Origin of the sequence: Cohnella endophytica, assembly GCF_003628305.1 — a bacterium.
GTDB classification, from domain to species: Bacteria; Bacillota; Bacilli; order Paenibacillales; family Paenibacillaceae; genus Cohnella; species Cohnella endophytica.
In genome coordinates this window covers 113,401-171,071 of sequence record NZ_RBZM01000001.1, presented here as the reverse complement: position 1 = coordinate 171,071, position 57,671 = coordinate 113,401, and the positions used below count along the sequence as shown (strand labels likewise).

Genomic DNA, 57,671 nt, shown 5'->3' with positions numbered 1-57,671 from the left:
GCTTCTTGTTCTTAGGGAACAGCTTCACGATCTGATCTTTCGTTATCCGCGGAAATTCCGTCAAGAACGGTTCTAATGAAGCATAATAACGCTGAAAATCGCTTGCCGTCTCCAATGTGATGACAGCTCTAAGCAACTTTAGTTGCTCTTCCGAGGCTTCAGGAAACAGTTCGACGATCGTTGCTTCCACGCTAGACCTTACCGTTTCGACGACCCTTAAATCGGCTACGGTTCGAATGGCGTTCAGTAAGTTATTCGCTTGGTTCTTAATTAAATTAAAGTGGTGGTTTCTAATAAATGGTGTACTCATTTTGGCTCAGCCCCTTATTCGAATTAAAGATCATAAGGTCGCAAAGCCAAGCATTAGAAACGACTACCTCATCTTAGGGGCGATAGGGTACATCTTGATCGCGCCTCACGCAAAGTATCGCCTCCATACCGGGCTTTGCATGAGTCAAGCTAGTCCGACAATCTCCGATTGCCATCCCTACCAACCTCCTCTCCTGAAGATGTGATCAGTATAAAATAAACGGACCGACATTTCAATTGCTCGTTATTTCCCATGGCAAGCAATCCAACCCACCGTCGACCGCGTTGCGAAACGTATTCCATTCCTTATTTTTCTTTTTCAATTATTTCCCTTAAGCACGTCAACCTCCAAATAATCATAAGCGGCAACCGTATCCGGAAACACGGAAGAAGCGTCTTCGACAAGCCGAGCCACGTCCTCCTCCCCGAAGCGCGAACTGAAATGCGTTACGACGAGCTTCTTCGCTTGCGCGTTCGAGGCACATTGCGCAGCTTGAATAATCGTCGAATGTCCGTATTCGTTCGCCTTCTCCTCCATGCCGCCGGCAAAGGTCGCCTCATGCACGAGCAAGTCTGCAACCCGGGCTAAGGAATCGGCGTTCGCGCACGGACGGGTATCGCCGAGAATGGTAACGATTCGTCCCGGGGAGGTAGGTCCGACGACTTCGGCTGAATGGATCATTTGTCCGGTCGGCAAAGTCACGTCTTCTCCGTTCTTTAACTTGCCGTATAAGGGTCCCGGTTGAACGCCTAGCCGGGCTAATTTCCCGGTATCCAATTTTCCCGATTGCGGACTTTCGACAATCCGGTATCCGAAGCTGAGAATTCGATGGTCTAACTCCGCGACCTCGACCTGATATTCCGGTTCATCGATGATTCGTCCGGCTTCGATCTCGGTCACTTCAAGCTCGTAATCCAGATGGGCGCTGCTATGACGAAACGCGCTCTCGATGTAATCGCGAATGCCCGTTGGCCCGTATATTTGCAACGGACCCGCGCCATCGAAATAAGAACGACTGCACAATAGGCCGGGCAAGCCGTAGAGATGATCTCCATGCAAATGAGTAATGAAAATCCGCTCAAGCTTATTTAATTTCAGCTTCGTTTCAAGCAATCTATGCTGCGTTCCTTCTCCAGCATCAAATAACCAAAAGCGGTTAAAATGTCCGTGTACCGACAGCGCGATGGACGTGACGTTGCGCTCTTTCGTAGGTCTTCCCGCACTCGTACCCAAAAATAAGATTTGCATGAGACAGCCCTCCGTTCTTCCATTATCTTTCCCAACTTCCCATGAAAAAGCAAAGTGACCGAATCCTAATGGGTATATGTTCACCTTTCATAAGGGGATCGCTGGCATTATAATCGAATATACGACACAATCCTCGTTAATTCGAGAATTCGCGCATAAGATCCAGCACCAAGGAGGAAGTCCGTTTTGGTTTTTAGTTCGGTCCAATTTTTGTTTTTCTTTTTACCGCTTGTACTAGCGCTCTATTACTTAGTTCCGTTCAAACTCAAAAATACGATTCTTCTGCTTTTTAGTCTATTGTTCTACGCATGGGGCGAACCGAGGTACGTCGTACTCATGATCGTCTCCATTCTCATGAACTATGGTTATGGGATATGGATCGATAGAACCGACAAACGCGAGAAAAAGAGAGTCGCGATCTTAACAACGGCAATCGTTATGAATATCGGTCTTTTAGGTTTCTATAAATATGCGAATTTTCTTGTCGAAGTCGTGAATTCCGCGTTGCACATGAATATACACATGAAGCCGGTACCCTTACCTATCGGAATTTCCTTTTATACGTTCCATGCGCTTAGTTACTTAATCGATGTCTATCGCCGAAAGGAAAGAGCTCAACGGAATCTCTTCCGTTTGTCGCTTTACATTACGTTTTTCCCGCAGCTGGTAGCGGGTCCCATCATTCGATATAACGCCGTCGCCGAACAACTCGGCCAACGCGTATTTTCATCCGTTCAATTCGCCGAGGGTATTCAACGTTTCATCTTTGGCTTGTCCAAAAAAATATTGTTGGCCAACCCGCTCGGGTCCGTTGCAGACACCGTCTTCGCCACGTCAACGACGGACCTTTCCAGCGGAAGCGCATGGCTTGGCCTTATCGCCTACACCCTGCAAATCTATTTCGACTTTTCGGGTTACAGCGATATGGCAATCGGATTAGCTAAAATGTTCGGCTTCGAGTTCTCGGAAAACTTTAATTATCCGTATATCGCCAAAAGCATTTCCGAGTTCTGGAGACGCTGGCACATCTCTCTTGGCAGTTGGTTCAGGGATTATGTGTATATTCCGCTCGGTGGAAGCCGTGTCGCTCGATGGAAGATTTATCGCAACTTATTCATCGTGTGGTCGCTAACGGGGTTCTGGCACGGGGCCAGTTGGACTTTCGTCGCATGGGGAACGTTTTACGGAATCCTGATCGCTTTGGAAAAAGCAGGTCTCGAAAAGATGCTGACTAAAATTTATCCGTTCAATCATGTCGTCGTGCTACTGCTCGTCATGGTCGGCTGGGTTTTCTTCCGCGCCGACGATTTCGGATACGCGACGGATTTCATCTTCTCCCTATTCTCTACTCGCGGCAACGAAATATTCGATTCCCAGGCTCTGGCTTTGTTATCTCTGAATTGGCTCGTCTTCGCTATTGCTATTCTCGTGGCCATGCCGTTATATACGAAACTTCGAACGTTACGGTTCGGCGAATCAATAACCCGTGTACAAACCGTATTGGCGTTAGGGTTCAACTTCTTCCTGTTCGCGGAAGTCATCTTGTATCTTATAAATTCGACGTATAACCCTTTCTTGTATTTTAGATTTTAATCGTATCGTTAGGAGTAAAGAAGTGAACAAATCGATCTCATACCTCTATATCGTCGCGTTTTTAACGATTATTTTCGGATTCGCGATTTCTAGTATCTGTACGCCGGATAGAAACGTCTCCGCCATCGAGAACAGAACGTTAAGCCAATTGCCCGCATTCACTTTCGAAGCCGTAACTACGCGCGGTTTTTTCGAGGACATTAATCAGTATTTGAATGACCAATTCGTATTACGTGACCAAATGGTGAGCCTTTATCAACTTCAGCAAAACTCCAAAATATATAACTCCATGCTGTTCGAGAATTTATTTCGCGCGGATGAGAGGCGCAGCCCCGAAGAGGGCACCAAAATCGTGGATTCGCGCATCATTTCCAAGCTTGTGGTGACCAATCATAAGTGGATTCTCCCGGCTACCGATCGCGTCGTGCATACGAATCTGATCGATGCCTCCACCGCTAAATTGAACGACGCGGTTCATTTCGCCGAGGAACGCGGTACCGAAACTTATTTCGTATTTAACCCTTCCAGAACTAAATCATTGATGCATTTATATCCGAAATATATGCAAACCGATGCGTATGCCCAATCGAAGAGCTATTTCTTGTCAAAGCTCGATAAAAGCATGAACGTCGTGAATATCGGCAACAAGTTCGACACCTTGACGAACGCCCAGTTGGAGCAGCTTTACTTGGAAACCGATCACCATTGGAACATCAAAGGCGCTTTTATGGCTTATCAAGAAATGATTACTCAAATCTCCGATCGGTCGCCACGGTTCGAAGATAAGCCTATGACTTTGAACGACATCAACGTATCTAAGCTAACGACCGGTAACTTCGAGGGCAGCTATAACGCGCAGATCCATGATGCCGTAAGTCGCAAAAAAGCGGACAGAACGATCCTTTACGAACCGAAAATTCCGTTTATTTTCAAGAACTTCGAAGTCGTCAGCAAATACGGCCAACAAACGCTCACGAACTTCAACGAATTTTACGGATTCAAAAAAGGGCAAAGCGATTATTCGTATGGAGCCCTGTATGGCGGCGACAGACGCAAAATCGCGTATGAAAATCCAAATGCCAACAATAAGTTAAACGTACTCTTGCTAAAAGATTCATTCATGAACCCGATAACGCCCTATTTAGCCCAACACTTCAACAAACTAACCGTTTACGACAATCGTTATTATTCGGAATTCAGCTTGAAAAAAATACTGACGAGCGAGCATTACGACCTCCTTATCATCGCTTTCCACGACGACAATCTATTCAGCGGCACTTATGAATTCGAGAAGCTTCCTTCGTCGACCTAGAAGTCTAATCCTGCAACTTGGATAACCGAAGATTTAGAGTTCACAAAAAACCAGCCGTTGCGATCTCGGCTGGTTTTGGTTGTGTGTTCCGACTTTATTTAAAGGACAATTATAACGTCGATGAAGCTTGACCGACTAACGACGACAACAGATCGAGATCGACGGATTGACCTTGCTTCAGCTTGATCGTCTTTCGTTCGGGAGGACCGTCGAACAGTCCATCCGGCAGAGATAGACCGGTCGCGTTAAAGACCGTGAAGCTTACCGCGTCTTTCGAAGTGCTGATGACGGCCGCGTATTTCCCGTTTTTCAAGAAATGAGGTTTCTTGTATTGCACTCGCTCTTGGAAATCCGGTATCGCCCCATGAACGACTCCGCGCAGACTGGAGCAAAGTTCCTTCTGCCAAGGTTCCTTTACCGTATCGATTAAATCCGTCACTTCCTGATTCATTCGTCATTCTCCCTTATATTCGTCGTTAGTCGGCTAGACCGCCAATCATTTCGATTTCAATTGTCGAAGCTCGATCTCGCCTTCTCCATACCCGCTGGGATCGGGCATTCGCAATGCCCATTCGACGGCTTCTTCCTCCGAGCCCACGTCGATCAACGTATATCCCGCAACGAGCTTCTTGTCTTCCAAGAACGGTCCGACCGTGACGACCGGATGATCGCCTGGCATCGGGTAAGCGATACGAATGCCGCTCGCGCTCGGTTGGAGACCTTCTGCCGCGAGGAGCACTCCCGCTTGGGCAAGTCGCTCGTTGTATTCGGACATCGCGTCGACGAGCTCTCGGCTCGGCATGACCCCTGCTTCCGCATGCTTCCCTGCTTTGACCATTAACAAATATCGCATCCGTGATTCCCTCCTTTACAATACGACGAACGGGAACCGGCATAATCGACGCGCGATCGCTAGTATTCGGGAATCGCTGTAAGGCGCCCCCCTTCTATTCGCTGATCGGGCATTCGGCGACGCGCTTCAACAGAAGATCGCGTTCTCTTTCGTTACGGGTTAGCGAGGCCGCCCGAGCGAATTCGGAGCGAGCCTCATCGAAACGCCCCAACTTGAATAAGAAATCTCCGCGAACGCTCGGCAGTAAATGATAATCCTTCAGCATCGGTTCGGACGTTAACTCTTCGACGAGCTGCAAGCCGAACAAAGGACCGAACGCCATCGAGATGGCTACCGCCCGATTCAACTCGACGATAGGAGATGGCATCGCGCGGGCAAGCGCTTCGTAGAGGGCGGCTATTCGCGCCCAATCGGTCTCCTCCGCCGTTCGAGCCTGAGCATGGCACGCGGCAATGGCGGCTTGCAAGGCGTAGGGACCGAGCGGGCGCCCCAGACTGCGCGCTCGTTCAAGCGCGGCCAATCCCCGACGGATCAGTAATCGATCCCATAGCGCACGGTTTTGATCCATAAGTAGAATCGGCTCGCCCTTAGCGTTAACGCGTGTCTTAAACCGGGACGATTGGATCTCCATCAAAGCGACCAGTCCGTGGACTTCGGGCTCCGATGGCGCGATTTCCGCTAGCATGCGCCCGAGTCTAAGCGCTTCTTGACAGAGCAGCGGACGTACCCAGCTGCCGCCCGATGTCGCCGCATATCCCTCGTTGAATAACAAATAAATCACTTCGAGTACCGTGGACAAGCGCTCCTTCAACTCGTGCGCTACCGGCATTTCGAAAGGAACTTGCGCAGTATTTAGCGTCCGCTTCGCCCGCACGATTCGTTGCGCGATCGTCGATTCGGCGACCAAGAAGGCGCGCGCGATTTCATCCGTCGTGAGCCCCGCGAGCAACCGAAGCGTTAGCGCCACGCGTGCCTCCTGGGAAAGGACGGGATGGCAGGTCGTAAAGATCAGGCGCAAAAGATCGTCGCCGATCTCTCCGTCCAACGCCCCCACGATATCGTCCTCGGCATACGCGTGTATTTCGCGACCGACTTCTTCGTACTTCCTGTCGCGCAACTTGTTCCTGCGCAGCAGATCGATCGCGCGGCGCTTAGCCGTCGTCATCAACCAGGCCCCGGGGTTGTCCGGAATACCGGTATCGGGCCACCGTTCCAAGGCGATGACCAGCGCATCTTGCGCCAGATCTTCGGCAAGACCGATGTCCCGTAACATACGGGCCAATCCCGCGATGAGCTTGGCCGATTCGATTCTCCATATGGCATCGATCGTGCGGTGAGTTGCGGACGCCGACATTAGTTCTTAAGCCTCTCCGCTCTTTCACGCAATGCGGCTTCCTTGGCGATCAATTCAGGATCTTGCGTCAGGTCCATCGCCTCGAACACTTGGCGAAGCTCGATCTGTCCTTCGCCGAAACCGTGCGGATCCGGCATGCGAAGCGCCCACTCGATCGCTTCTTCTCTCGATTTCACTTCGATCATCGTAAATCCGGCGATCATTTCTTTCGCCTCGGTGAAAGGACCATCAATAACCTTCGGTTTGCCGCCCGGCTCCGGATACGAGATGCGAATCGCGTTCGAGCTGGGATGCAAACCGTCGCCCGCAACCAATACGCCCGCATTGACCAATTCCTCGTTATAACGCATCATCGCCTCGATTAACTCCGTACTTGGCATAGCTCCGGCTTCGGAATCTTTCGTCGCTTTTACGATCATCATGAATCTCATTTTTAGTTCCTCCTAAGATTATGTTAGAAGCTTATTTGCCTCTCTACATAGACGACGAACGACTTTCCGAGTAATCGACAGCTCAATGAAAACTTTTTTATTTTTTTGCCTTTCCACAAATATACATCCATTTTACCGTTATGTCTTCGTCTTCGAGTCCTTGCCGCTCAACTTGAATACTACAAGCCCCGCGATGATGACCATGACGCCTATCCCTTTCCGGGGAGTAAACGGAACCTTGTCCAGTCCAAACAAACCTAAGGAATCCCATATTAAAGCTAATGCAAGTTGCGATGCAAGAACGATGGAAATCGCATAAGTCGGCCCAATCCTTTTGATTCCCTGCACCACACAGAAGACCACGGCGACTCCGATCATTCCGCTGAATCCGTACCAGGTCTTCATGTTACTTAAGTCGAATAACTGTTTGCCTTCGAACAGGAACCCGAGAATTAGTGAAGCTAGGAAACCGAAGCCCAGGACGTACGCCGTCGTGGCCCATCCCCCTAATCGCTCGTTCATTTTACTGTTGAAAATATTTTGCAATCCGACCAACGATCCGGCGAGTATCGCCAACGACATGCCGATGATCATGCTCCCCGCTCCTTTTTTCTCGTAGATAGTATGAACCTTAACTTCCTAGAATTAGGATGCCGGCGATCATCGTTCCGATCCCGACGTACTGAGGAACGCTCGGCTTCTTCTTTGCCATTCCGAACCATCCGACGCTATCGATTAAGAACGTCACTCCGAGTTGGGCAATTAACAGCGCGGAGATCGAGAACGTAATACCGATGAGGTGTATGGAGGTTACGTTACCGAATATAATGACTGCAGCAAAAGCGCCGCCGATCCGATACATAGGCTTCACTTGAGTAACCTTGCGCCATGAACGGTCCCTAAGCGCGATCAGAATAAGCAATGCCAATAAGAATCCCGTGAATTGCGTCAAAGTCGCCGCTTGCCAAGTCCCCATCCGTTCGCCGATCTGAGCGTTGGCTACGCCTTGCAAGGTCAAACAAGCTCCCCCGAGAAAAGCGAATATAATCCCTTTCATCGTATCTCTCCCCAATCATGACTTCATTCTGATTAAACGACAAGCCGAGCGAATTGGAAAGGACATATGTCCTAAAAGGAAATATTCATGCAAAAACCCGCGTTTTCCGCGGGTTAGCTAATTTCGATTTTATTGTCGGCGATAAGCGAAACTACTTACTACTCGATCAAACCGTACTTCGTTTTGATCCGATCCAGCTTCTCGATCATCGGGCGGGATAAAACCAACAGAAAGATGACGGTCGCGATCGCATGAACCAAATCGAACCAGAATCCGGATGCGTAAGTCGCGATAAGCGCTCCCCAATTAAAAGTCGGCGTGAACATCATCAACGAACCGATGTTAATGATGCCTCCGTATAGGATTAGCGTTGCAAGGCCGCCGTATACGCATAGGGAAAACCTAGAACGCTTGAGCCATCCTTTCTTGAACAGAATGCCCGCCAGAAAGCCGATAATGCCGAAGCAGAACATCTGCCAAGGCGTCCAAGGACCTTGTCCGAAATAAAAGTTCGACACGAAGCCGGCGATTGCCCCGACCAGAAACCCTGCCTCCGCGCCGAAGCTCACTCCCGCGATGATCACGATGGCTACGACCGGTTTGAATTGCGGCAGCATGAAGAAAGCCGCTCTTCCCGCGACCGCAATCGCAGCCAGTACCGCAATGACGATAAGCTCGCGGGCTTGCACCTTGCGATTCTCGAACACCATCGCGAACGGGACCATCGTATAAAGAACGATCAGCAGGCTAATGAAGTAATATTTCCGGTCGTTCAAGACGAAGATCCCGAGCAGTATCGTCGCCGGGATAACGACGAGAATGAGCGCCGCCGCGAATAGCGTTCTGCGACTCAGGCGTCGATCGGTCATCTGTTGTTCCGGCATCGTTCGATCACGTCCTCTACGGTTACGGCATCGCGCCAGATATGGCGCGCCATGCGATTGGCCGCCGTCGTGTAAAAGCTATTGCCCGCGAAAAAAGGTTTCGTCGCATTGGACGTAATGACGCTTCCGTCGAAAAACATCGCGCAACGTTCCCCGTATTCGGCACAGAACTCGATGTCGTGAGAGACCATGACGATCGTGACGCCATCCGCGTTTAATCGCTTCAAGAACCGGCCGAGCTTTTCTTTGAAAAACCCGTCCAGCCCTTTCGTCGGCTCGTCGAGAAGCAGGATTCTCGGCTCAAGCAGCAATACTTTCGCAAGCGCCGCGCGCTGCTGCTCTCCTCCGCTTAAATCGTAAGGATGCATGGAAAGCAGCGGCTCCAGCTCGGCCAGTCTCACGACGGATTCGATCTTTTCCCGCTGCTGCTCCTTCGTCAGCTTGCTATCGGCCATTATTTCGAGCAAATCCAGTTCGACCGTTTTTTTGACGAATAGCGATTGCGGGTTTTGCGGAAGAACGCCTAGCCTGTTCGTGAATAACTTCTTCGCGTTTAAAGAAGTCGGATCAAGCCCATCGATGCGAACTTTCCCCCTATAAGGCCTAAGAATGCCGCTAAGCAAAGAGAGGGACGTCGTCTTCCCGGTACCGTTTCCGCCGACAAGGCAACAAAACTCTCCTTCCCTCACTTCAAAAGACAAATCTTTGATCGTATCCGGTCCGTTCTTCTCGAACTTGAACCATACGTCCTTGAATTGAACGGCAATCGCGCTCGTATTCTTCTTCGGCTCCTCTTCGAATTCATCCGGTATAGCAGTGCCGGAGGCAGGTGTACCTTGAACGAAAGAATCAAGCCACTGGCGTCCGTCTTTTACGGTAACCAACCCGCGAGGACTCGCTTCCGCGCCAGCTTGGATCCGCATTGGCGTAGGCATCGAACGGAACATGGGATGGCTTAGCGAACGCAATTTCTCTCCCGCCATTCGCGGCGTACCATCCGCGATGACGATCCCTTCATCCAGAACGATTAAGCGATCGGATAGCGGCAGTACTTCCTCTAGCCGATGCTCCGTCAGGAGAATTGTCGTGCCGAGCTCCCGATTGATTTTGCTTAAGGTTTCCAAGAAATCCAATGCCGCGATCGGATCCAATTGCGAAGTGGGTTCATCGAGAATAAGGACGGATGGATGCATGGCCATAACCGATGCCAAATTCAAAAGCTGCTTCTGCCCTCCGGACAGCTCGGACACTTTGCGGTGAAACCACGTTTGAATACCGAAGAAGCTGGCCATTTCGGCTACTCGCAAGCGGATCGTTCGCTGATCGCAGCCTAAGCTTTCGAGTCCGAATGCCAGCTCGTGCCAAACTTTGTCGGTCACGATCTGATTATCCGGATTCTGCAGCACGAAGCCGATGTCGGCCGCTTGCGTGCGATGATCCGCTTCTTCCAGCGGTTTACCTCGGAAATAGATCTCTCCGCTCCGCTTTCCGTGGGGGGTGAGCGTCGTTTTAAGCTGCCTCAGCAACGTACTTTTGCCTCCGCCGGACTTCCCGCAGACGACGACGAATTCTCCGCTTCCGATCGTTAGGTCGATTCCGGAGAGGGCGTTCTTCGATTGCCCGGGGAACGCAAAGCTTAAGTTCTGGATGCGATAGATTTCCATTTGATTTCCTCCACGATCTGGATAACGACGGGCATGACGCATAAGACGAAATACGCTGCGTATACCGTCATACTGAACGGCGACGATTCCTTGACATGTATCGAGGGAAAATAACGAATCGTATTTTCCCCCAGCGCCGCTCCGACGAGGATAAACGCGATGAGGCCGCTCATAACCGCGATCGCGATGCCGTCCCGATAATCGAACCGGAATAGCGAGAAGCTTGTCCGCTTCGGCAACCCGTAACCTCTTGATTTCATGGAATCGGCCGTCTCGATCGCGTTCTCCAGCGCCCAGGTCGTCATGATGGACAAAATGCGAATTCCGTTCCGCGCACGACGGAATAGATTGCCTTGGGATACATCTCTTCCGATGCATCTCTGTGCTTGGGAAATCTCTTTGATCCGGCTTTTGTATCTCGGAACGAACCGAAGAACCATAGAGAGGATCAAGGATAACGCCGGGATGATTTTACCGAAAAGATAAATGAACTTATCGGAAGTCATGATGGCGTTGTAACAGGAGAACCAGACGATCATCGTCACGTACATGCAAGATGCCGCGATTCCGTACAGAATCGATTCCAGCGTAACGGGATTGCCGCTCTTAAGATAGAACAGGATCGTCACGCCCGCGTGATTAAACGCCGGATTGATGATCGCCATCATCAGCAGCAACGGCAACATATACAGGAGATTAAATTTTACGGCTCTTCTGCCGTTCAATAGGATCGAATACGCGATAGAGCTGACGAGACCGATCGCTTGAAATACGGGATGCATGAACACCATGCCAAACGCGAGCACCGCGACAAAATAGACGAAGTTAATGAACGGATGATAGGAAGAGAAAGCGTCGCGCCTCACTTGGAACCCCCCGAGGCCGCTTGATCTCCTCCGATATCCCTTCCAAGATCGCAAGTATATACCCAATCGACGACATCGCCGTCTTTAAGCTTATATCGGCTTGCGCCGTAATTCGGAAACCATCCGTTTACCTTGTACATCCAACCGCTCAGCTCTCCGCAATCGAATTCGTAAATATTGTTGATGCCTTCGATATAATTGCTGTTATATATCGGCGTCATCTCGAATTCCATATGGATTTTATGACCCCTCATCTCTCTTAGCAAGACGTCGAACACGGACTCTCCTTCGTAGAACGTCACGGACTGCGATTCAAAAATAACGCCGTCCTTCGGCAATACCTCGAGCTTATCCTTATTGAATTGGTCGAGGTTATCGAGGATCGTCTTACATGTAACGGACAAAGTCGCTTTCAGCGGCTTCTTCTTGTCGACGGTTACATCCTGCCACTCGACGGGCTTCGGTTTACCTTCGGGCACAGGATCGGTCTGGTACTTGTCCTTCGTTGCCTCCTGTTCCTTCGGCGGCTTGGCGTCGCCCTGCCCGGCAGGCTTGTCGGACTCGGCCGGTTTGGAAGGTTTTGTCGGCGAGGCCGGCAGTTCCTTTGTCTGCTCCGACGTCGCGGAAGGAGCCTGAACGGCGTCAGACTCCTTCTTGACGGGCGTCGCTTCGGACTCGGTCGGCTGAACGTCCCCGGAATCGCCCGTTGCGATCGGAGACGATTCCGGCGTCGCGGTCGGAGAAGAACCGCTTTCGCTGACCGCAGGCGTCTCCGTCCCCGAAATTCCGCTCTTCCCCCCATGCCGGTCGCTTCCGCTCCAGAAAAACGCGAGCGTGAGCGCCAGCACGATGACCAACGCGGCAATGGCTTTATTTTTCGTTATTTTCATGAATGTTTCACACCTCTTCCGCGTTGCCAGTTACTTGACGTCCGTCATATCGTAGAGGCGGGTTTTCGCGTTCGCGTAGCGTTCGTAAGCGACTAATGCGTACATCGCCTGATCGGTCGCCATCGGATCGACATTGCCCGGCTTGGCGCCTCCGTTATCTATGCCGCCTGCTTTAATATGATAGAACCCTCCATCTTTCGCCGCGAATCCGAGCAAAGCCGCCAACGCCGAATGACCGTTCTTCACGAATCTCGGATCGGTGTTCGGATCGATGCCGAGACTCGTTATCGCCACGATGACTTGAGCGATGCTTTCCGAGTTGACGGAGTTATAGCTGGCGTATCCGCCGTCCGCGGTTTGCGCTTTGGATAACCATGCCAACGCTCTGTCCACGGCATCGCGTACGTCTTTGTTCGAAGCGTAGTAAGGCGCGAGACTTTGAATGGCCATTCCGGTAATATCAGGATCGGACGCGACCGGTTTCTCTCCGAGCGCCCATCCGCCTCCTTGCACTTCCCTCTTCAAGATGAAGTCGATCAGCAAGTCGCGCGTCGTTTGCGTCTTGACGCCGGCGTCTTTCGGAATCTCGTATTTCTTGCTGTCCAGCGCGATGAGCGCGAAGATCGGCCCGTTGATGCCTTGCTTGATCAACGTATCGAAGTCGGACAACCTCTCCAGTAAGTTGTATCCGGCTACGTCGTCGACTTTGCGGCCGATCGCGCCGAGCGCCAGAATGACCCGCGAGTATTCCGTGTATTTCACGGAATGCAGATTTCCGTCTTTCTCTTTCAACGTCTTCTCGAGATTGGCATAGTAGAGCGCGTTATACGCGACCGGGACGTTCGATCCCGAGCGCGCCAATCCGAACACCGTCCATTCACCGCCGATGCTGGATACGGTGGGATTCGTAATCGTGCGTTGCATGTACGCGGCAGTCTCGGCGATCTGTTTCGAGACCGAAAGCTTCGTGTCCGCTTCCGGTTGCCCGCCCGCGTCCGCTCCTCCCTTGTACGCATAAGCTCTCATCGAAACGACGGTCGCCATTTCACGGCTTACTGCGCTTTTCGGATCGAAGCGGTTATTCTGTCCAGTCATCAACGCAAGCGAAACGATTTTCTTCACGTCCGCTTTCGCCCAAGAAGATACCTTGTCTAGATCATTGATCGCGGAAATATCGGACGTTTGTGGATTTCCAAGCGCCTTGTTCAAAATGACGGCCATTTGCTCGCGCGTAATCGTGTCGTTCGGTTTGAATTGCTTGTCGTACCCGGCAATCCATCCCGCTCCGTAAGCGGCGTTCACGTATGGCGCAAACCATTTGCCCGATGGGACGTCGGAGAACGCGTTCGCGCTTCCGCCTTCCGTGCTTAATCCGAGCACCGACACGAGCAGCTTGGCGAATTCAGCTCTTGTAACCGAGCCTTTCGGGTTCAGCTTGCCTCCGCTGCCTTGCAGGAACCCTTTGCTCGTCGCGTCACCGATTGCGCCGTAAGCCCAGGAAGAGATCAGCGCAGCATCCGCATACCGGTCTTTCGGATCGGCCTTCGGTTCTGGACTCGCGGCCGCTTCGGCCGTATACGTAACGAACGAAGTGAAGTGATTCGTACGGATAACGAGATCTTTTCCAGCGACATAAGCGTACGCGTATTTCTCCATTCCTTGCACCGCTTGAGCGCCTTGGGTTTCGGAATCGTAAACCGCGATCGGAATGAAGTTGTCGTTCTCCACAAATCCGGCAAGTTGACCTTTGCCGCCCTTGACCGTTAACGAAACCGGACGGTCGAACACGACGGATTGATTCGAAGAGCCCATGACAAATGCATTAACGATCCTGTTCAGTCGTACTTTAGAACCGATCGTGTCTTGGATCGACTGCTGAAGCTTTGCATCCTTGACATCGATCGAGGTCAGCACTTCTATACTCGTCGGGCCTGACTTCAATTTCGTCCCCTTGTCGATGACGAACGAAAGAGTGCCTTTGTTCGCCGTCACTTTCGGAATTCCATCGGATACTTCCTTAAGATTAAGAACAACTTTCTTTTTCTCCTCGGGGATATTCAATGTGATATTTTCCGTCGATTTCATTTTCTCGGTCAAACTCAGGATGTAATCGCTCTTGTTGTCGTTAGGCACCGCAATGATCGGCGTTTTGTCATTCGGGTCAAGAGCCGGCGCACCGCTTCCTGGAACGCACCCTTCTTGTCCTGCTCCTAAATCGCATCCCAAATCCGTAGTATAGCGCCATTGCACGGAGTCGCCGTTCTTCAACGTATAAAGGTCGGCTCCGTAATTCGGGTAGGTCCCGTTGACATTGTACATCCATCCGCTGCCTTCGCCGTGGTTGAATTCGCCGTCTCCGGCGATCGATTGCACGTAAACGCTGTTATATTCGCTGTACCATTTTACGGAATAAATTATTCCGTTCGCGTCCATCTCCCGCTGAAGCACGCTCCACACCGTGTCTCCGGGTTGTAAAGCGACGCTTTTTGGAGATATCACGTAACCTCTGCCGATTGTCAATTTGTCGATGGACAAGGTAGCATGCGCCGTCGCTCCGCCACCTCCGGACGCGCCGTCGGTTTTATCCGCATAAGCGACGAAATCCGTAAAATGCTTCGTTTTGACGACGAGATCGTTACCGTAATCGTAGGCATATTCGGCTTTGCCGCTCGCTAATCCGTCCGCGTCGTTCGCGAACTTCTCGATCGCTTGCGCCGTGCCGTTCTGGATAAACGCGGCTTGCTTCCCTTTCTGTCCGGTGAACGTCAACGTCACGAACGAATCGAACGCGATGTCCGCGGTACCGCCCATGCGGATCGCGGCTGAGATCGCGTCGAGTTTTTTCCCTTGCGCGATGATACTGCCGATACTCGTTGCCATAGCGGGATTCGCGATGTCGATCGTCGAGAGCCATTCCAGCGAGGAGGGATCGCCGCTAACGACTTTCGCGCCTTTCGGAATCGCGGCAGACACTTGACCTTTCGTAGCTGAAATGCCGGGGAGGCTAACGTTCGGAGTCAAATTCAATCGAACGCTTGAAATTTTGGATTCGGGAATGAGAATAGTAACGTCTTTATAGGCATCGACCGGGGAGATCGAAAGCGAATAATCGATATAGTCGCTCGGGATGGTGAGATCATGATGAACCCCGCCCGGCAACGTGACGACCGTTTCGTTGGCACTTCCCGACTGCATCGGAACGACGTCCGTCATTTCGTAAAGACGGTTTGCCCCTCGCGCCATCCGATCGTAAGCGACCAGCGCATACGTCCCTTGATCCGTCGCCATGCTGTCCACTTTGCCCGTAGAGACGTGCTTGAATCCTCCGTCCGTTACCGCGAAAGCTAATAAAGCATCCATCGCGGATATGCCGTTCTTAATAAATCTCGGGTCCGACGTCGAATCGATGCCGAGTTCGGATAACGCGGTGACGACTTGCGATAAGCTCTCGCTGCTCGTACTGCCGAAGCTCGTATACCCTCCCGTCGCGTTCTGGTTCGCCGATAGCCATTGGATCGCGCGGTCGGCGGCGGCTTTCACTTTATCGTTCGTACGATAATACGGCGCCAACGCTTGCAACGCCATCCCTGTCATGTCGACGTCCGCCTTCGTGACGCCCAGCGCCCAGCCGCCCGCATCCGGTGCGCCTTTCTTAACTTCATTATCGAGAATATAGTCGATCAGCTTTTCTCTTGTCGCTTGCGTCTTGTCCGATTTCGCCGGCGCGAAATCGTAATTCACCGTATCCATCGCGATTAGAGCGAAAATCGGACCGTTGTTTCCTTGCTTCGCCACGTAATCGAGATCAGATAGCGCCTCCGTCACGTCGTACTTTCCGACGTCGTGAGCATCCTTTCCGATCGCCGAAAGCGCAAGGATCAACCGGGAATGCTCCGTGCTTTTGTTCTTGTCGAGCACGCCGCCGTTCGCATCCTTTAATGCCGCGACCGAAGAGACGACGTTACTGAAATATTTATTATAATAACCGTCCGGCACCGCATAACTCGCCCGCGCCAACGAGAGCACCGACCATTCTCCGCCTAGCGTGCCGAACTTCGGATTGGTTACGGTTTTCACAATATACGGCAGATTTTTCTCCAACTGGCTCTTCGCGTTGAGCGCCGTTCTATTCACATAGATGACATTCAACGATTTTTCCGCGCGATTGCCTGCGGCATCCGTCGCGGAAACGGTAATTACGTTCGTGCCCGCGTTTAAATTCGCTTGATACTGTCCGCCGGAAGCCGCGAACACGACCGTGCCGTTCACTTTGACTTCGGGAAGGACGACCGCATCGACATTATCCTTAACGCCGACTTTGAATACGAGCTGCGAGGAATAAACTTCCAGTCCGTCGGACAACCCCGTTATCGTCAATACCGGCTTGAAAATATCCCGCGAAGTCTCTTCGGCTAAATCTCCTAACGCATCATCGACGCTCGATTGGGTGCTTTCCAAGTTTTCCAATACGTCGTAAGCGTGGACATAGGCCGTATGTATGGCCGAATCCGCCAAGTACGCCGCTCGATCAGGATCGCTGTTAATCGCCGCGACTTTCGCCGTCAACGCGTCCTTGTTCGCCGCTTGTATGAAACCGTACCCTTCCGCCCCAAGATCTGCGCCATAGCCGTAGACGCTGAACTGTGCGCGAACAACATCGCCGTCTTGCGGTTCGTAAGCCGAAAATCCGTATCCGGGGAACTGGTTATTCAATGCATACATCCAGCCGGACATCGACGTATAGTCGAATTCGCCCAACCAATTCGGATCGTTCCGCTCCCCGATCGTTTGCCCGTCGTTCGCGACCGCGTCGACGATATACTGCGGGATGTGAGTCTGTGAGTCCGAGTCTTTGATTTTTGAGAGATAGAATTGATCTCCGTAGTACTTGGCGTTCATGTTCTCTTCGCCAATAACCCGAGTGATTAACGCCGCGCCGTTCTCACCTTCGTAGAACGGTACTTTCACAGGCTCCCGATAATAGCCTTGACCTAAAGTGAACTTCTCCACGGACAACGTGACGTAGCCTTTCGGCGCGCCGTCTTCGGCATGCGCCCTCGTAAGACCCGGGGAGAAAAGTGAAACGATGACGCTAAAGACAAGCAACCAAGATAAAAACTTCTTTTTCATTACGGACATCCTTCCCAGAATTGAAATAAACACGTTAATCTGCCTCGCGCAGACGAAAAAACCTCTTAACTAGAATCGTTAAGAGGTTTAAGTCCATGGCATCGCAAATAAAAACGGCATGAAAAAAAACACCTCCCTATCGCTCGTAGAGTTATTGGTGTATCGTCCAGGCAGGTTTTCTGACTCTAGGATCATCGCCCTTGCAGCCTTCCCGGATAACCAGTGGCATGTTGCAAGAACTCCTCTATCACAGCGGCGGGACCGCGCGGGATTTGCACCCGACTTCCCTTTTAACCGATTCAGATTCGTAATCGAATTCTAATCGGCACCTGAAAACATATTAAATTGTCAGCTAATCATATCCGATTCATCGGGATTTGTCATTGCAATCGATGGTAATTCCTAAGATTCGATATTTTCCGCAGCTAAATCTCGTAAATCCGATCGTCGGTTCCTTGCATTTGAATAATAGCTTCTGGATAAACTTCTTCGATAAACCGGCACACTTGCAAATAAAGCATCGGCTTGCCGGTCAGCATCCGATCGTTAGGCGCGTTTCGTTCGCTGATCAACAATTCGCAGATGACCCGGGCGCTGCGCACGCCGCTAGTTAAATAGGCTCGAACCGGATCCCTCCATGCTGAATCCAGAGAAGCGCCGTATGCTCGAGCCGATGGCCGAGGTTCTTCATTCCAGGAAAACAAATCGTGCGTCATTTCCGCTTTAACCGGTAGGATCGAAGGAGCTGCTGTAACGCGTTTCCTTAACCGAAGTTGTCCAAGCTTGCGGATCTGACGCTCCAGTAAAGGCAATTTCAATTTCAAATGGATTTTCACGTCATCCGGTATATCCGTACCCGCACGTTGCAATAGCTCCGGATTCGGTTGCCATCCGCCATTTATTTTCAATAACAGTTCGTCAAGCTCGTAATCGATGGCATCGAACCCCTTCAGAACTTCCGCGACCGTCGCAGCATCAATGCCTAAGTGTTCCTTCAGATGCTCGATTCCGAACCGTTTCTTTTCTCCTGAAGTTTTGTGCTCGACGTGATGCTGATAACGTAACGGTCTTCCGCATTCGCAACGCAATTCCGAAGAAACTTTCCCGGCATCGATATACCCCGTATACTTCCACTCGTCGAGAAGGACTTCGATTTCATCGGGGTCCGTATTTTCCGCGATATGAAAGCCTTTCGCCTTAGCCATCGCATTCGCGAATGCCGTACGTCTCGAACGCACCAATTGATTCTGCAGGTACTCTCGCTGATCCGGTTCCAAAGCGCTCATCAAGCTATCGCGTTCATGAACAGTTAGAATCAGTGGAATCCCTCCGCTCTTAAAAAACCCGCGATTTCCGCGGGTTCAACTCCTCTTATTCGAATCGATAGGTCCAGAAACGTTCCGTGCCGAAACGGTCTTGAATATCTTTGTCCGGCATTTTCTTGTTCCCTAACAGCTCGGCGGCTTGGAACTGGGAACGATGGGCTTGGATGGATCCCATCTTCTTGAGTAAAAACTCTTTCACGTCGATGATCACGTCCGGCTTGCCGATCGTTTCCTCGTGATTCTTGGAGAAAGCCAAGCAGTGAACGGGCGGCCTGCGATCCGCAGGCATTCTGCCGATCGTCCGAACAACCGCTTCTCCGGTAGCGTCATGATCGGGATGAACGCTATACCCGGGATAGAAGGTGATGATCAACGACGGATTAAGCTCGTTCACGAGCTCCATAATACTTCCGTCCAGCTTATCTTGGTCTTCGAATTCAATCGTTTTATCGTGGAAGCCGAGCAATCTCAAATCCTGAATGCCAATGGCTCTGCAGGAGGCTTCCAGCTCTTCCTTGCGAACAGCCGGAAGCGTAACCCGGGTAGCGAACGGCGGAATGCCCATGTTGCGACCCATTTCGCCCAAAGTCAGGCAAGCGTAGGTTACTTGCGCGCCATCGCGAATATATTTGGCCAGCGATCCCGACACGCCGAAGGCTTCGTCGTCCGGATGCGGCAATACGACTAAAATGCGTGATTCCATGGAAACGTCTCCTCTCTTCCTTCCTTCCTTCCTTAGAAGGGTTCCCGACTTAATTGCAGCGCGACGATCAGTTTGCCTTGGCTGTCGTGACCGGCCATAATTAACCGTTCAACGTCTTCGTCCTCGTAATGAGTAAGTCCTTCCGAATAAATCCAGCCCTGACTCGTCTTTAAACCGACTCGGAAAGGACCGTTTCCGGAAATCGATCCATGCGTATATCGAATGACGGCATTCGATATGAAGGTCGCGGCCGGATGTTTCGAGCTATCTACGTGGGAAGCATAGGCACCCATGGTCATCTCCAGGTGGATATAGAGATCTTGATCGATCAGTAGGTCGATCATTTCCTTTACTTTCGATTTATCGATGAGTTGCATCTTCATGCCTCCAGTCGCCGCGAATCTGTAATGAAAAAAGTTACACAGATTTTATTTTAACACAACCGGACGGCGATTCCATAGTGGATCCTATCCCGCGGCCGATCGGCTACGATCGAATTACGCCCAACTCATCTCATTGCCGGCATAGTCGAGGAATGCCGGATGCTCTCGTTCCGTCGCATCCTCCACATAGCGCACGATCTGCTCTACGATGCCCGCCGCGGATTCCTCCGTCGTGATGTCGCCTTCTTCGCTCAATTGACCTCCCATGTAACTCTTCAACCATCCGGGATGAATGACGAGCGCCTTTCCTCCGATCGTACGCAGCTGATTGTGCATAATGTTCGACTGGATGTTCAGCGCGGCCTTCGACATGCAATAGCCATACCAGCTCTCGCGCCACTTCTGATTGATCTGGCCGGCTTCCGACGAAATATTCACGACAAGCTTGTCCGTCCCGTTCGAGAGCTCCCGATTCAGGGCATTCGCCATTCTTAGGGGGCCGATGGCGTTGACTTCATAGAGCCGTTGCAACAAAGGGTAATCGATGCTTCCGAATATATTGCCTTCGTAATCGCCTCCGATGCCCGCGTTATTCACGAGCAAGTCCACTCTGTTCGTTCTGTCCCGTATCGACTCGCATGCGCTCCGAACGCTCTCCTCGGAAGACACGTCCAGTTCTACAGGTATCAGGCGTTCCCATAGATCATCGGGGATTTCGGCATTCCCTTTCCATTCCGGCATATATTTACCAGCGAATACCGTGTATCCAAGATGCAATAACTTTAAGGTAAGATCGAAACCAAGTCCTCGGTCCGCTCCGGTTACGACCGCGTATTTCTCCACTTCGTTCTCCCCGCTTTCAATCGTTTCCATTTGGGTTACTCACCCCCTATTGTTCGACATTTTCCCGCAGCATTCCTCCTAGAATGTGGAATTAAAAGCAAAAAAGTCGGACGCCCGTTTCCGGATGACCGACTTATGATCAGATAATTCAAGACTCGGGATCTCCTCCGCGATAGGCTTTCTCGTGAAACCTCGTAATCGCCCTGAACAGCAGCTTTCCGTCATTCGCCCCGTATGTCTCCGCTTGGGAATCCTCGAGATTCAAGTACATCGCACGATAGGTTTCGGGAACCCAGATGTAGGGGTGAACGTAATCCGTCAGGCGAAATCCGACCTTCTCCCAGAATTTTATCCGCTCCGCGTTCTCGATCGTATCCTCGGCTTCGACTTCGATGACGATTCCTTGGCAATGCGCTTTGGTGACGGCCCATACGCTGATGTCCGCTAGACAGGCTCTTCCCAAGCCCTTGCCCCGTTTATCTTCCCTAACCGCTAAGTAATCGATGACGAGCAGACGCGTAGACGAATCGATTGCGGTGAGCGCCATCGCGATCGTTGTCATGCCTTCTGTCCAAGTATGGAGCGTGCATAGCTTTCTTTCGAACATTCGGCGAACGACCGCCCGGCTTTTTCTCCCATGTTCGGGAAACGCCTCGATATATACTCGCTCGGCTTCGCGCCAAATGTTCTCATCCCATTGATTCGTCGTATGATAATCCATTTTCATGATCCTCTGCTCGCTTCTCGTTCTCTCGAAATTTCGCTTATTCCATCTCCTCCACTATACAACATTTGCATGCATGATCGAAGACTGAGCCGTTATCGGTATTTTTTCACGATCAGCTGGTCAAGGCTCTTAAATTCATAGCCTTGTTGTCTGGCGTCGTTAATAATTTTCTCCAAAGCCTCAGCGTTATCTTTGGAAACGGAGTGAAGCAAGATGATGGCTCCGGGATGAAGCTGCCCCATTACGTTTGCATAAGCAAAGTCCCTTCCTTTTTGCTGTTTAATATCCCAATCTTTATAAGCAATGGACCAAAATACGTTCGTATAGCCGAGATCCTGGCAGACGCTTAACGTCCGATCGCTGAATATTCCCCTAGGCGGCCGCACAAACCGCATCTCTTGTTGACCCGTAAGCTTAGTTACTTCTTTACTTACCTTTTCCAATTCCTCTTTGATTTGCGTTGCCGATATTTGGGACATGTCCGGATGGCTCCACGAATGATTACCGATCAAATGGTTTTCCGTAACCATTCTCTTCAACAATTCCGTTTGATCTTGAACATAATGACCGGTTACAAAAAAAGCCGCAGGCACTTTCTTTTCCTTCAATACATCGAGTATTTGGGCTGTGTAACCATTTTCGTACCCATTATCGAAAGTAAGATAAAGCTCCTTCTTCTCCGTGTCTCCCAAGAAGAAAGCTTCATGCTTTTGCAGAATATCCATAAATCCTTCTTCGGCAATCGAAGGAAGTTTTCCGTCTTTGCTCTTCTTAAACCCGAAGTGATAAGGCACGATTCCTTGAGCGGAAACCGAAATATCGGCACATAATAAACCGAGGAATACTATCGTAATTACGATTGATTTAACCATTTATTTCACCCCCTAAGATTCACTCGCGAATATCCTTCCACAATCGCGGAGAACATACTCATCATTATTCCCTAGGGGGCGAGAGGAGTGTACTTATTGACTAAACGGTTCGTCGCGGCGTTCGTCCTCATTTGTTTCGCATGGAATACATACCGCGTAGCGAACGCTACCGAGCCCGAATCGAAAACAGAAGTCGAGGTCGTTAATTATCTTCGCGAATTATTTGACGCCCGTTCCCGATTTCTGATTAGCAATGACGATACCATGCTCGATCGTTATTATCTCTCCGCCGAAAAATCAAGCATGAACGCGTTAAAACAAGAAATAATACGAAAAGAATATATCCATGCTTGGGCCGATCAAAGAAAGCTTCTCTTTATGCGCGCGGAAAGTCATATTCGCGTTCCCCGCATTCGTTTCGAGGGGGAACACGTCAAAGTATCGGTAATGCTTTCCCAGAAGTTAGAGTACGCTTATGAACCGTTTGCTTTTCAACAATCCTTCGGTGTAGGAACGCGACATGCCCTAACGTTAACGAAAAAGAACGGACACTGGCATGTTCTGCGGGAATGGTATTCCGATCCGCTTAACGAAAATCCGAATTTGATTTCCAAATCGGATGAGAGCTTTCCGAATCCTCAAATCCTTAACTATGCGAGAACTTCAAATCCGAATAAAGGAAAAGGAAATTATCGCCGCGATCTTGCTTTAGCTTATGCCAATAAATACGCGGGTACTGCCTGGGGCGCAGGGAACAAAAACCGCTACAATAGGAAGTATCGAGATTACACCTCCTTGGGAGGGGACTGTACTAATTTTGCCTCGCAGGTCATTGGGGATCCGATTGAAGGCGGCGGCCTGCCAATGACTTCCAACTGGCGATATTGGTTTAACTCAGGCGGGAGTCATCCCTGGGTGCAAACGGATCGATTCCGTAAATTTCTTCAAACTTCCGGTTACGCGCGCTTCATTGCCAGCGGGACGTTCGATGAAATCATTCGACCAAGCGAGAAGTACCCCTACGGCGCAATCGGAGAATTGAAGCCAGGCGATTTAATCGCCTACGTGCTGCATGGCGAGGATGTGGACCACTTTGGCATTTTGGTGGGATATGACGACTACGGCTATCCGTTGGTTAATTCCCATACGGCAGATCGTCATAGAGTGCCTTTCGATTTGGGCTGGGACCAACATACCAAATATCAATTAATTCATATTAGGGATTAAATAAGAGGGGAATATTCATCGATCAACTCATACCGGAATAGCTCGTCTCATAAAATGATGAACGAGGACATTGCTTCCGAATGCGTTGAGGTGAAATCATGGGTTATTCTCTATTAGCCAAACAGTTGGCTTTCCGTTTAAATGCGATCGTTCTTGTAAAGCTGCTCGGTTTCCTGGGGAGAATTCCTTTATACCGGATCTTGGGGGCCGAAGGTGTCGGGTTGTATCAAATCGCGTATTCTTTTTACGGGCTTGTCTTTACCGCTGTCACCGGAGGGTTTCCTACCGCGCTGGCCTTAACTACGTCCAAAAATCGAGAACTAGGAGGACGCCTATTTTTGTTCATGCTCATCTTCAGCCTGCTTTTGGGAGGAAGCTTGAGCTTTTTTATTTTCTTTTCCGCCCCCCTTGTCGCCGGTACTTTGGGAAACCCAGATCTCGCGTTCGCCGTTCGATGCATTTCGCCCGCCGTGTGCGTGGTTCCTCTACTCTTCGTTCTAAGAGGTTATTTGCAAGGCTTGGAATATTATAAAACGATAGCTTCTTCCGAGGTAGTCGAACAAGCGGCAAGAATGGTCGTCTTGCTGGTCCTTACGGCCGCATGGAGTCAGTTGGGTACTCCCGTTGCCGTTGGCGGCGCCGTTCTCGGAGCTTTTAGCGGAGCGAGTTGCGCATTATTGTTATTGTGCGTCGTATTTTTTTACAACTCCAAGCGTTCCTCTTCTACTTCCCGGATACAAATAAACGTCCCTAAGGACGTAAAATCCTTACGAATCAAGCGGAACGAACTTAAGCTGTTCATCGGAACCGCGCTTGTTATTTCCGCAACCCGAATCATTGTTCCGCTTTCCGATTTTCTGGATTCGTTGATCATTCCCTTTCGTCTGCAAATATCGGGGTTGACCTATGAAGAAGCCATTACCGTTTTCGGAGAAATTACGGGGATGGCGGCAACGATCGTCTATTTACCCACCGTTTTCACCGCCGTATTGTCTTACACCCTCTCTACGAAAGTGGCAGCGGATTGGAAAAATCAGAATACGGAACGCTTTGTGCATCGTTCCAAAATGGCCATGGAAATAACATGGTTATGGGGAATCGGAATGGCCCTGTTCTTGTTTTTCTACGCGGATCCTTTATCTATGATCCTCTTTAACCATGCGGGCGCTTCAAAAGCAATCCGTTACTTAGCGATGGTTCCTTTTTTCGTCGGCAATCGCGAGCTGACCACGACTTTACTGTGGTCGGCCAATTTAAAACGCGTTCCGATCAACGGACTGCTTCTCGCCGTAATGGTTTCGCTGTTCGCCAGTTTCTTTTTATCGGCCATTCCCGGTTTTGGTTATACCGGAGCGGCAATAGGTATCGTACTGCTTGAAATTATGGCCGCATCTTGGAACTTTATCGCCTTAAAAAAACGGTTCCCTTCGATCATTCGCTTCTATGCGATAGTAGCCGATACGATGGTTTTAGCGCTGATCTCAATGCTTCTGTATTGGTTGGGTCAAAAGATCGATATCGACTTTCTGCCAAAAACACTACACGCACTCTTAACGATGCTGCTAAGCCTGCTGGGTATCGTCTTCTTTATGGCCGGAAGGGGCAGATTAAAATCATTCGTATAGCTTATCGATCGAGTTTATCCTTTTTTTTTCAATTCAGGCAATGTTAATTTGCAAGTTTGAAATTGTTATAAGATAAAAAAATACAAACAAGGGCTAAAGCAAAAAAGAGGATGGAAATTCGAACATTCCTACGCATATTTATCCCATATGCACAAAAAAAGATCGCCGCGGCTAATTTGGCGTAACTTTTATAGTACCCGTTCGTAAAGATCGAGCTGCTAAATATTATCGAAATAAGCAAAGTCGTAGAAATGAACAATCTAAACCATAGAGGTTCTCTCAAGAATTGTTTATACATAAATTTTATCCGCTGCATGACTGGATTAGCCTCCCCAAAGATTTAGTTAGTGCCCTTCAAAAGGGCAGGCTCAGGAACGGCGCTGACCCTTCCTTGCGATTGGACGATGATCATGCCAGCTTCGCGTTGAGTCGGACCGAACACTCTGCCCGGCATTTGCAGCATAAACGTTCTCTTGGCCGTAATCAAATCTTTCGCTTCCAGCCTGCCATCCGAGTAAGCGATGTATAACCCGTTGCCGATCGTGTCGAACCGGGCGATCGAAGCGCCCGGAGCTCCTGCCGAGCCGTAATACACAAGCGACTTGTTGACAAGCTTCGATCCCGTAATGTGGACTCCGTCGGTGAACAATACTCTGCCCGCGTCCGGACCTCCGGCCCAGTAGTTCTTGTACGAGCTGTCCGACCGATAAGAGTCCCTCGTAACCGTAGAGGGGTCGGCATCCAACGGATAAGCATAAACAATTCCGCCGGCAAAAATATACAAGCGCCCGGAATCGATCCAGGCTTCGCCATCTTCCTTGTATTCGACCGTCTTGACGACTTTTCCCGTCGCCAGATCGATCGTATCCAAGGTCGTTTTATTGAGTTGATCGAAAATGCTCGAAGTTCGTTGCACGAGAATCAGATTATCTTTGACATTCAATGTGTTGCCTTCATTTCGTGCTTCCCAGGCGAAACGGCCGTTATTATCGTCGAATGCCAGAAGCGTGTCATACATGTACGCACCTGAAATCTCCGTGCTCACAAGTACTTTCCCGTTAGCGAAAGCAATATCCCGGAACATGAATTCAGTAGGATAATCGTCCGTCCATAGCAAAGCTCCCGACTTCGCGTCGAACGCCCGAACATGTCCGTTGTAGACATACACCTTGTCCCCGTTAACGAGTAACTTCGCGATTCCGTTTGTCCGGACGGTCGTCGACCACTTCTTCTTCCCGTTCGCCGCATCGATCGCATGCAATGACCCGTCTTCGGAGAGCGTATATACGACCCCGGCGACATATTCGATCGGAGAAGCTAGTTTCGACCCGTACGTCCACAACGTTTTGCCCGTTTTCGCGTCAATCGCGAGCAAGCTGCCTTTCTGGAAAACGTACGCATTACCGCCTCCGGTCGCGACCGTGCCCGCATTAATTGTTTCGGGATCTTTCGGAACATCGATCGCGACGCTCCATTTTGCTTGGACGATAGAGGTCGTATCGGGGGACGTCCAGTTCATCCCTTTGAATGACGAATGCGGTGCCTCTGCAAAAGCAGGCTGAGTCAAAGCGCAGACAAGGGCTATTACGCACCAACTCAAAAAAACGGGTTTAGCTATAAGGTTCTTCATAAGATCAACTCCCACTACTTATTTACCAGATAGTGGTTATACGTACACTCAATGAGAAAAGTTTCTAGACATCCCTTCTAATATGACCTTGTTCTAATTGAACCTCAATTACGCCGACAGCTTCCTGCGGTTGGAAATCGTACTCTCGCTGACTGCCCATTAGGATCAGATTACGAGCTTCCGATTTATGGTCGGCGGGCAAGGCGAAAACCCTGACGTTCTCGTATGTAAGCCGGAGCGTCGAATGGATAGCGTCGATTAATCTATCGCCATGGATTTTGCCCATGATGTTCAGCAGGAACGCGCCCCCGGGAGCAAGTCTCTCGGACGCGATTTCGAAAAATTCGGTCGTCGTCAGATGAAGCGGAGTCCCTTTGCTGTTAAACGCGTCCAATACGATATAACCGTATGAGTTCGGCTCTTCTTTGCTTAGAATCTCGCGTCCGTCTCCAATGGCGACATTGTCGCCCCGATAATCGAAATAACGGCGACTTAGCGCGACGACGTTCGCGTCGATCTCCGCGACTTTAATCCGCTTACTCGATAAATGTCCGGCAATCGTTCCGATTCCATGACCGATGACGAAGGCGCTCTCGTGTGCGGGGTCGATGAGTTCCATTATCCGAAGCAAAGCCCTCTGGTAAGGAAGAACAACTCGTCCGGGTTCGTTTAAGTCGATCGCTCCTTGAATCGCTTCGTCCGCGAACTTCAGGCATCGAAATCTACCCGTTTCCCCGTACAGCCGGTTTACCTCGAAGACGGTCACTTCTTGATTGTAAGGGCTGCTCTCAATCGCTAAAGCCTGCATTTCCTCTCGATCTCCTTTTATCAACGCGTACCTATGCACAAAAAAAGACCGCCTCGTTCGCGCGGTCTTCTCACTTGGAATATTAATCCGTTTCTACGAATTCCGCAGGCTCTGTTAACGTAACCGCTCGAATAAACGCTTCCGGGTATTTTCCGCTAATGAAGGCTTTGGCTCCGGCGATGTCGGCCGCCCTAACGATCTCGTAATAGAGAATCCCGTTCATGTCTTGGTACTCGACCGTGAATTCCGCTTGATCTTGATCCAAGTTCGATCCACCTCCGGCTTCGTAGGTTTCTATACCTCTTTCCTTATTCTACCACAGGGACTTGCCCTCGTTGCAAGCTCCGATAAATTTCCAGCCAGACGATGTTAAGAGCCAACCATCCTCCGCCGAACAAGAATCCGGTAACGACTTCGCTCGGTTGCAATCTCTCCAAGAAAATAAAGCTGATCCCGAATACAAGGCAGCAAGCCGTTACGGAGAACACCGCGGCGATCTGGTTCAACCACCGGGCATGATGACGTACGAGCAAGTACGCCGCGAATCCATAACCTACAATCGTCAGCCAAGACTGCGAGCTCGGGAACAAAGTAAGATTCGGAGTCATTCCGAGCATTCTGAACACATACTCCCACGCTTCGGCTACCTCTTCCCCGCCGACAAATACGATCGCGTAGAACGCCAATTCAAGCGGCGCATCCTTGCCGTTATACCAGATCCAAGCGCAAGCTAGCAATACGGCGGGGAAAAGCACCCATGGAGAAGCGACAAGGGTTAAGCCACCCATCGCCTTGGTCCAATCGGCGCCGAAAAATTGTCGAACGAGAAACGTCCCCATTTCATCCAACTGGGCGAGATCGCTCTGAAGCGCGAACGTAATTAATCCGATGATGACGGTAAACAGGACGAACAGCGTAATTCCGGCTCCGATGACGATCAACTTCACTTGGCCTACGGCATGATAACGCAATAATCCCCGATGAAGCAACAGATTCAATCCTAGCTTCATCCTTTGCTTGTTTTTCCGATAGAACAGCACGAGCAGGTAAACGACAGCAACCATAATGCCGGCGATAATGAAATAACGGCTCAAGAGATGGTGATATTGCTCCCATTTTTTCCCGAATAGCTTTCCGATCGTTACGAACACCGCGACCCATAAGAACGCCCCGGTATACGCGTGCACGGCGTATTGACGGAACGGCATTCGGGAGATGCCCGAGAAATAACCCGTCAGATGTCGCACGCCCGGAATATAATAAGAGATTAACAGCATCTTGCTGCCGTAACGTCCGAACCAAACCGACACGCTATTGAGCCTATCCGGACCGAAGTGAACGCGCGACCCGTATTTCTCGAAGAACGGATAACCTAATCTGTAACCGATATAATAGGAAACCGTCATTCCAAGCGATGTTCCTGTTCCTCCCGCGACAATGCACATTACCCAATTCAGCTTTCCTTGGTATACGATCAGCCCGGCATAGGTCATTAGAAGTTCGCCGGGAAGAGGCAACGCCAACATTTCCAAGAATAACGCGAGAAATAATACACCGTAACCATACTGCTCCAGCAAGTCCGTCAGATGACTCAATCCGCAACCTCCGCTCTTGTCCGCTCCCGGCTTGTACTTCTACATCTATTTACACATCAGAATAACGCCATACCCGAAGAATAGCAAAAAGAGCCCGCCAAAATCGACGCGCTCTGGGATCGACATAAGTTACTTAGCGGAAATTAACCTAGCGTGAACGACGAATCGAGCATCGTCATGCGTATTCGAACAAGTTGACAGCGTCAGAATCGTGTCCGTTGCGCTTAACGTCATATCCGTCTTGTGCAATGACTTTTTCTGCAGCGACAGAAGGAAAGCTTCGTATTGTTCGTCCGAATCGAATTCCGTTTGCAAATAATCGTCCGACGCGTTCGTAAAATACGCGGAGAATACTTGCCACTTCAGGTTGTCATACAAGGTATCGAACTCTATCGTGGAATGGTTCTCGAAAAACCATCTGCTTTCGTAATGAAGAAGCGGCATGAACATCGTTTTGTTTTTCATGTTGTGACCGTATAATATCCAATGCTTCTGGCGCATGTCAATATCGTTTCGGTAATCCATGAAGATGCTGCCGTTAACGTTGTTCTTCCGATCCAAATCTTTCGTTAAATAATATTCGTTGTCCTCCGATTGCACGACCGGATAATCGATCGCGGTATCGGCGATTTGCAGCCAACCGATGACGTCGGCGTTAATCTCCAATAGGGGTTTGAAACGATCCTGTATCGAACGGTCAATCGGTTGGGGCGGTTCGCCGGAAGCAGTCGCCGGAACGGAAATCGGATCCTTCGAAATCGACAATTCGTTAATTCTCGGTTGATTTACGGGGGATAGGATCGGCGGCGGCGCCTTTGCTTGCGTCTGACGATACAGTTGCCTAGCCTCCTGCAGTTGTTCCTTATTCCTATGGGCATCCGCGTAATACGTCGACAGCTTCACGATGGCGAATAAGAAAACGGCGATGGCCGCGGTCAACAAGGAATAATGGATCATTTTGTTTTTCAATGTCCGCCCCCCCTCCCGCGACCGTCATGATATGCAGCTTTGTAGCAAGGCAATCCGCATAGGCCGATGATGGCTTATGCGGATTGCAATGTTATTCGTCTTTATCGTTACAAGCTTAGCTATTGCGACCGGCTCTTCTTGCTCTAGCGATCAATAAGATGGCAGCCAAACCTGACATCAAAGCGAGCGTACCGTACAGGTTCATATTGGAGGAATCGCCTGTTTTCGGATTGGCTTCTTTGGTAGTTGTTGCGCCATCGGCTTTAGGCGTATCTGCTTTTGGAGTATCGGCCTTCGGTGTGTCGGCCTTCGGTGTGTCGGCTTTGGCGCCTTTGGAATTCGTGAAAGAAATCGAATCGATCCAGATCGTGCCCGCAGGCGCTCCGTCATGGAAGTTGAAGTGCAACGCTTGGATGCCCTTGTCGATTTTGTTGGCAGCCAAATCTACGTAAATATCTTGATAATCTGTGGAGATTTTGGCGCCGGAGAGATCGGCGAACGATTTGCCGGTCGTCTTCACGTTCTCGCCTACGGCATAGTTCAGATCGAAGTCCGCGCCTTCTCCGCCGGCAGCGCCTTTGATCGTCAGCTTCAAGTACTTATACCCGCTTGCGTCGATTCCGCCGCCGGTACCGAACCAGCCTTTGCTGGCGTATTCCAGCTTCAGCGCATTGCCGTCGATCGACGCGCTCTTGCCCGCGTCCCCGCCCGTCCATTGCGCTCCGACCTTGGCTCCGGCAAGATCCCCTAACGTCGCCCGATCGTAATTATCGAATACGAGATCGTCGGAGGCCGCCATTGCGGTGAGCCCCGCTACGAACATTAAATTGACTATCAAGAGCAAAGATACCGAGAGTTTCAAAGCTTTTTTCTTCAACAAGCTTGTCATGGAAACTGCCTCCTCATCAATTGTAGACAATCAATAAAATGCGTTTTTAAAGACTACGCGCAACGGACCGACCATCACCTCTCGGTTAGTAATTAATGGAATTTGTTTACTCCACCATCTTAAATCTAAAGCGGTTTCATAGTGAGTTGCATTCCTACGGAAATCGTGCGTATTCCTATGCAAACGGCTCTAGGGCGCTACTTTTTCACAAATGGGACAAAATGAAAATAACCTACGCCTCATGGGCATAGGTTATTTCGCTCGAACGGCATGGATCCCTTACATCGTTCCGCCGCCGCGACGGATATTAGCCGGTATTTGCTCCGGTCCTTTGTTCATGAACTCGTACATGAAGACGCCGATTTGCTTCTCGTCGTACTTCGTCAGCTCCATCGTCTTCGTCCAAGCCGTTACGACGACCTCTTTGCCTTCCGGAATATCTTCGTTCGGGATGGCCAGCACGCCCGCCCCGGCTCTCGTAAAATGCGTCAAGTAGCGCATGGAATCGAGAGTTTCCTTGCTGGCGTTCGGACGATAATTGATCTCGATGTCGCCGTGTTCCAAGTTGTGAACGAGCATCTCGGTCGCCGGTTTTTCCTCGTAGAAACCGAATTTCAGATCATGAGGGCTATGCGTCCCCGAGGTCGGAATTTTCATCTCGTAGTCTACCGGCATTTCCGTATGGCCCCTGCCGTAGTCCTTATCAGTCTTAACGTCGATGGCGATGTCGGCGTTCAGAGAATTTAGGTCGTATTTGTTGAACGCGTTCTGCAGGAGAGGAATTAAAAGCATAATGATCCCTGCGCCCAATAAAGCATGGGCGATATTTTTCGTCTTGCGGTGTTTCTTTTTCAGTTGTGCTTTCTGATCTTTCTTTAATTGACTCGTGTTCTCCCGGTTTGTCTTGGCCGCGGACCAATAATACATAACGGCGACCGCAAGCAAGATCGCTCCGAGAGTCGCAAGGATAATCATGATGAGTTCTCTCCAATCCCGATAAGCCTATTTTCTCTATTATAATTCAGGCTCTCTTAGTAGACAAACCCTAGTCTTTTCCTACCCCGCCCGTAATAAAATCGACCATCGTTTTCACTTCCGCGTCGTCATCTGCTTCCCTGTTCGGGGAAAGGACATAACGAACCGCCAAGTAACTCGCGACGGAAGTCATGATCAGTCTCAGAAGGACGGGATTCGGCAAATCCTTCAATTGTCCAAGCTCCTTGAACCATTCTAGGGCATCGTTAAGGAAAAAGAACAACTGGCTCTGCAGATGTGGAAACAACTCGTTGCGAAGCTCGTCCCGATAGAGCAATTCTTTCAGCACGACGCGGAATATATCCTGATTCTCGTTCAAGAATGCGATCCGATTCCGAAGCAACGCTCCGATGAACAGCTCGAAGCTCTTATAGTTTCTAGGGTTGACGTCGGTGAACACCTCTTTCGCCAGAAAAGGAATCGATTCCTTGAGGAACGGAACGATAACCGACAGAAGTAGATTTTCCTTCGTCCCGTAGTGACGGAAAAGAGTTCCTTCCGCCACGCCGGACTTTTTCGCGATCTCGCTCGTCGACGTATTCGCGTAACCTCTCTCCGCGAATAACGCGATGGCCGCTTCGACTATTTTTTGCTGCTTGGCGGTTTCTTTCTTGGATAGCTTGGATTGAGCGATAATCGCATCCAGAATGTTGCTGGGGGGCATGCGGCATTCCTTCCTTAGCTAAGTTTATTTACTGGCCGAGGGCTTACGGTATTTCTTCAGGGCGATGACGTTAAGCCCGATGAAAACAAATACGAATAAGACAAGAACGAGCAAGTCGCCTATGATATCGCCGAAGCCGTATCCTTTATACATGACGCCCTTCAGCGCATCCGCCGCGTAATAGAGAGGCATGATTCTCGCGATCGTTTGTAGCCACTCCGCCATCCCGTCTAACGCGAAGATACCCGAGAAGAACACTTGCGGAACGACCACGACCGGAATGAATTGAACCATCTGGAATTCCGAAGACGCGAACGTCGAGAGCAAGATGCCTAAGGATAAAGCTACCAAAGCGAGCAACAGGTTAATGACCAGCACGTTCCAGATCGAACCGACGAGCGAGATGTCGAGCACGTTGACGGCGAACAGGACGACGATAACCGTCTGGATGACCGCGAATAGTCCGTATCCCGTCAAGTAACCGGTGATGACCTCGCCTCTGCGAATCGGAGTCGACATGAGGCGTTCCAAAGTTCCCGTCGTGCGCTCTCGCAATAATCCGATTCCCGAGATCAGGAAGACGAAGAAAAAGACGAAGAAGCCGATCAGAATCGGGCTAAGAACATCGAAGAACGTCGAATCGGCGTTGCCGTACACGTATTCAACGGGGAGGCTTGAAGCTTGCGACAAGTCCATGCTCCCTTGTTGACCGTTCTGAAGCAGCAAACCCGCCATGATCTGGCCGACCTTCATCTGCATCGCTTTCGCTGCCGTCGGATCTACGTTCTCCAGCAGGAGCGACCAATGACCGTCCTTAGAGATTAAAGCACCGTCTAGCTTATCCGATACGATCGTTTCTTTATCCATGTCGTGATATGGAATGACTTCGATATCGGCATGAGCCAATGCTTGCGATACGGGAGCCGGCACGTTCACCGCACCAAGCTTCGGCTTAACGGCATCGCCGCTGCCGTTGAACATGACGTACATGAGCGACAGGATCAACAAGGGAGCCACGAATAGCAACGCAAGCGTGCGTTTGTCCCGAATCATCTGAAGGCAAATCCGCTGAATTAGGGCGTTGATCCTCATTTGGATTTACCTCCCGCGCGCAAAAATACTTCTTCGAGCGTATTCACGCCATATTGCTCCGTCAATTGACGGGGCGTTCCATTCGCCAATACGCGTCCCTCCCTGACCATCGCCAAATAATCGCATCTATCGGCTTCGTCCATGACATGCGTCGTCACGATAATCGTTTTCCCTTCCTCGTTTTTTAATCTAAAGAGTTCATTCCAGATCGATAATCGAAGCTCCGGATCGATGCCTACGGTCGGTTCATCTAATATAAGGATTTGCGGATTCTGGATTAAGGCGATCGCCAGCGACAATCTGCGTTTCATTCCACCGGAATATGCGCCTGCCTTCTTGGCCAGATCCGGCGTTAAGTTCACGAGTTCGGCCGCATAAGCGATTCTTTGCTTTTGCTCCTCCTTGTTTAGCTTGAACAGCGAAGCAAAGAAACGCAGGTTTTCTTCCCCCGTCAATTCCGTATATAACGCGTCGGATTGCGCCATATAGCCGATTTCTTGAAGCATTCGTAGATTCGGCATCTTCTTGCCCAAGACGGTAACCGTTCCTTCGTCCGCCGTTTCCATCCCGACGAGCATCTTCACGAGCGTCGTCTTACCCGCGCCCGAAGGACCGATAAAGCCGTAGATTTGTCCCCGTTCGATCGTCAGATCCACTTTCTCCAATACGATCTTGTTGCCGTAACGTTTGCCGACTTGCTCGACCCGTACCGTATGATCCACCGTTTCGTTCCCTCCCGATCTCAAGTAACTTGCTCATTTATAAAAAGTGAGTGATTACTTTTATTTTAGAGATGAGGCGAGCGATCTGTCAATCATTGGTTAGAGAAAAGGCGACCCTAAGGTCGCCTACGTTTCATTTCCGCATATTCGCCGATCAACCGCTCCACGTCGTCCGTCGCTTGCGCGACCGAAGTCGCTCTGACGACCGAGACCCTGTCGGCATCGTATTGTTCGAACGAATGCGCGTACCTCGGATCGTAATAAAATCGAATGAGAAGTTCCACGGCTTGGGCGTAATTCCTTTCCTGCAAACAGGCTTCGATCTCTGCGGCTACCGGAGTATGGATTCTGGATTTGATCTGCTTAAATGCGGCCAACGTATCTTCCGGATGCTCATGCGGCGCGTAGTCCTCAAGGATATGCCGCACTCTAGCGGCCATCGGCATCTCGATGACGATATGGATGCCGCTTTCCTTCTTGGACATTAGGAATTCCTGGACGACGACTTTGCCGATCCTTCTGCTCTCCGCTTCGATCAGTATATAGGGCTTATCTCCGAGTTCGATCAGTTCCTCCACGAGCAGACTATCGAAAGTTTTCTGATTGTGTCCCTTTAATCCGATCTTGCCGAAGATCGAACCCCGATGGCCGGCATACGCTTCGAGATCCAGCACGGGATATCCGCGTTCTCTCAGCGAACGGAGAACGGCTGTTTTTCCCGTGCCCGTGTTCCCGTGAAGCACGATGGCTTCCGGCAGGAATTCCATTTCTCCCAACGTATCCACGACCCAATTCCGGTAAGCGCGATATCCGCCCGTCAATCGATCCGCTTGGATTCCCATGAGCGAGAGCAGCGTGGCGGATGTCTTGCTTCGCATGCCTCCTCGCCAGCAGAATACCGCTTTCTTACCTGGAATGTCGGCGAAACGGTTAATGAAGGCTGGAAGTTTGGCCGATACGATTTCCAGTCCTCTTTGCTTAGCGGCTTCGACGCTGACCTGCTTATAGATGGTGCCGATCTCCGCGCGTTCGCCGTCGTCGAACAAAGGGATATTCAAGCTTCCGGGAATCGTGGAATCCTCGAACTCCGAAGGCGATCTCACGTCGATAAGCGTGATTTCCTTCGCTCTGCGTTGTGCAACGAGTTTTTGAACGGACAATTCTTGCAGCATCGTCATTCCGCTTCCACGAGGATCAAGCCCGGTCGGTCGGATGTCGTCTCGCCGATCTCGCTCGCCTCTACTCCGGCAGCGACAAGCGCTTGGAGCAGGCTGTCCGCCTGGTCTGCCTCCACCGCGATGAGCAAACCTCCCGAAGTCACCGCATCGCACAAGATCCATTGGTCGATCTGATCGAGCCGGTCGGAGAACGAGACGCTGTCCTTGACATGATTGAAGTTATTTTTCGTTCCTCCGGGAACGAAGCCCTTCTCGGCCAGTTCCCTGACTCTCGGCAATACCGGCACGCGATCCCGGTAAAGCTTGATGCCGACGTGGCTTCCTTTGGCCATCTCCATCGCATGTCCAAGCAGCCCGAAGCCCGTCACGTCCGTACATGCATGTACCGGATATGACTCCATCGTCTCGGCTGCTTTCTTGTTCAATGTCGCCATAACCGATGTAACTCGGTCGATTTCGGCCTGATCCAGTTGACCGTTCTTGATGGAAGTCGTCAGAATGCCGACGCCGATCGGCTTCGTTAGGATTAACCGATTGCCCGGTTTCGCTCCCGCATTCGTTCTCACCTTATCCGGATGCACGATTCCGGTCACGGCCAGACCGAATTTGGGTTCTTTATCGTCGATCGAATGTCCGCCTACCAGCGTCGCTCCTGCTTCTTGTACTTTATCTGCGGCTCCGCGCAAAATGTCTGTGAGAATCTGCTTGTCCAGCGTCGAAATCGGAAACGCGACGATATTCAGTACCGTTAACGGTTTGGCGCCCATCGCGTAAATGTCGCTGATTGCATTAGCCGCCGCGATCTGTCCGAAGGAATACGCGTCGTCGACGATCGGCGTGAAGAAGTCGAGCGTCTGGACGATTGCCAATTCGTCCGTCAGTTGATATACGCCGGCGTCATCGCTTGTGTCCAAGCCGACCAACAGGCGCGGATCCGGTACTGCCTGCGGAAGACCGCGGAGGACTTGCGCGAGATCGGCCGGGCCGATTTTACACCCGCAGCCTCCTTTGCTGGATAACGATGTTAATTTTATCTTTTCGGTAGATGACATGAACGTCTGCACCCTCTCGGTTTCTTTCCTGGAATCGTATCACGTTTGAACGAAAGGTTTCAAATGAAGCGGCATGTCATCCGTCCGGGATCTGAAAATCAGACGACTTTCTATACATATATGTTGACTATATAATCCTCTTACGGTATGATTTAATCTTGACCTCATCTGCCAATTTGCATCTAGGGCATCCAATTCTCCACGGAAGGTGTTACACGATGAATCAAGATTATCGCATATTGCTGTTCTATAAATACGTAGAAATTCCGGATGCCGCAGCCTTAACCGCCGAGCATCTTCAATATTGCAAGGAGCTTGGAATCCGCGGACGGATCCTTATCGCCGACGAAGGGATCAACGGTACGTTATCCGGTACCTTTGAACAGACGGAAGCGTATATGACGGCCATGCACGCGAACCCGTTATTCTCCGACCTGCTGTTCAAGATCGATCCGTCCGACGGCCACGCGTTCAAGAAGCTGTTCGTCCGGCATAAGAAAGAGCTTGTCACGCTTCGTTACGACAAGAAGCTGAATCCGCACGTCGACGGCGGCGACAGGCTGAATCCGAAGCAGTTCCATGAACATCTGCAACGGGACGACGTCATTATCTTAGACGGAAGAAGCGGCTACGAATACGATCTCGGCCACTTCCGTGGCGCGATCCGCCCGGATCTCGAGACGTTCCGCGAATTCCCGGAATGGATCCGCAACAATCTGACGGAAGAGCACAAAGATAAGCCGATCTTGACTTACTGCACCGGAGGCATCCGTTGCGAGATGCTTACGGCGGTGCTCAAGAACGAAGGCTTCGGCAACGTGTACCAATTGGACGGCGGAATCGTCACTTACGGTCAAGATCCGGAAGTGCAAGGCAGAGGCTTCGACGGCAACTGTTACGTGTTCGACGAACGCGTATCCGTCCGGATCAATCAGACCGACGAACACGTTCTCGTAGGCACTTGCCACCACTGCGGCACGCCGACCGACAAGTACATCAATTGCGCGGACGATACGTGTCACTTGCAGCATCTTGTCTGCGACGAGTGCGAGTCCGAGAAGCGCGGCTACTGCTCGACCGACTGCGAGACGCACGATCTGGCGATGTCCGGTTCATCCGTCTAAACTCTTATTGTTCCCCAGCAACTCGAAACGCTATATTCCAAACGCCAATCATGGCTTAGGAATATAGCGTTTTTATATTGCCTTTTGTTATCTAGACGTTCGTTGCACCCGTGTAGATCAACACCGCATCGCGCAGGAATCGGGCTACGCCAGGTTGGTCCTTGTCGTAGTAAGCCGTGAAACGCGGATCGTCCACGTACATCCGCGCGACGCCGGCATGCGCCTCCTTACTGTAGCTGTCCCAGTAGAAGCAAAGCCACTGGCGGTGAAGGTCGGCCGCCTTCTGCGCAAGATCGCCGGCCGGATCGCCGGTTGCGAATGCCTTGGCCAACGCCTCATGGATGTCGGTCGCGAGCTGCTCGGCTTCGGCGTATTGCCGTTCCGTCATTCCTTTGATCTTCCGGTTCGATTTATCCACTTGCTCGTCGCCGTATTTCGCGCGGGCTTCTTGTCCGTATCTGGTCTCGTTATCGTCGATTAATCGCTGTTTAAATCCTTCGAATTTCTGTTTGTCGCTCAACGTGTTTTCTCCTCTCTTCTCGGCAAGAGTCAGATCAATATTGGCGATTAGCGCGTCCAACTGTCGCCTTCTTGCGAGGAGGTTTTCGCGATGGTCCAGCAGCGCCCGTTCGGCATGGAAAGCAGGCGAGGAGATCATCTCCCCGATTTCCTCCAAGCCGACTCCAAGCTCGCGGTAGAAGAGGATTTGCTGCAGTCTATCCACCTCTTGCCGACCGTAAATCCGATACCCCGATGAATTGATTCTCGCCGGTTTGAGAAGTCCAATCGTATCGTAGTAGCGGAGCGTTCGCGTGCTGATTCCCGCTAATTGCCCGAGCTTTTGCACCGTATATTCCATGTTCGATCCCCCCTTGCATTATGATCGTACACCTTTACGCAACGTCAATGTCAAGCGATGTTTTTTAACCGATTTAGGCGTGTATGAATATTCATAATTGCGCATTTTTCGTTTATATTCTACAATCAAAAAGTAGATTAATACATGCTTTCATACGGCAAATGCAAACCATTAATAAGGAGTGTTAGTAAAAAGTGACAACGAATACCGAAGAGCAATACGCAACAGCGCAACAGTACGTTCAATCCGTGTACGAAGCCGTAATCAAACGGAATCCGCACGAGAATGAATTCCACCAAGCCGTTAAAGAAATTCTTGATTCCCTCACTCCTGTATTTGCCAAACATCCGAAATATCGTAAAAGCGGCATCTTGGAGCGCATCGTAGAACCGGAGCGCGTCGTATACTTCCGCGTCCCTTGGGTTGACGATAGCGGCGTAACGCAAGTCAACCGCGGCTTCCGCGTACAATTCAACAGCGCGATCGGACCTTACAAAGGCGGTCTCCGCTTCCATCCTTCCGTAAACGCCAGCATCATCAAATTCCTCGGCTTCGAGCAGATCTTCAAAAATTCCTTGACCGGCTTACCGATTGGCGGAGGTAAAGGCGGTTCCGACTTCGATCCTAAAGGCAAATCCGACAACGAAATCATGAGATTTACCCAGAGCTTCATGACCGAGCTGTACAAGTATATCGGACCGGACGAAGACGTGCCTGCAGGAGATATCGGCGTCGGCGGTCGCGAGATCGGGTATATGTTCGGACAATACAAACGGATCCGCGGCGGACACGAAGCCGGCGTCCTGACCGGCAAAGGCATCATCTACGGCGGAAGCCTAACGCGTACCGAAGCGACGGGCTACGGCTGCGTGTACTTCGTGAACGAGATGCTCGAGTCCAAAGGCTTAAGCTTCCAAGATAGCACAGTCATCGTATCGGGTTCGGGCAACGTCTCCATCTACGCGATCGACAAAGCGAGCCAGCTTGGCGCCAAAGTCGTAGCTTGCAGCGACTCCAACGGTTATATCTACGATCCGAAAGGCATCAACCTTCATACGGTAAAAAGACTCAAAGAAGTCGAGCGCAAACGCATCAGCGAATACGTGATCGAGCACCCTCACGCGGTTTACACCGAAGGCTGCGACGGCATCTGGTCCATTCCTTGCGATATCGCCCTTCCTTGCGCAACGCAGAACGAGATCGACGAAGAATCGGCCAAGCTTCTCGTCGCTAACGGAGTGAAAGCTGTCGGCGAAGGCGCCAACATGCCGTCCACTCTCGAAGCCATCGAAGTGTTCCTTGAAGCTCGCGTGTTGTTCGGACCGGCGAAAGCGGCGAATGCAGGCGGTGTCGCGGTTTCCGCGCTCGAGATGTCGCAGAACAGCATGAGATTGTCTTGGACGTTCGAAGAAGTCGATGCCAAGCTGCACGGCATCATGAAGACGATCTATCAGAACAGCGTCAAGGCAGCCGAAGCTTACGGGCATTCCGGCAATCTCGTCGTCGGCGCGAACATCGCTGGTTTTATCCGCGTAGCCGAGGCTATGCTCGCTCAAGGCGTCGTATAATAAGTTAATTCGACCGACAAACCTGTCCTTCCGCGGATGGATAGGGTTGTCGCTTACGAGTAACTGCGATTAAGCAATTTTTTTCCCCATGCGAACGAAAAAATCCGGATTAGTTGCTCTTGAGCAACTAATCCGGATTTTTTGTTAGTTCGAACTTTAACGTCCGCTTATTGTTTAACGATCTTGGACGGATTGTTCACCTTGTAAATAATCTCTTTGTTGAACTTCTTGTCTACGACTTTACCGTCGAACTCCAACGCGTCGCCGACTTCGAGTCCGAGTCCCTTAAGCGTGTTGCTGTAACCGCACCAAGCGTCGCCTAACGTCAACGGCGCTTCCCCGAGTACGACCACTTCCTCCAGCAAAATCACTTCGTCGTCGGTATCCGAGAACGGATTCGCTTTCGTTGCGAACTCCTTGATCTTCGCCGAGAATTTGACCTTGTCGACCGGCAGCTCCAGCTTTTCTTTTTTCGCCTTGGGTTCTTTAGGCGCCTTAGGCTCCTTCGGCTTCTTGGCAGGCTTCGCCGTAGGCTCTTGATCGGCCGAACCTGTCGCAGCTTCATCGATCGGCAACCCGGACGGCTCCGCTTCCGCAGTATCCGTATCCCCTGCCGGAAGTTCCTTGCCGAAGCTGCCGCTCTGCATTTCTTTTAAATAGGACGGATGAATGCACGTCAAGTTTCCATCCTCGAACTCGATGACCAGAATGTTCAACACGTTGTATTCCAGGTAGCCCTTAATCGTTACCAACCGCTGAGACGCGGCACCCTTGTACCAGAACTGTTTTTTCGGCGCTTTGCCGAACAGCCCCCAGCCCCGGCCTTTGTCCGCGTATTCTTCTTCGTCGGCGAATGTGAAATATTCGTCTTGCGGCGGGTAATAGACCATTTCGTTCGTCTTCGTCGCTTCTATGTCGCCCATCCTCCTATAGCAAGTCCATATACTTGCTAGTATAGCGAAAATAGGCGAACAGTTCTAGGCGCTGCTTGATTGAAGATAATCCCTGGTTGGACGGTTGATCCGCTTGATCAGCTCCGGCAAGGCTACGCCTAGGATGACCAGAACGACCCCGGCCCATTGCATGAAGCTTACATGCTCATGCAGAACGACGGAAGATAGCATGACCGCCACGGGCAATTCGGATGCGCCGAGAACTCCGGTCATGCCTTCGCCGATATGCGGTACTCCGACCGCGAACAATACGGGCGGCAAGAAGGCGCCGAATAACCCGAGCAATGCGCCGAACATCATCAGATCGCCCCAGATCAATCCGTTGATTAGGAAAGTCGGCGGGAACAAAATAAACACGAACAACATACCGCCGGTGATCATCCAGCTGCTGCGGTTTGCCGGATGCACGCCCGGAACGGCTTTGCCGCTAAAGAGAATAAACAAGGAGTAGCTTACCGCGGACAGCAGTCCGAAAATCACGCCGATCCAGTTAAATCTGGACAAGCCTTCTTCCATAATTCCGGCAGCCAGAAACGTTCCGCCGAACAAAACCGCAAGCGTCACGAACATGATCCCGTCAGGCCGTTTCTTCTGGCCGATCGCATGCATAAGTACGCCGATCCATGTGAATTGGAAGAGCAGTAGAATGGCCAGCGAATTCGGAATATATCGCAAGGACTGATAATAAAGCAATCCCGTTATAGCGGTAGGCGTTCCAGCCGCCATTAAGATCAAACGTTGTTTCCAAGTCAGTCTCGGACTCGGCGTCTGCTGTTCGGACGATGCCGAACCTCCGGAAGACTGCTCGTTCCGTTGTTTTCTTTTTTGGCGAAGCTTGGTGAAGAGCACTAATCCCCACGCCAGTATGCAGCCTGTCAATAACTGGCTCCCAACGACTTCTCCCAACTGGTAGCCTTCCCCGTAAGCTTTGACAACGATCGTCGACAGAATCCCGTAACAAATTGCGCCTAATAATACCGATAATAAATATTTCATCTCTAAGATGTCCTCCCTTGTGCTATTAACCGATAAAACAAAAAACTTCCTAACTTGGAATACGGAATCGAAAAATCCGATCCCGATATTCGTAGTTAGGAAGTTAAGGCTTCCCGTAGAAACCCTCACCCTGAATTCGTGAGGTTATACGAATGAATTGTAGTCGTTCTATAAGCAACAGGACGATTATTGCACGAGCGCTTGTTTATTGTCAATAGGGTTTTAATGCATCCGCAAGCATCTTGGCATAGAATTGCGCGCCTTCCCGTTTCAGGTGCGTGCCGTCTTTTTCGAAGAACGAATCCTTGCCCTTGCTTGCCGAATACCAATCCACGACCGTCGCGTTCGGATAGTCGGCCGATACTTTGTCGAGTGCGGAATTAACGGTGTCCTGCCAGTTCGTCGGAACTCGCGTATTCACGAGCAGCACCTGCTTCGCGCCGCTTAAGGAATCCAGCAGCTTACGCAATTGTTTGCTATTAAAGGAACCGTTCGTCCCTAGTTCGATCACGATACGATCCCCGAGCTCCCCGTTTTCTTTCAAGAGGTCGATCGTTTCTTGGGCTTTAGTCATTTGTCTGCCGATTTTGCCGTCGACGACGATTCCCGGCAAAAGCTTATGCAAATAAGGTTCGGCGTCCAGAATTACCGAGTCGCCGATGACCGTGATGCCTTTCCCGATCCCCTCTTCCCCCGGTATGAGATCAGGTTGATGCGGCTTACTCGGCTTTTCTTCATCCTTGGTGATAATGCCGCCCGATGGCGGCGATGTGACTTGACCGGAGTCCGGTTTCGGTTTCGGACTTGGCTTAGGGCTCGGTTTAGGGCTCGGTTTAGGGCTCGGTGATGAGCTTGAATTCGGCTCCGGATCCGAGTCCTTCACAGGCTGTTGCGGTTTGTTATCGGAAGCGATCGGAATATCGCCGATCTTTCCGGGTTGATCGACCACCTCGTGCGAATTCAAGTCCGTTTGGGGCGTAGAATCAAGCGTCGAATCCGCGGACACCGGCTCGTTCAACCTGCTGTTCGCTGAGACGTACAATAACACGATTAATACGAACGTAACGAGCGCGATTGGACGAATTCGAAGCTGAGGTCGCAACCGAAGCCGTTTCCAAGTGCGCCCAAGCGCGCCGTGACGAATCGGTTGCTCCACGAATCGCCACGACAGAGCGGCAAGGAGAACCGTAGCGGTTACTTGCATTAGCGCCCTCGTCGCATCGAAGCCATTCGTGTTCACTGCCGGATTCGTGAGTGCGATAACGGGAAAATGCCAAATATATAAACTGTAGGAACGAACGCCGATCCATCTTAGCGGTTGCGTACCGAGCAATCTGGCCAAGCGGCTGTCCGGATTCGCCAGCGCCGCAATGAGGATCGCGGATAGAACGGATAAGAGTACGAAGCCCCCATAATAGAGGAAATCGCCATATTCTGCCGTTCTCGCGATCATTAAGAAGATACCGACCAAGCTAAGAGTCGCCAGAACGTCCAGCAATCTTCCGAATCGAGGATTCGCTTGGCTTTTCAAGCTTCGGCTCGGCCATGCGATGGCGAGCGCGGCTCCGATCAATGGAGCGAACACCCGGGTGTCCGTGCCGTAATAGACGCGACTCGGATCGGTGCCGGGAACGTAGAGCAGCGCCATCGCGGCCGCCGACGCCGCCGCGACGATAAGAGTAAAGAGGATCAGCTTGCCCCGTCGCGGAGCTAGTCGGAGACCGACTAACAGCAAGAACGGCCAAACGATATAAAATTGTTCTTCCACGGCAAGCGACCACAGGTGGCCGATCGGAGACGGAGGTCCGAAGCTTTCGAAGTAAGAAACCTGGTGGAAGATAAGCCACCAGTTGTTAAAGTACAGCAATACCGACATAAAGTCTCCTCGCAGGGAGACTAATCGATCGGGGTCGACTAGCAAGAGCCAGAATGCGACGAGAACGAGCATCGCGAACATCGCCGGCAGCAGCCTGCGGGCTCTTCTCGCCCAGAAACGTTTTAGGTCGATGGAGCGGTTCGACCGCCATTCGTCGACCAATTGATCCGTAATGAGATAACCGGACAGAACGAAGAAGACGCCAACTCCGAGTAAACCGCCGGTCGCCCATCCGAATCCAAGATGGTAGGCGATCACGGCGATGACGGAAATCGCCCTCAACCCGTCCAGGCCAGGCATGTAACGACCGCTACGGCGAGGCTGTTCAGGCATCGGAATGACCTCCTTCGTCCCTGTAAGAATATGATCTCTCGATGTCGTTCATGCTCTTCATTCCCTCTGTATGAATAGTGCTATTGGCTAGTCATAGGGTAGACGGATTAGGACGAGATAAAGTTGTTGTCTTTTTCGATAAAAACGATATTTTTGTTTCGTTAATTATTGGAAACATCTGAAACGCGCGAAAGAAGCTGCCCGAAGGTCTTTTAAGACCCTTCGAGCAGCTTCTAAACGGTAAGAGGTTATTACAATAGCGTTAATTACGGAAGCGGTTTGCGGCCCATGAACCCTTCATGCAAGCCATGATAATGCATGACGCGTTCCTCGCCTTCCTTCCAGCACATAAGGACGGCTTGTCCATCCAATATCGCGGGGAAATCGAGTAGGCCTGGACTGATCATCTTCAACTGCACGCCTTTACGCGCAAAATTGTCCATGAGCATTCCCGCTTCCATTCGCATGAATTCGATTCGGCTCTCCCTCTCGAAGTACGGGTCCTCCCCGCTAACCGCACTGTCGGGAGATTGGCGATGGATCGATTTGACTTGCTGCAATTCTCGATATTGCAGCTCGATATCGGCGGCAAGCTTCTGCAGCGCTTGCAATTCTTCGATTAATTGCGGCAATAACTCGTTGGCCTCTTCCAACGTGAAGAGTTTCTCATTCATCGTTCCTTCACTCCCGTCATCGTGCCGCCCGGCACCGTCCATGGTCACCGCAGCTGCGTTCTCCTCCCTATTTTACCATGTACCGACGCTCAATCCTAACGCATCCGATCCAGTCTATACTTTAACCGGCATGAGCTGCTCCTCGTCGGTCTTCTTCCCTTTGCTCAGGAAATAAACGAGCGTCAGTAGCAGGAACACGATCAAATACGCTCCCAGTCGCGCCGCTTGGAGCCACATATGACCGAAATCCCCGCTTGAGATGACGTCGCGGAATCCGCGAATGCTGTACGTCATCGGGAATAACGGATTCATAGCTTTCGCCCAACCCGGCAGCAATTCCAGCGGGAACGTTCCCGCGCTGGAGGTCAATTGGAAAATCATGAGCAGCAACACCACGAATCTTCCGGGAAGATCGAGCCACGTCACGATGGCTTGAACGACGAACATGAAAGTTAAGCCTACGATCGCCGTGTATATGAAGAACAAGGGAACGCTCTGCACCTTCACGCCTAACGCGTAGACGAGAATAATAACGACGATAAGAGACTGCGCCAGGCTGAGAAGCCCGAACGTCAGCATCTTCGTGAAGAATAACGGGAATCCTCCAGCCCCTTCGACCAACGATTGCCGAGCGGACACGATCGTCGTAAAAACGAGAGCGCCCGCGAATAAAGCCATCGAGATGAAGTACGGCGCGATTCCGAATCCGTATATCGTTACTTTGCGCTCGTCGATCGTCTTGATCGCGACCGGTTGGGCGAGCATCTTGATCATCTCGTCGTTCGCTTGCAACTTCGACGTTGAACTGGCCGCCTCGCCCAGCTTATCGTCCAACTCGCCCGATCCGTTCGCAAGTTGGACGGCACCCTCGCTTAATTGCTTTGCCCCGCTATCGAGTTTGGCAGCACCGGAAGACGCGCTAGCGATTCCATCCGCCATCTGCCGCAACCCGCCGCTCAGTTGTTTCGCCCCGCTATTGACTTGCTTTCCCCCTTGAGCCAGCTTATCGCTGCCGGTTACCAACGAAGAGAAATTAGCATTATACGTCTTGATTCCGTCGGATAACTGCTTCTGTCCGGCTTGCAACTCCGTTGCCCCTTGAAGTAACTGAGCGTGCGCACCGCTAAGATTCCGGCTTCCATCCATCAGGTTCTGTTGACCCGCGTCCAGGCCTTGACTTCCGGCAAGCAGCTTCTTCTGCGCGGCAAGCAGATCATTGGCGCTAGTCGAGACCGCTTGGCTAGCGGCTAACAACTCTTTTAATTGCGGATTGTCGGCGAGTTCCTTGTTTGCGTCCATCGCCTGCTGCAAACCTTTCGCGACTTTCCCGCTTCCATCGGTCAGCGCTTCGATCCCCGATATCGATGCGCTTAACCCTTCCTTCAACTGCTTGCTTCCGGTAGCCGCGCTTTGAATGCCCGAAGTCATTCGATCCGCTCCGTCCTTGGCGGACTCGATGCCTTTCTTCAATGCGGCGGCTCCCCGTTCCGCCGTTGAAGCGCCAATCTCTAGCTTATTCCCTGCGTCGGACAGCTTGCGGGCGCCTGCGGCAAGCTCCGATGCGCCGCTGCCGAGCTGCGAAGCCCCGTCGCTCAGCTTATCCGCACCGTTAACAAGCGAACCGGTCTTACTGTTTAGTTGGCCCGTTCCGGCCGCGAGTACGGACATATTCATCGCCAGTTGCTTTAACCCGTCATCTAACCGTATCGCACCCGTATGTAGTTGCGTCGCTCCTTCGCTAGCCGCGCTTAACCCGCCGGATAAGCTTTCGAATTGCGCATAGATGCTGCGCGAATACGCCTCTGTCAAATTATGGGATAGCCTCTCCCTTAACTCCTTGGTCGCGTTCTCGCTGATCTGGCCGGCTACGAAGTTGTAATAACTGTTCGATTCGAATTCCATCTCCGCTTGCTGCGGGCGATCGCTGGATAACGACGCTACTTTCTCGGAGAAGTTCGGGGGAATCGTTATCGAGGCGTAATAGTGATTACCCTTCATCCCCTGCTCCGCTTCGGACTCGCTTACGAAGTTCCAGTCGAAGCTCGCGTTATTTTTCAATTCTTGTATGAAATCCTGTCCGACGTTCATCGTCTTGCCTTGCGAGATCGTTCCTTTGTCCAGATTAACGATCGCGACCGGTAGTTCGTTCAGCTGGCCGTAAGGGTTCCAAGTTCCCCTGATCAAAAATCCGCAATACAGAATCGGAACGAAAGCAACCGCGACGAACGACAAAACCATCATCGGCCGGCGAATGAAGTTCGCGAAAGATTGCTTGAAAATCCGTAAGGATTTCATGTATTGCCCAATCCCCTCTCCGTGCTGCTCTAACTACGTATTCGACTCGTTTCGTTTATCGCGTCTTTGGCGACGTATCGCGATTGACGTCACGTTCCCCATCCGCCGGAACTTCCTCGGGTAACCGTTTGGACGCGCTCGGCACGTCTCTTTTCTTGGCGTTAACCGTCTCGGAGGAAAAGACCTGCACCGACACCACTCCTCCGAATACGACCGCGCGAATAAGGATGGGAACATTGTACTTGTTCTGGAACACGAAATCGGGGCCATACCAGCTCACCGTCGCATCGCGCCCGGGGGGGACGTAAGGAACATTGCGACTATGGGAGTACCGCTGGACGATTTCCATGCCCGCCCGGTCCACGGCATTGTAGAGGGTGGACGAGATTTGGCAGATGCCTCCGCCGATTCCTTCGGACACTTCTCCTCTAACGATAATTTTGGCGTTCGTGTAGCCTTTCTCGGCGGAGCGAATGCCGACAGTCCGATTAAAAGAAAACGTCTCCCCCGGGAACACGTATTGGTTATTGATCGCCTTGGCCGCGAGAACGATATTGTTCGATCGGTTCTTGTTAGAGGAATTGAAATAGGTCGTATATTGGCCGATCATTTTTTCCTTTAGAGTCGATAATAGCTCGCTGTCCACCTTCGGATAGATCGCCCTTTGCGGCGCTTCCAGCGTAGCGGCATCTCCTACTACCATGAAGCCGAAAAACCGTTGCGAGAAAACGCGCCGATCCAGTTTGTATCCCATTCGTTCGGGAACGATGCCCATTCCCGCGTCGAGCGATGCGTTAACGGGAGGTCGATATACGATTTTATCGATCTGGTCGACCAGCCGATTAAGTCGATCGGTATTTACGACCGGAGACCCCATCGCCGGCAAACCATAGTCCGATCTGCGCACCTGAGCTACTGGCGTTCCCTCTTGCGTAATCGTTAATTGTTCCGGCAGCGTCGCGATTTGTCCCCCTAACACGAGCAAACCAGCGATTCCACGCAATATCAAACTCCACTCCTCCCCTTCGGATCATCTTTTAAGTGCTTCTAATAACGTTCGTCTTATACGATGGGATTATCCAACATAATTGGAGGTCGAATCGACGAGAATAAGTAACAAGAACGGAGGGATCTTGGAAATGGGTCGTTCGAAAGCCTGCAGGATTACGTTATTTGCGTTCATGATTTTATGGGGGGCGGTCGCACAAAATAGAGCGGTCGCGATTTCCGCTAGAGCGTCAGACAATCCAACCGTCACGATCGTAGTGAAGTCCAGTTCGCGAGCGGAATCTTATAGCACGATGACGGTAAACAGTCCGCGCTTAGCGAAAGCGATCGCCCGCGCGGAATACGAGAAGACGGACGGCTTGTCGAAGAAGATCGCTTGGCCGGACGTCGAGGTCATCTTGCAAGCGGCCTCCTCCCCGCAATCGATCGTGCTTCGAATCGAACAATCGGGAACCTTGTTCGACGAATCGTCTTCGCGCAGGCTGATCCTCTCTAAACCTTACTCCGAACGGCTGCGGAAATACGCGGAGGCATTGCGCGGCGCGCATTACGGGGAACTCGTACGATGGGAAGAAGCTAAATCGATCGTGAAGCGGAAGAGCATCATTACCGTCACAGATCTCGAGACCGGACTGTCGTTCCGCGTGCAACGCCGGGCGGGAAGCGATCATGCCGACGTGCAGCCGATCTCCAAAGAAGACTCGAAAATCATGAAAGGAATTTATGGCGGCCAATGGAGCTGGGATCGTCGGGCGATCGTCGTCGGCTCGAACGGGCATCGAATCGCCGCTTCCATGAACGGAATGCCTCATGGCGGGGACGGTATTCCGGGTAACGATTTCTCCGGGCATTCGTGCATCCACTTTCAAGAGAGCACGTCCCACAAGTCGGACGTTCCCGATCCTGCGCACCAGCTCATGGTAAATAAGGCCGCAGGCAATCTGCAGCCTTATCTGGATTCCGCATCCCCGTTCGTTATCGCGGCAAGCTTCATCGAAGCGTTGCATCAGCGCGATATCGAATTGTTGAGGCAGATATGGAAGGACATGCCTCAGGAAACGGCCGCTTATTACGAGGGGATGATGACTACTCTGACCTCGATCCGGATTAAAGCCGATACGCTCAGGAAAAAACCGAAAGAGGCCGGTGAACAAGAGCTTTCGGCTACCGTCGATGTTCCGATTACGATCTATGGGAAAGGGAAGTCCGGGCGCGGGTCGACTTACAGGTTCGCATTTAATCGGGAGTCTCCGGAGGCGCCTTGGCGAATAGCCGGCATTAGCCCTCCGGGTCCCGGGTTAGGTCACTCCAGCTTAATCCCGTAAATTTTGCCTCCGCGGGAGGCGACTACCGCCATATCGTTATAAATCGCGGGAGATGCTTCGATGTTCGTTCCGATGTTCAAGCTGCCGACTTGTTTGCCGACGCTTGCGTCGATGACGGCCACTTGGCCGGTGGAGTTTGCTTGGATCAAATAGGCTTTACCGCTGCTTGAATAGACGTCAACCGGAGACGACCAAGCGTAATCCTTCATCGGAAGCCTCCAAGCTTCCTTGCCCGTGGTTTTGTCCAATGCCACGATAAGGCCTCCGCTGAACGTTCCGTAGCGCGCGATCGTAAAAACAACGAGGTTGCCGATCGACTTTTTGCCGATTACGGGCGTGGCGAGAAGACCGCCGTTTACCGGATGCGAGCCGAGGAGCGAGAAACACTCGTATTTTTGTTGCCAAACCGTTTGACCGGTCAGACCGTTGATTTTCCGAATATAGGAGTAACCTTTCTTGCCTTGCTTATCGACCTCGGTGCCGGAATAGAGATACGGAACCCCGCCCTCCGTCTCGACGACGATCGTCGCATCCGTGTCGTCAATCGGTGCCAGATTCCATAACGGCTCATGCGTCTTCACGTTCATGGCCTGCAAGCTGCCGCCGTTGTCCGCGAAAAAAACTAGATCGCCGTAATTGGCCAACGAGTTCTCGATGCCTTGATAATTGTTGCCTGGAATTTTATAACGGTATTTGCTGATTTCCGGATCGATCGTCAGCTTCTTATGAGCGGGGTCGAAATTCGTGTTTAATTTGAGATGATAGACGAGCCCGTTTTCGCCGCCGACCGTTAACGTATCGTCCAGCCGATTGAATAGAGCTGAGCTGTCGAACGCCCCCCATTTGCGGTAAGCATAAGGGTCGATTCCGTTCACTCGGAGAAGCCTCTTCTGGTCGATAAGGCTATATAGGTTAAACCCGATCGTCCCATTCTCGGGAATTCCCTCGCCTACGTATAACAGCGGGTATCCTCTCGCGTCGACCGACACGCTGCCTTTGATCGGGTTTCCGACTTTGATCGGATTGCGCGTCTCTTCCCCGGTGTCGAGATCCAAGAAATAGACGTAACCGTCGAGCGATGCGTAAATGACTTCCGTGAAACCCGGTTTTGCGAGGAATTTCGATTTGACGTTCATCGTCTTAAGGACTTCGGATGACCATTTCACGATTGCCGGTTGCCCCGTCCACCCTGCTCCTCCGCCCCATGAACTCGACTTCGTTATTTTCGTCCAAGCGATCTTCGGCTGAAACTTCGTCATATCGACCGTGCCGAATGATGGCGCAGTGCGTTCATTCGTGCCGCGAAACGTGAGAATCCCCTCCACGTCCGTGTACTTCTCAGGGAACGCTTGCGCTTGTTGCGGACTCTTATTCCACTGATGAGTGAACTGGCTACTTGCCCATGCAAGCGTTGGCGACGAGCAAACGAGGGCTAGTGCGATTATTAGCGTTTTCGTGCCGCGATTCATTCTATCTATTCCCTCCAGTCGGTAGGCTAGATAGATTGTAACCAGACGGCTTCGAGAAGCTTGTCAAACGGTAGGCGTGGAAATGGGGAAGCTTTGTCGGTTTGTAATGAAACAAATCGTATCATTAGAGATGATTGCGCACGGAGTAAAAACAATGAACTAAAAATATAAAAAAGCGAATATTATAGCGGCAATGGATGAACAAATGAATCGTTATCGCACTCTCCAACGTAACAAAATCCATGATATAAAATGAGCTCAAACATTGCGCGATTTTGACTCAGGGCATTGGTGTTCGCACCCGCACTCGGGTAAAATAGGAAGTAAGCGAAGGAGGCGATAACGGCGTGTCGACGGGTAAATGGTCGGACCGGATCAAGTGGATGTTGCTTAATCAGAAAGTCATCCTGTTCTTGGTCGTTATTTTATTAATCAGCTTGAATATTTTCGTGTTGGACAAAGTATCTTACATATTCCATCCGTTCATCGTCATCCTTGAAACGGTATTCTTGCCTTTTATACTCACGGGCGTAGGTTTCTACTTACTTAATCCGATCGTGGATTTCTTCGAGAAGCGGGGAATTAGCCGGGGCTACATGATCGCCGTTCTCTACCTGATTATCGCCACCGCGATTACGGTCGTTATCATGCGGGTCGTTCCTCTGCTAAGCGATCAAATCTCGGGTTTGATTACGCAGTTCCCCGATTATAGCCAGGATGCTCAAGCGAATTTCGAAGAATGGGTCGGCAGCGATTCTTTTAACCAAATTCAGAACACGCTCGGCATCGACACTTCGAAGCTGGCGCACGATTTCTCAAACCAAGTCTCCACCGTATTAAGCAACGCTTGGTCCGGCCTCGGCGGTCTCGTTGGCAGGATTACGCACACGATTCTCTCGATCATCACCGTGCCTCTCATTCTGTTCTATCTGCTTCGTGACCGAAAAAAGCTTACTCCATTCGTTCTCGGCTTCGCGCCGACGGCGCTGCGCGCTCGTTCGCTCAGAGTATTGCTGGAGATGAATCATCAGATCAGCTCGTATATTCGCGGCCAGATCGTCGTCAGCTTCTGCGTCGGTTTGTTGCTCTATATCGGTTATTTGGTTATCGGCCTCGACTACTCTCTCGTGCTCGCGGTAATCGCGGCCTGTACGAGCGTAGTTCCATATTTGGGACCGGCCATCGCCATTATGCCGGCGCTTGTCGTCGCGGTCGTGACGTCCCCGTTCATGCTCCTGAAGATGGCGATTATCTGGACGATCGTGCAGGTCATCGAAGGAAAAGTCATCTCTCCGCAAATTATGGGCAAGACGATGAAAGTGCATCCGATCACGATCATTTTCGCGATTCTGACCGCCGGCAATTTGTTCGGTCTCGTCGGCATCATTCTCGCGGTACCGGGTTACGCGATTCTTAAAGTAATCGTCACGCATTCGTTCCAATGGTTTAAGGTTAAGACGGGACTCTACGAACCGGTGGATGACGATTCCGCCATCGTCGTCGAAGCAGGAGTAGACGCGGAGAAAATATAAGTTTGTGGGAGCCAGCATACAGTGTTCTGGCAGGAACTTGTTGCAGCGATTTGAACGACCACAAGCTTGTTAGTGTTCTCGCAGAACCTTACTTCGGCGAATTGAGCCACCTCAGGCATGTTAGTGTTCTAGCAGAACCTTAATTCGGCGAATTGAGCGACCTTAGGCGTGTTAGTGTTCTCGCAGAACCTTACTTCGGCGAAATGAGTAACCTCAAGCGTGTTAGTGGTCTGGCAGAACCCTACTTCGGCGAAATGATCAACCCGCTTGGATTATCCTGAGGCATATTGCGGAACAGGGTTCCGTTATTTCGGCTGAATGGGCTTGTTCGAGACTAATAGCGGAACGTGGATCCGTTATTTCGGCTGGTTGGGCTTATTCGAGGCATATTGCGGAACTGGGTTCCGTTATTTCGGCTGATTGGCTTTGTTCGAGGCCAATAGCGGAACAGGGTTCCGTTATTTCGGCCGTTCGGGCTTGTTCGAGGCTAATAGCGGAACAGGGTTCCGTTATTTCGGCTGTTCGGGCTTGTTCGAGGCTAATAGCGGAACGTGGTTCCGTTATTTCGGCTGATCGGGTTTGTTCGAGGCTAATAGCGGAACAGGTTTCCGTTATTTCGGTTGATTGGGTTTGTTCGAGGCTAATAGCGGAACAGGGTTCCGTTATTTCGATTGATCGGGCTTGTGCGAGACTAATAGCGGAACAGGGTTCCGTTATTTCGGCTGATTGGGAGCACAGTGTTCTGGCAGAACCTTACTTCGGCGAATTGTAAAAGGGTTGAGCAGATAAACTCTGGCTCAACCCTTTTTGCCTCAAGGAACCTTCACGACGAACGGAACGACGAAGACTTGGCCGTTGCGTTGGAACTGTCCCCATATTTTATAAATGCCGCCGTGTGGGAATGTCGTGTTGAACTCGGCGTCAGGCCCTTTCGCGTCTTCGACAGTAGGGTGTACGTGCAAGTAGTTATTCGCATCTTCGCTTAGAATAACGACATGTCCGACCGCGCCTAGATAAGGCTGCAGATCGGTAATCGGCTTGCCTGTCACGGCATCCGTCATATGGAACGTTAATTTCGTTTCATTGCCGGCGACTAATCGGTCGAAACCTAATTGAACCTCTACTCCGTCGATCGTCTTCTTCAACTCGCGATCCAGCACGATTTTCTTCGGAGCGGGTGCCGTTCCCACCACTTCGACCCACTCGCTCTGAGTCGTGGCCTGTCCTCCGGAAGGAACGTAATCCGCGATCAGCTTATAGGATCCGGCAGCAGGGAAACGCGTCGTGATCACGAATTTGCCCGCGCCCTCATAGGTCGGATGAATATGTTCAAAAGAATAAAGATCCTTGCTGACAACGATCAGATGCATCGGTTTCTCGTGGTTCAGATCGAACTTCTGCACGGGTTTGCCTGCGTCGTCGTTAATCTGAATCGTTAGCGTCGCATTCTGATCCGGTAGCAACCGATCGACGTTCCACTCCCATTCCCCGCTAGTCGTAGGCGTTTCTTCGGACATGTTCATACCGCCGTGCTCCCCGTGCCCGTTCCCGCTTTCCATACTCCCATGAGCCATTTTATCGTGGCCGCCTTTACTTCCGCACGCCGTCGTAGACACGAGCACCATGGCAAGAAATGAAAAGAACACAAACTTTCGCATACCGCTTCCAACCTCCGTATATTTACAGCTTTACTCTTTGCAGTCGGAGCGCGTTCAACACAACCGATACCGAGCTAAGCGCCATCGCCGCTCCCGCAAGCCAAGGCGCGAGAAATCCGCTCGCCGCGATCGGGATGCCGACCACGTTATACGCGAGTGCCCAGAACAAATTCTGCTTGATGTTCTGCATCGTTCTCCGGCTCATCGCGATCGCGTCCGGAATGCTATTCAGATCGCCGCGCATGAGAGTCACGTCCGCCGCTTCCATAGCCACGTCCGTTCCCGTCCCGATGGCCATTCCGATATCCGCGGTCGCCAGCGCCGGAGCGTCGTTGATTCCGTCCCCGATCATCGCCACTTTCTTGCCGGCAACCTGCAGCTTCTTTACTTCGTTCGCTTTGCCTTCCGGCAATACTTCCGCCAACACCTCGCGAATTCCGGCTTGCTCGGCGATCGCTCTAGCCGTGCGTTCGTTGTCACCCGTAATCATGAGAACTTGAATGCCTAAATCCCTAAGTCTATCAACCGCCTGCTTCGACGTTTCCTTGATCGTGTCCGCAACGCCGACGGTCGCCGCATACACTCCGTCTACAGCCACAAGCATCGCCGTTTTTCCTTCCTGCTCCATGTCGGACATCCGCTGTTCGGCGGCCGAGATATCGACCCCATGCTCGCCCATCAACTTACGGGTACCGATCAACAGTTCACGTCCTGCCACGAACGCGGTCACGCCATGTCCCGGAATCGCTTGGAACGATTCCGATTCCACAGCCTCGACCCCGCGAGCTTCGATGCCCGCGACGACCGCATCCGCCAGCGGATGCTCCGAAGGGCGTTCCGCCGCGGCGATCCATGACAGTAAAATGGAATCGAGATCCTTGCCGTTCGCCCCTTCGATGTCCGTAAGCACCGGTTTCCCGTTCGTAACCGTACCCGTCTTGTCGAGAACGACCGCATCGATACGGTGAGTCGCTTCCAGATGCTCGCCGCCTTTGAACAGAATGCCCAGCTCCGCGGCACGGCCGGACCCGGCCATAATCGAAGTCGGCGTGGCAAGGCCAAGCGCGCATGGGCAAGCGATGACCAGCACGGCGATCGCTTTCTCCAGCGCGCCGGAGAAGTTGCCGCTATCGACCGCGAACAACCAGACAAGGAAGGTAACGATGGCGATCCCAACGACGATCGGAACGAAAATGCCGGAGATGACGTCCGCCACCCGCTGAATCGGCGCTTTAGAACCTTGCGCTTCCTCTACAACCTTAATGATCTGCGAAAGCACCGTATCCCTGCCGACTTTCGCGGCACGAATTCGCAAGCTCCCGTTCGCGTTAACGGTCGCTCCGATAACCGTGTCTCCCATCCGTTTGTCGACCGGAAGGCTCTCTCCCGTAATCATCGACTCGTCTACGGAGGTAACGCCATCGACCACTTCGCCGTCGACGGGAATTTTCTCGCCGGGCTTCACGAGTACGAGGTCGCCGACTAGAACTTCCTCGATCGGTATTCGCGACTCGATCCCTTCGCGAACGACAAGAGCCGTTTTAGCCTGTAGCCCCATCAACGTCTTGATCGCTTCCGATGAACGCCCTTTCGCCATTAACTCGAATAGCTTGCCCATCAGGATAAGTGTAATAAGCACGGAGCTGGTCTCGTAATACATTTCGACTTCATGATGGCTTGTTATCGACTCGAACGTCAGATATAGACTATAGAAGTAAGCCGCGGAAGTGCCGAGCGCGACGAGAACGTCCATGTTCGCGCTCCCGTTGCGCAATGCTTTATAGGCGCCCACGTAAAAAGATTTGCCGATGACGAATTGAACGGGCGTCGCCAGAACGAGCTGGAACCACGGATTCATGAACAATTCCGGCACCCAAATCCACGAAGTAAACGAGAAATGACCGACCATCGCCCATAACAACGGCAACGATAAGATCGCGGATACGAGCAGCTTCCGTTGCTGTTTCCGAACCTCTTGCTTCCGTTCGTCGCGGAGATCCGAAATCTTCCGTTCCTCCTTCGGCTTCGCGTGGTAGCCAAGCTGTTCGACCTTCTTGATCAGATCGGGAACCGATACGCTATCCGAACGAAAATGGACTTGAGCGGTTTCCAAAGCCAAGTTCACCGTCGCCTGGGATACGCCTTCCAGTTTGTTCAATCCTTTCTCGATTCGGTTCGCGCAAGCGGCGCAGGTCATGCCCGTTATTTGCAGCGATGCCTGTTCGTTATCGGAAAACGTCGTTTCCATCTTGCCCATCGTACTCGCCGTACCCATCGTTTTCACCTTCGATCCGATAATTATACCCATATAGGGTATATTGAAGAGTAAAAGAGAGGGGCCATCGACGATGACCCCGAGAGCATTCCTTATACGACGTCGTAGCCTTGATCTTCGATCGCTTCTTTAATCGCGTCAACCGATAGTTTGGCAGCTTCGTAATCGACCGTGACCGAACCGCTCGCCAGATCGACTTTGGCGTTCGCGCCAAGCCCCTTCACGGCTCCTTCGACCGAATTTACGCAATGACCGCAAGACATTCCTTGTACTTTTAACGTAATCGTAGACATCTTAATCCCTCCGAATGTATGTCATTATTTCATTAATTTATTAACCGTAACGAGCAACTCGTCGATCACTTCGTGTTCGCCGGATTGAATTCTGTCGATAACGCAGCTCTTCATATGACCTTCCAGCAAGAGCCTCCCTACGCTATTCAGCGCGGACTGAACGGCGGCTATCTGGTTTAGCACGTCGTCGCAATAAGTATCTTTCTCGATAAGACCCTTAATTCCGCGGACTTGCCCTTCGACCCGATTAAGACGTGAAATCAGGTTCGATTTCATTTTGTCCGAATGATGGCTCTTTCTTGCATTTTCCGTATGGCAATGGCCGGATTCCGGTACTTCGGAAGACTCCGTCGACATGGTCACCTTCTCCTTTCAACCTACCTCAACATACCCGCAAGGGGTATATTTATATTCACAATATACCCCCGTTGGGTATATTGTGTCAAGCGGTGAACCGATTATTCTCGAAAAGATTATTTCGACGCGGTGCTCAAGCGGATTT

53 protein-coding genes and 2 riboswitches (2 of these 55 only partly in view) are annotated in these 57,671 nt (G+C 51.3%); of the genes, 9 read left to right on the top strand and 44 right to left on the bottom strand.

From position 1 onward, the window contains the following. Positions 1-310, bottom strand: partial view of a FusB/FusC family EF-G-binding protein gene (locus D7Z26_RS00905; protein WP_120973873.1) — the 5' portion only. The gene continues 344 nt to the left of window position 1, outside the view; the window shows 310 of its 654 coding nt (coding positions 1-310); its start codon is at positions 308-310; the stop codon falls past the left edge of the window. A 318-nt stretch (positions 311-628) separates the two neighbouring features. Continuing rightward, entirely contained in the window at positions 629-1,558 is a 930-nt protein-coding gene (rnz, locus tag D7Z26_RS00900) for a ribonuclease Z (RefSeq protein WP_120973871.1), read from the bottom strand. A gap of 186 nt (positions 1,559-1,744) precedes the next feature. Between rnz and D7Z26_RS00895 the strand changes: the two genes are divergently transcribed. Then, positions 1,745-3,151 carry an MBOAT family O-acyltransferase gene (locus tag D7Z26_RS00895; RefSeq protein ID WP_120973869.1) on the top strand — a complete coding sequence of 469 codons (1,407 nt, stop codon included), beginning with the start codon at positions 1,745-1,747 and terminating at the stop codon, positions 3,149-3,151. Between the two features lie 22 nt (positions 3,152-3,173). Beyond that, positions 3,174-4,463: a DHHW family protein gene (locus D7Z26_RS00890; RefSeq protein ID WP_120973867.1), complete on the top strand. Its 1,290-nt coding sequence runs from the start codon at positions 3,174-3,176 to the stop codon at positions 4,461-4,463. 109 nt (positions 4,464-4,572) lie between these two features. Here D7Z26_RS00890 and D7Z26_RS00885 read toward each other — a convergent pair whose 3' ends face one another. The 17 genes from D7Z26_RS00885 to pdaA form a co-directional block, all read right to left on the bottom strand. Then, the gene (locus D7Z26_RS00885; protein WP_120973865.1) at positions 4,573-4,914 is read right to left on the bottom strand and encodes a DUF1801 domain-containing protein; all 342 of its coding nucleotides are present in this window, start codon (positions 4,912-4,914) and stop codon (positions 4,573-4,575) included. 45 nt (positions 4,915-4,959) lie between these two features. Then, entirely contained in the window at positions 4,960-5,316 is a 357-nt protein-coding gene (locus D7Z26_RS00880; RefSeq protein ID WP_120973863.1) for a YciI family protein, read from the bottom strand. 94 nt (positions 5,317-5,410) lie between these two features. Continuing rightward, positions 5,411-6,670 carry an RNA polymerase sigma factor gene (locus D7Z26_RS00875; protein WP_120973861.1) on the bottom strand — a complete coding sequence of 420 codons (1,260 nt, stop codon included), beginning with the start codon at positions 6,668-6,670 and terminating at the stop codon, positions 5,411-5,413. Then, positions 6,670-7,101, bottom strand: a complete 432-nt coding sequence (locus D7Z26_RS00870; protein WP_120973859.1) for a YciI family protein — start codon at positions 7,099-7,101, stop codon at positions 6,670-6,672. Before D7Z26_RS00870 ends, D7Z26_RS00875 begins: the two co-directional genes overlap by 1 nt. Before the next feature lie 138 nt (positions 7,102-7,239). Continuing rightward, entirely contained in the window at positions 7,240-7,695 is a 456-nt protein-coding gene (locus tag D7Z26_RS00865; protein ID WP_120973857.1) for a DMT family transporter, read from the bottom strand. A gap of 37 nt (positions 7,696-7,732) precedes the next feature. Continuing rightward, positions 7,733-8,158: a DMT family transporter gene (locus tag D7Z26_RS00860; RefSeq protein ID WP_120973856.1), complete on the bottom strand. Its 426-nt coding sequence runs from the start codon at positions 8,156-8,158 to the stop codon at positions 7,733-7,735. A gap of 158 nt (positions 8,159-8,316) precedes the next feature. After that, positions 8,317-9,042, bottom strand: a complete 726-nt coding sequence (locus tag D7Z26_RS27390; RefSeq protein WP_199731631.1) for an ECF transporter S component — start codon at positions 9,040-9,042, stop codon at positions 8,317-8,319. Then, entirely contained in the window at positions 9,024-10,706 is a 1,683-nt protein-coding gene (locus D7Z26_RS00855) for an ABC transporter ATP-binding protein (RefSeq protein ID WP_199731630.1), read from the bottom strand. The genes D7Z26_RS27390 and D7Z26_RS00855 overlap by 19 nt, the downstream gene beginning before the upstream one ends. Beyond that, positions 10,679-11,572 (bottom strand): energy-coupling factor transporter transmembrane component T, encoded by an 894-nt coding sequence (locus D7Z26_RS00850; RefSeq protein WP_233566541.1) that lies wholly within the window; start codon positions 11,570-11,572, stop codon positions 10,679-10,681. Before D7Z26_RS00850 ends, D7Z26_RS00855 begins: the two co-directional genes overlap by 28 nt. Continuing rightward, positions 11,569-12,462, bottom strand: a complete 894-nt coding sequence (locus D7Z26_RS00845; protein WP_120973854.1) for a DUF4430 domain-containing protein — start codon at positions 12,460-12,462, stop codon at positions 11,569-11,571. Before D7Z26_RS00845 ends, D7Z26_RS00850 begins: the two co-directional genes overlap by 4 nt. A gap of 30 nt (positions 12,463-12,492) precedes the next feature. Then, positions 12,493-17,592: an S-layer homology domain-containing protein gene (locus D7Z26_RS00840; protein WP_120973852.1), complete on the bottom strand. Its 5,100-nt coding sequence runs from the start codon at positions 17,590-17,592 to the stop codon at positions 12,493-12,495. 153 nt (positions 17,593-17,745) lie between these two features. Beyond that, positions 17,746-17,940, bottom strand: a riboswitch (cobalamin riboswitch). Between the two features lie 77 nt (positions 17,941-18,017). Beyond that, entirely contained in the window at positions 18,018-18,878 is an 861-nt protein-coding gene (locus D7Z26_RS00835; RefSeq protein WP_233566540.1) for a DUF3895 domain-containing protein, read from the bottom strand. 85 nt (positions 18,879-18,963) lie between these two features. Next, positions 18,964-19,620 carry a bacillithiol biosynthesis deacetylase BshB2 gene (gene bshB2 / locus D7Z26_RS00830; RefSeq protein WP_120973849.1) on the bottom strand — a complete coding sequence of 219 codons (657 nt, stop codon included), beginning with the start codon at positions 19,618-19,620 and terminating at the stop codon, positions 18,964-18,966. 32 nt (positions 19,621-19,652) lie between these two features. Next, positions 19,653-19,997, bottom strand: coding sequence for a YojF family protein (locus D7Z26_RS00825; protein ID WP_120973847.1), 345 nt, complete (start codon positions 19,995-19,997; stop codon positions 19,653-19,655). Between the two features lie 120 nt (positions 19,998-20,117). Further along, the gene (locus D7Z26_RS00820; RefSeq protein ID WP_120973845.1) at positions 20,118-20,876 is read right to left on the bottom strand and encodes an SDR family NAD(P)-dependent oxidoreductase; all 759 of its coding nucleotides are present in this window, start codon (positions 20,874-20,876) and stop codon (positions 20,118-20,120) included. Positions 20,877-20,994: 118 nt separating this feature from the next. After that, the gene (locus tag D7Z26_RS00815; RefSeq protein ID WP_233566539.1) at positions 20,995-21,573 is read right to left on the bottom strand and encodes a GNAT family N-acetyltransferase; all 579 of its coding nucleotides are present in this window, start codon (positions 21,571-21,573) and stop codon (positions 20,995-20,997) included. A gap of 92 nt (positions 21,574-21,665) precedes the next feature. Then, positions 21,666-22,445, bottom strand: a complete 780-nt coding sequence (pdaA, locus tag D7Z26_RS00810) for a delta-lactam-biosynthetic de-N-acetylase (RefSeq protein WP_120973842.1) — start codon at positions 22,443-22,445, stop codon at positions 21,666-21,668. Between the two features lie 87 nt (positions 22,446-22,532). Here pdaA and D7Z26_RS00805 point away from each other — a divergent pair, with 87 nt between their 5' ends. Then, on the top strand, positions 22,533-23,672 hold the full coding sequence (locus D7Z26_RS00805; protein WP_233566538.1) for an amidase domain-containing protein: 1,140 nt from the start codon (positions 22,533-22,535) through the stop codon (positions 23,670-23,672). Between the two features lie 98 nt (positions 23,673-23,770). Beyond that, the gene (locus D7Z26_RS00800) at positions 23,771-25,297 is read left to right on the top strand and encodes an oligosaccharide flippase family protein (protein ID WP_120973840.1); all 1,527 of its coding nucleotides are present in this window, start codon (positions 23,771-23,773) and stop codon (positions 25,295-25,297) included. A gap of 340 nt (positions 25,298-25,637) precedes the next feature. On the opposite strand, the gene D7Z26_RS00790 is transcribed toward D7Z26_RS00800, so the two are convergent. From D7Z26_RS00790 to selD, 12 genes are all read right to left on the bottom strand, one after another. Next, on the bottom strand, positions 25,638-26,927 hold the full coding sequence (locus D7Z26_RS00790) for a PQQ-binding-like beta-propeller repeat protein (protein WP_120973836.1): 1,290 nt from the start codon (positions 26,925-26,927) through the stop codon (positions 25,638-25,640). Between the two features lie 64 nt (positions 26,928-26,991). Continuing rightward, entirely contained in the window at positions 26,992-27,735 is a 744-nt protein-coding gene (locus D7Z26_RS00785; RefSeq protein WP_120973834.1) for a spermidine synthase, read from the bottom strand. An 82-nt stretch (positions 27,736-27,817) separates the two neighbouring features. Next, on the bottom strand, positions 27,818-28,000 hold the full coding sequence (locus tag D7Z26_RS00780) for a hypothetical protein (RefSeq protein ID WP_120973832.1): 183 nt from the start codon (positions 27,998-28,000) through the stop codon (positions 27,818-27,820). Positions 28,001-28,043: 43 nt separating this feature from the next. Continuing rightward, a complete protein-coding gene (locus tag D7Z26_RS00775; RefSeq protein WP_120973830.1) occupies positions 28,044-29,330 on the bottom strand; it encodes a VTT domain-containing protein in 1,287 nt (428 codons plus the stop codon). Between the two features lie 129 nt (positions 29,331-29,459). Next, positions 29,460-30,299: a class B sortase gene (gene srtB / locus D7Z26_RS00770; protein ID WP_120973828.1), complete on the bottom strand. Its 840-nt coding sequence runs from the start codon at positions 30,297-30,299 to the stop codon at positions 29,460-29,462. 115 nt (positions 30,300-30,414) lie between these two features. Then, the gene (locus D7Z26_RS00765) at positions 30,415-31,188 is read right to left on the bottom strand and encodes a sortase B protein-sorting domain-containing protein (protein WP_120973826.1); all 774 of its coding nucleotides are present in this window, start codon (positions 31,186-31,188) and stop codon (positions 30,415-30,417) included. A gap of 279 nt (positions 31,189-31,467) precedes the next feature. Further along, the gene (locus D7Z26_RS00760; RefSeq protein WP_120973824.1) at positions 31,468-32,163 is read right to left on the bottom strand and encodes a DUF3105 domain-containing protein; all 696 of its coding nucleotides are present in this window, start codon (positions 32,161-32,163) and stop codon (positions 31,468-31,470) included. A gap of 70 nt (positions 32,164-32,233) precedes the next feature. Beyond that, entirely contained in the window at positions 32,234-32,887 is a 654-nt protein-coding gene (locus D7Z26_RS00755) for a TetR/AcrR family transcriptional regulator (protein ID WP_120973823.1), read from the bottom strand. Positions 32,888-32,911: 24 nt separating this feature from the next. Next, on the bottom strand, positions 32,912-33,979 hold the full coding sequence (locus D7Z26_RS00750) for an ABC transporter permease (protein ID WP_120973821.1): 1,068 nt from the start codon (positions 33,977-33,979) through the stop codon (positions 32,912-32,914). Then, positions 33,976-34,701, bottom strand: coding sequence for an ABC transporter ATP-binding protein (locus D7Z26_RS00745; protein WP_120973819.1), 726 nt, complete (start codon positions 34,699-34,701; stop codon positions 33,976-33,978). Before D7Z26_RS00745 ends, D7Z26_RS00750 begins: the two co-directional genes overlap by 4 nt. Positions 34,702-34,817: 116 nt before the next feature. Beyond that, positions 34,818-35,873 carry a tRNA 2-selenouridine(34) synthase MnmH gene (mnmH, locus tag D7Z26_RS00740; protein ID WP_120973818.1) on the bottom strand — a complete coding sequence of 352 codons (1,056 nt, stop codon included), beginning with the start codon at positions 35,871-35,873 and terminating at the stop codon, positions 34,818-34,820. Positions 35,874-35,875: 2 nt separating this feature from the next. After that, complete coding sequence (selD, locus tag D7Z26_RS00735; RefSeq protein WP_120973816.1) at positions 35,876-36,931, bottom strand: selenide, water dikinase SelD; 1,056 nt, start codon at positions 36,929-36,931, stop codon at positions 35,876-35,878. Positions 36,932-37,149: 218 nt separating this feature from the next. On the opposite strand from selD, the gene trhO reads away from it, so the two are divergent. Continuing rightward, positions 37,150-38,055 carry an oxygen-dependent tRNA uridine(34) hydroxylase TrhO gene (trhO, locus tag D7Z26_RS00730; protein WP_120973814.1) on the top strand — a complete coding sequence of 302 codons (906 nt, stop codon included), beginning with the start codon at positions 37,150-37,152 and terminating at the stop codon, positions 38,053-38,055. A gap of 91 nt (positions 38,056-38,146) precedes the next feature. On the opposite strand, the gene D7Z26_RS00725 is transcribed toward trhO, so the two are convergent. After that, the gene (locus D7Z26_RS00725) at positions 38,147-38,914 is read right to left on the bottom strand and encodes a MerR family transcriptional regulator (protein ID WP_120973812.1); all 768 of its coding nucleotides are present in this window, start codon (positions 38,912-38,914) and stop codon (positions 38,147-38,149) included. A 194-nt stretch (positions 38,915-39,108) separates the two neighbouring features. Here D7Z26_RS00725 and gdhA point away from each other — a divergent pair, with 194 nt between their 5' ends. Then, positions 39,109-40,482: an NADP-specific glutamate dehydrogenase gene (gdhA, locus tag D7Z26_RS00720; RefSeq protein ID WP_120973810.1), complete on the top strand. Its 1,374-nt coding sequence runs from the start codon at positions 39,109-39,111 to the stop codon at positions 40,480-40,482. A 167-nt stretch (positions 40,483-40,649) separates the two neighbouring features. Here the strand turns inward: gdhA and D7Z26_RS00715 are convergent, their stop codons facing one another. The 6 genes from D7Z26_RS00715 to D7Z26_RS00690 all read right to left on the bottom strand — a co-directional run bounded on the left by D7Z26_RS00715 (position 40,650) and on the right by D7Z26_RS00690 (position 48,618). Continuing rightward, positions 40,650-41,405, bottom strand: a complete 756-nt coding sequence (locus tag D7Z26_RS00715; protein WP_120973808.1) for a hypothetical protein — start codon at positions 41,403-41,405, stop codon at positions 40,650-40,652. Between the two features lie 54 nt (positions 41,406-41,459). After that, positions 41,460-42,431 carry an EamA family transporter gene (locus D7Z26_RS00710; protein WP_120973807.1) on the bottom strand — a complete coding sequence of 324 codons (972 nt, stop codon included), beginning with the start codon at positions 42,429-42,431 and terminating at the stop codon, positions 41,460-41,462. 72 nt (positions 42,432-42,503) lie between these two features. Further along, positions 42,504-42,603, bottom strand: a riboswitch (purine riboswitch). 39 nt (positions 42,604-42,642) lie between these two features. Next, the gene (locus D7Z26_RS00705) at positions 42,643-44,640 is read right to left on the bottom strand and encodes an acyltransferase family protein (protein WP_120973805.1); all 1,998 of its coding nucleotides are present in this window, start codon (positions 44,638-44,640) and stop codon (positions 42,643-42,645) included. 266 nt (positions 44,641-44,906) lie between these two features. Next, a complete protein-coding gene (locus D7Z26_RS00700; protein WP_120973803.1) occupies positions 44,907-45,314 on the bottom strand; it encodes a DUF2203 domain-containing protein in 408 nt (135 codons plus the stop codon). Between the two features lie 114 nt (positions 45,315-45,428). Further along, a complete protein-coding gene (locus tag D7Z26_RS00695; protein ID WP_120973801.1) occupies positions 45,429-47,609 on the bottom strand; it encodes a YhgE/Pip domain-containing protein in 2,181 nt (726 codons plus the stop codon). Positions 47,610-47,664: 55 nt separating this feature from the next. Next, a complete protein-coding gene (locus tag D7Z26_RS00690) occupies positions 47,665-48,618 on the bottom strand; it encodes a VanW family protein (RefSeq protein ID WP_199731629.1) in 954 nt (317 codons plus the stop codon). A 130-nt stretch (positions 48,619-48,748) separates the two neighbouring features. Here D7Z26_RS00690 and D7Z26_RS00685 point away from each other — a divergent pair, with 130 nt between their 5' ends. Further along, positions 48,749-49,942, top strand: a complete 1,194-nt coding sequence (locus D7Z26_RS00685; RefSeq protein WP_120973799.1) for a hypothetical protein — start codon at positions 48,749-48,751, stop codon at positions 49,940-49,942. Here D7Z26_RS00685 and D7Z26_RS00680 read toward each other — a convergent pair. Continuing rightward, positions 49,921-51,411: an outer membrane protein assembly factor BamB family protein gene (locus D7Z26_RS00680; RefSeq protein WP_120973797.1), complete on the bottom strand. Its 1,491-nt coding sequence runs from the start codon at positions 51,409-51,411 to the stop codon at positions 49,921-49,923. The two genes, D7Z26_RS00685 and D7Z26_RS00680, sit on opposite strands and share 22 nt — an antisense overlap. 383 nt (positions 51,412-51,794) lie before the next feature. Between D7Z26_RS00680 and D7Z26_RS00675 the strand changes: the two genes are divergently transcribed. Continuing rightward, positions 51,795-52,943 (top strand): AI-2E family transporter, encoded by a 1,149-nt coding sequence (locus D7Z26_RS00675; RefSeq protein WP_120974324.1) that lies wholly within the window; start codon positions 51,795-51,797, stop codon positions 52,941-52,943. Between the two features lie 426 nt (positions 52,944-53,369). Continuing rightward, a complete protein-coding gene (locus tag D7Z26_RS27225) occupies positions 53,370-53,516 on the top strand; it encodes a hypothetical protein (protein ID WP_158602141.1) in 147 nt (48 codons plus the stop codon). A gap of 239 nt (positions 53,517-53,755) precedes the next feature. Here the strand turns inward: D7Z26_RS27225 and D7Z26_RS00670 are convergent, their stop codons facing one another. From D7Z26_RS00670 to D7Z26_RS00650, 5 genes are all read right to left on the bottom strand, one after another. Next, a complete protein-coding gene (locus D7Z26_RS00670; protein WP_120973795.1) occupies positions 53,756-54,601 on the bottom strand; it encodes a hypothetical protein in 846 nt (281 codons plus the stop codon). A 22-nt stretch (positions 54,602-54,623) separates the two neighbouring features. Then, positions 54,624-56,876: a heavy metal translocating P-type ATPase gene (locus D7Z26_RS00665; protein WP_407643467.1), complete on the bottom strand. Its 2,253-nt coding sequence runs from the start codon at positions 56,874-56,876 to the stop codon at positions 54,624-54,626. Positions 56,877-56,968: 92 nt separating this feature from the next. Further along, positions 56,969-57,169, bottom strand: a complete 201-nt coding sequence (locus tag D7Z26_RS00660; RefSeq protein ID WP_120973793.1) for a copper ion binding protein — start codon at positions 57,167-57,169, stop codon at positions 56,969-56,971. A gap of 24 nt (positions 57,170-57,193) precedes the next feature. Next, positions 57,194-57,526 carry a metal-sensitive transcriptional regulator gene (locus D7Z26_RS00655; RefSeq protein ID WP_120973791.1) on the bottom strand — a complete coding sequence of 111 codons (333 nt, stop codon included), beginning with the start codon at positions 57,524-57,526 and terminating at the stop codon, positions 57,194-57,196. Positions 57,527-57,642: 116 nt separating this feature from the next. After that, positions 57,643-57,671, bottom strand: partial view of an ATP-binding protein gene (locus D7Z26_RS00650; protein ID WP_233566537.1) — the 3' portion only. It continues 2,251 nt past the right edge of the window; 29 of the gene's 2,280 nt are visible here — the last part of the coding sequence; the start codon falls outside the window, past its right edge — the gene reads right to left on this strand; the stop codon is at positions 57,643-57,645.

Coding starts and splice junctions, on each gene's coding strand:
- D7Z26_RS00695 (WP_120973801.1), bottom strand. CDS start 47,609: ATGAAATCCTTACGGATTTTCAAGCAATCTTTCGCGAACTTCATTCGC.
- D7Z26_RS00835 (WP_233566540.1), bottom strand. CDS start 18,878: ATGAGCGCTTTGGAACCGGATCAGCGAGAGTACCTGCAGAATCAATTG.
- D7Z26_RS00840 (WP_120973852.1), bottom strand. CDS start 17,592: ATGAAAAAGAAGTTTTTATCTTGGTTGCTTGTCTTTAGCGTCATCGTT.
- D7Z26_RS00800 (WP_120973840.1), top strand. CDS start 23,771: ATGGGTTATTCTCTATTAGCCAAACAGTTGGCTTTCCGTTTAAATGCG.
- D7Z26_RS00760 (WP_120973824.1), bottom strand. CDS start 32,163: ATGATTATCCTTGCGACTCTCGGAGCGATCTTGCTTGCGGTCGCCGTT.
- D7Z26_RS27390 (WP_199731631.1), bottom strand. CDS start 9,042: ATGCCGGAACAACAGATGACCGATCGACGCCTGAGTCGCAGAACGCTA.
- D7Z26_RS00785 (WP_120973834.1), bottom strand. CDS start 27,735: ATGCAGGCTTTAGCGATTGAGAGCAGCCCTTACAATCAAGAAGTGACC.
- D7Z26_RS00705 (WP_120973805.1), bottom strand. CDS start 44,640: ATGCCTGAACAGCCTCGCCGTAGCGGTCGTTACATGCCTGGCCTGGAC.
- D7Z26_RS00825 (WP_120973847.1), bottom strand. CDS start 19,997: ATGCAACTCATCGATAAATCGAAAGTAAAGGAAATGATCGACCTACTG.
- D7Z26_RS00750 (WP_120973821.1), bottom strand. CDS start 33,979: ATGAGGATCAACGCCCTAATTCAGCGGATTTGCCTTCAGATGATTCGG.
- mnmH (WP_120973818.1), bottom strand. CDS start 35,873: ATGCTGCAAGAATTGTCCGTTCAAAAACTCGTTGCACAACGCAGAGCG.
- D7Z26_RS00860 (WP_120973856.1), bottom strand. CDS start 8,158: ATGAAAGGGATTATATTCGCTTTTCTCGGGGGAGCTTGTTTGACCTTG.
- trhO (WP_120973814.1), top strand. CDS start 37,150: ATGAATCAAGATTATCGCATATTGCTGTTCTATAAATACGTAGAAATT.
- D7Z26_RS00865 (WP_120973857.1), bottom strand. CDS start 7,695: ATGATCATCGGCATGTCGTTGGCGATACTCGCCGGATCGTTGGTCGGA.
- D7Z26_RS00765 (WP_120973826.1), bottom strand. CDS start 31,188: ATGACAAGCTTGTTGAAGAAAAAAGCTTTGAAACTCTCGGTATCTTTG.
- D7Z26_RS00665 (WP_407643467.1), bottom strand. CDS start 56,876: ATGGGTACGGCGAGTACGATGGGCAAGATGGAAACGACGTTTTCCGAT.
- D7Z26_RS00700 (WP_120973803.1), bottom strand. CDS start 45,314: ATGAATGAGAAACTCTTCACGTTGGAAGAGGCCAACGAGTTATTGCCG.
- D7Z26_RS00685 (WP_120973799.1), top strand. CDS start 48,749: ATGGGTCGTTCGAAAGCCTGCAGGATTACGTTATTTGCGTTCATGATT.
- D7Z26_RS00880 (WP_120973863.1), bottom strand. CDS start 5,316: ATGCGATATTTGTTAATGGTCAAAGCAGGGAAGCATGCGGAAGCAGGG.
- D7Z26_RS00820 (WP_120973845.1), bottom strand. CDS start 20,876: ATGGAAACGATTGAAAGCGGGGAGAACGAAGTGGAGAAATACGCGGTC.
- pdaA (WP_120973842.1), bottom strand. CDS start 22,445: ATGGTTAAATCAATCGTAATTACGATAGTATTCCTCGGTTTATTATGT.
- D7Z26_RS00815 (WP_233566539.1), bottom strand. CDS start 21,573: ATGAAAATGGATTATCATACGACGAATCAATGGGATGAGAACATTTGG.
- D7Z26_RS00885 (WP_120973865.1), bottom strand. CDS start 4,914: ATGAATCAGGAAGTGACGGATTTAATCGATACGGTAAAGGAACCTTGG.
- D7Z26_RS00855 (WP_199731630.1), bottom strand. CDS start 10,706: ATGGAAATCTATCGCATCCAGAACTTAAGCTTTGCGTTCCCCGGGCAA.
- D7Z26_RS00725 (WP_120973812.1), bottom strand. CDS start 38,914: ATGGAATATACGGTGCAAAAGCTCGGGCAATTAGCGGGAATCAGCACG.
- D7Z26_RS00870 (WP_120973859.1), bottom strand. CDS start 7,101: ATGAGATTCATGATGATCGTAAAAGCGACGAAAGATTCCGAAGCCGGA.
- D7Z26_RS00845 (WP_120973854.1), bottom strand. CDS start 12,462: ATGAAAATAACGAAAAATAAAGCCATTGCCGCGTTGGTCATCGTGCTG.
- D7Z26_RS00670 (WP_120973795.1), bottom strand. CDS start 54,601: ATGCGAAAGTTTGTGTTCTTTTCATTTCTTGCCATGGTGCTCGTGTCT.
- D7Z26_RS00715 (WP_120973808.1), bottom strand. CDS start 41,405: ATGGGCGACATAGAAGCGACGAAGACGAACGAAATGGTCTATTACCCG.
- selD (WP_120973816.1), bottom strand. CDS start 36,931: ATGTCATCTACCGAAAAGATAAAATTAACATCGTTATCCAGCAAAGGA.
- D7Z26_RS00675 (WP_120974324.1), top strand. CDS start 51,795: ATGTTGCTTAATCAGAAAGTCATCCTGTTCTTGGTCGTTATTTTATTA.
- D7Z26_RS00655 (WP_120973791.1), bottom strand. CDS start 57,526: ATGTCGACGGAGTCTTCCGAAGTACCGGAATCCGGCCATTGCCATACG.
- rnz (WP_120973871.1), bottom strand. CDS start 1,558: ATGCAAATCTTATTTTTGGGTACGAGTGCGGGAAGACCTACGAAAGAG.
- D7Z26_RS00660 (WP_120973793.1), bottom strand. CDS start 57,169: ATGTCTACGATTACGTTAAAAGTACAAGGAATGTCTTGCGGTCATTGC.
- D7Z26_RS00755 (WP_120973823.1), bottom strand. CDS start 32,887: ATGCCCCCCAGCAACATTCTGGATGCGATTATCGCTCAATCCAAGCTA.
- D7Z26_RS00875 (WP_120973861.1), bottom strand. CDS start 6,670: ATGTCGGCGTCCGCAACTCACCGCACGATCGATGCCATATGGAGAATC.
- D7Z26_RS00790 (WP_120973836.1), bottom strand. CDS start 26,927: ATGAAGAACCTTATAGCTAAACCCGTTTTTTTGAGTTGGTGCGTAATA.
- D7Z26_RS00710 (WP_120973807.1), bottom strand. CDS start 42,431: ATGAAATATTTATTATCGGTATTATTAGGCGCAATTTGTTACGGGATT.
- bshB2 (WP_120973849.1), bottom strand. CDS start 19,620: ATGGAATCACGCATTTTAGTCGTATTGCCGCATCCGGACGACGAAGCC.
- D7Z26_RS00680 (WP_120973797.1), bottom strand. CDS start 51,411: ATGAATCGCGGCACGAAAACGCTAATAATCGCACTAGCCCTCGTTTGC.